Source organism: Candidatus Shapirobacteria bacterium (assembly GCA_041659325.1).
GTDB lineage: Bacteria > Patescibacteriota > Microgenomatia > UBA12405 > UBA12405 > JBAZYN01.
In genome coordinates, this window is the sequence record JBAZYN010000003.1 from 55,177 (window position 1) to 112,847 (window position 57,671).

Below are 57,671 nucleotides of genomic sequence, written 5' to 3' on the forward strand. Positions count from 1 at the left end.
CGGGCTCTTTACCGGATTATTTTTAATAATAATAGTTGGGAAAAAACTCAGCATTTAAATGACCACCGCCAACCGGCACCGGTTTTGGAAATGGCCTATGTTAAATAATCTCAAGACGAACTATTTTGGGGTGGTGGCGGTGGCGATCGTGATGGCTATTTCACTGGTATCTCATGGCTTTAATATGTTTCGTTTCCCATATTATGAGAACGATGAGGGAACGTATATGTCTCAGGCTTGGTCGGTGCTAGAACAGGGAAGCTTGGCCCCCTATACCTATTGGTATGATCATGCCCCGGCCGGCTGGCTGTTTCTGGCAACCTGGGTAAAACTAACCGGTGGTTTTTTTACTTTTGGAACTTCAGTTAATTCCGGTCGGGCATTTATGCTAGTACTGCACCTTTTTACCTCGGGGTTGTTAATCTATGTGGCGAAAAAACTAAGCGGTAGCATTATCCCCGGTTTGATGGCAGTTCTTATTTTCTCGCTCTCCCCCTTGGGGATATATTTTCAGCGACGGGTATTGCTTGACAACATAATGGTTTTTTGGATTTTTGTGTCTCTGGCAATTCTTTTGAAAGACAAACTTCGTCTGAGCCAGATAATTCTTTCCGGATTAGTTTTCGGGATTGCCGTTTTGACCAAAGAAAACGCCATCTTTTCTATCCCGGCTTTTGTATATGCAGTTTATATTAAATCTCATCCTGGACATCGGAGTTTTGCACTAATCAAGTGGTTGGCGGTGGCCGGGTTTGTGGTCTCCACATATTTTCTTTACGCTCTTTTGAAAAGCGAGTTTTTTCCGGTGGGGGTAATTAATAATTTACCCCATGTTAGCCTGATTAGTAGTTTGTTACAGCAAGCAGGCCGCGGTAGTAGCTCTTATTTTTGGGACAAAAATAGCGATTTTTATGTCAATTTAATGGAGTGGATGAACCGGGATAGACTAACCATAATTTTGGGGGTTTTTGCGACGATTGCCAGTCTAATACTAAGTATAAAAAACAGGGCGCTAAGGATTCCTGCATATTTGTCTATTTTGTTTTGGCTATTTTTGTTAAGAGGAAAACTGGTTATCGATTTTTATATAGTACCCCTAATCCCCTTTTTGGCGCTCAATATTGGGATGTTGAGCTATTTTATATTTAGATTTATTGCTTTTCGAAAAAAGTTTATCTATGTACCTTTAGTTTTTATTTTTGCCGTGGCGGTTTCGGCCTATTTACTGACACATCCCACCGGTCAATATACCCGGGACGAGACAATATCTCAGGTGCAAACTATTGATTGGATTAAAAAAAATGTTTCGGGTGACTCATTTATTGCTATCGATTGCGCTCTTTACGTTGATCTACATGCGCCTAGGTTTGAGGGTGATACCGTTTTCCCAAATGCCGATTGGGTGTGGAAAGTTGAATATGATCCGGAAATACTGACGGGTAAATTGGGTGAGGATTGGAAGAACATTCAATACATCACGTTGGGCCATGAAGTCCTGAAACAGATCAGAGATCATAAATTTTATTTTATAAAAAAGGCTTTTGACAACTCAGTTTTGGCTTATGATTCTGAACGTAACACGACTTCGCATATCAACATAGATCAATATCTGAGTACCAATGGTGATTGGATGCGGGTGTATCAGGTGAAAAACAAAGAAGCTTTGATTCTGGATAGTTCATGGAAATTTTACAAAAGCAATTTTGTCATATCCTACGGCCAAGTTATTGATCCACAAGGTAATAACCGGACTACCTCTGAGGGACAGTCTTTGGCAATGCTACGAGCGGTTTGGCTAAACGACAAATACACCTTTGACGGGGTGTGGCAGTGGACGGTTGACCACCTGCAAAAACGGACTCAGGATAAATTATTTTCCTGGCTATGGGAAAAGAAGGGTGAAGACTATGGGTTGGCCGACTCTAATACTGCCGCCGACGCTGATTCGGACATCGCACTGGCGCTGTTGTTTGCATATAGACGTTGGGGGGGTGGAGCATATTTAAGTTCTGCCCGGGCAATCCTAAATGACATGTGGAAAAAAGAAGTGGTTTTGGTTAATGGCCGTTATTACCTGACGGCCGGGACCGATGCCGCCCGAAACGGGGGTTATTTGATTAACCCGTCGTATTCGTCGCCGGCAAGTTTTCGGATTTTTGCCAAGGTAGATCCCAGGCACCCGTGGGACAAGTTGGCCGACGATAGTTATTACTTGTTTAACCAATACACCCTTGTCCCAAACTGGATTCTTTTGGATAGGAGAAGCGGGCAGCTATCTTCGGCTAGTGCCTATGTAAACGACAAGGATGTCGATAATTATGGCTATGATGCCTTTAGAACTATGTGGCACGTGGCCCTGGACTCGATCTGGTTTAAAAATAGTAAAGCCACCGATTTTTTGGCAAAAAATAAGCCCTTCTTTTCTCAACAATGGCAGGAAAATCAGAGATTTTTTTCGGTCTACGAGCTGGACGGGGCTCCGGTGACCGGCTACTCTTCGGTGAGTACCGAGGTGGGGGCGTTGTCTGTTTTTAGCCAAACTGATGCCAAAATGGCCGCTGACTTATTTCAGAAAAATTTTGAAAACAATTTTAATTATGATGAGGGTTATTGGGGGGACAAATCCAACTACTACGACCAAAATTGGGCTTGGTTTGGCAGTGCTTTGGCCACTAACCGGCTGATTAATCTGTGGAAATAGAGAAATTAAGATATTTTCTACTTACCCCAAACACATTTATTTTTGTGACTACATAATGTCGCAATACACGGCTGACTAACACAACGACAGCCTGTGCTTACCATCTCCAGTCTTCCACCGATAAATCGACAAAAGCGAAAATTTCTATTAGAAAAATATGAAACAGATAATACGGCAACTATTACAATAACAATACCTGGGAAGATAAATTTGTATTTCACCAAATTATTATCTCAAAAAGTATATTAAGTGTCAGCTAGCTCCGGAAGGACAATGCCTTTTTACCCAAAAAATATTTTTATATATTTCCCAGATCTACGACGACTCTTTGGTTGCTCCAAAAACTGGATTGGTATATCAATTTCGCGTTGTCGCCGACGGGAACTTCAAAGGGCATTGAGCCGGTGACCTTGCCGCCCGGGGCTAACGTTCCGGAATTTAGGCTATCGTCTAAAGAAGCATATGTTATCCCCTCCTGGGCACCATTGGCATCCTGAACTTTGAAATCATACGGATTGTAGGAGACTTCACCCGTACCTAAATTTCTGATAGAAACATTAACGATTACATACTCTTTACCCGATTTGGGAGTGTTATAACCAAAACCTCGGGACCTTCTGACTGAATTTACTATAAATTCCCTGTCACCTAATTCTGTGACATCCCCGACTTTGGGGGTTAGCTCTTCCGGCTGCTCAGGGAGCGGAGTATTTGTGTCGATTTTTGATACCACTTTTGAAACATCAGGTGGATTATATTTTTTATTACCAATGCTGCCGATAATCCCAAGAACAATAAACATGGTAATTAAACTGGTAATTATCGGGTGCCTCCCAAATAGACCGCGCTGGTCAGTTTGGCAATGAGGACACTTGGTGGCTTCTAAATCAATTTCCATCTGACAGCTTTTACATTTTTTCATTTTGTTGAGAATTTATATTTTAATAAGTTTTTCGAATCCTTAACCAAATTATAAGCCAGGGGAAATGATTGTCAAGGAACCTATCGTGGCAATATGCTTCTATTTATGGGAATATTTGGTATTAGCGCTTGTCTGCCTCTGGCGGAGGCGGGGTGAGGGGCACTGCCTTTTATGAGCATAAAACCACAACAAATTAGGATACCTTTTTTTCGGGTAAGTCATTTACCGCTTTGAAAATAGCTTCAAAGCGTTCTTCTAGGGAGATGTTGGGATCATAAGTTAAGCTCAGATCCCGGGCGATAGCGGTTAGCTTTCCATATAGGGCGGGGTCGCCTTCATCGTAAAGACAATGGAGGTAGTCGTAACTTGGATGTCCGTGATCGTTTAGCCAGCCCTGAAGTTTGTCAATGGTGTTTTGTTGTTGGTTTGTGTTGGTGACCATAGAGGTAATAACTAAGTGATTAATTTTTAACCGCTAGGAAGTGAAATTAAGGCCAGAGTGCGACTAAAGGCTTGAAATTTTTTGTTTGTCATTTGATCTGAGGGTAAAGTTAAAAATGTCGAAATTGGATTGAAGATGATCGCGGGAGCTGGCTTTGGGGATGACAATTAAACCCTTGTCTACAAGATACCGGAGGGCAATCTGAGCGGCAGTTTTATCGTATTGTCGGCCAATACCAGTTAGAACCGGGTCGTCGGCGACATCGCCCTGGTCGAGGGGTGAATAGGCAGTAATAGTGATGTTGTTTTTCTGGCAATAATTGATAACATCCTTTGGATAATGATGGGGGTTGATTTCGATTTGATTGTTGGTAATAGGCAAGTTTAGAGCCCGGGCGGCGGAGAGGGTGTTTTGTAGCTCGATGATGCCAAAATTACTGACCCCAATGGAATGTATTTTTTGGTCGGAGACGAGTTTTTCAAAGGCCTGAAGCGTTTCGTTGATGTCTACTTCGGGATTGGGTGCATGGATAAGGTAAAGATCAATATAGTCGGTGTTGAGATCAATTAAAGATTGGTCAGCATTTGAGAGAACATGATGATAATCAAGCTGATCCTCGGGGACTTTGGAGGTAATGAATATATCAGACCGGTGGAAGTCTCTGATAGCCTTTCCTACTTCGGCTTCGTTTTGGTATTTCCGGGCAGTGTCGAAATGCCGGTAGCCGATTTCCAGAGCGGTTTTGATGGTTTCAATACAGGAGGTCCCGGTTAGGCCATAGGTACCAAGACCCAGAACGGGTATGGAGTGACCGGAAGACAAATCTATGTCAGGGACGGGGTTGGTTAGTTGCATATGTTGAATCTATGCCGACAATGTGGAGAAGAGCCTAGGAAAGGGTAAGAAATGGGAAAGAAAATATATAATTCGGAGGTGACGAATCCTTAGATTATCTCAGGACAGGTCCTTCCCTTTGGTGAAACGATTTTAAACTTTATCTATGGGCTGAAGTTTTGTTTTTTCTTTTTTAAAATGAGGAAGCCAAAAAATCCAAGGAGAAGTATTGCGGCGACAACAACTGTCGGGGAGATTGACCGTGAGGTGTTATTTATACTTTTAACATCATCAATTTTTCCCCACCCTGCATTTTCGGCGGCGATATCAAATTTTTCTATGGCTGATAAACCATTGAAATCCGCAGAAATTTTTTCACCGGCATTTACATCAACAGTTTGATTAGTCTGCTTTGATTTGAAGGTAACGACACCTTCGATAACTTTTATCGAAGAAGCGCCTTTAACTTGCTCCAACACTAAAGTAGTACCCTTGATACCGGCGACTGCTTGACCCATTTCGACTTCCATGGTGCCATTGGTGAGCATCTTCTTAAAATTTATCCACAAGTGACCGGAAACCAAACCAAGCTTTGTTTCCTGCTCCGGAGGGGTTTTAACAATAACTTCGGTGCTGGACTTTATTCGAAAAGTGGTCATATCTTCGAATTGAAGGACTGCAAAACTGTCGGCTCCGGTAAGAATATGATCGTTAACCAATAATTTTGCTTTTGGAGTAGCTGGTGTCCAATCTTGAGATTTACCGTCTTTGTAGCAGTGGGCCAGACTTACTTCACCGGTAAGGGAGTTAAAACGGGCCCGGGAATCGACCGGATCGTCATATTCAAAGCAACCGCAAATCACTTCTTGACAGTTGCTAACAGCAGTCCAGGAATTACTGAAATTATCGGTTTGAGTAAATGCCACATGATCAACCATTTTTTTGTCTTTCCAATTGGTTTTGTTTAATGTAAGACTGCCTTCGATGATACCGGCGCCGGAGGATTCGGAAATCGGTTGGGTGGTATAAAAAGTACCGCTGCCTACATAGCTTTCCGGATATTTCCACCCCTCACGCGGAGGAATACTAAGCTCATATGACCATTGGCCACTGATATGGCCTTTTTTATAGGTTCCACTTAGGGTAAAGACTCCGTCTTCGGGGGTAACTCCACCGATGAATTTGTCGGCAGAATGACGTTTGTTGTCGACAGTAACGGTTTTGCTAAAGGTGCCGCTGTCGGAAATATTCAAGTCTAGTTTGTTGGAAATTGCGTCCCAAATACCACTGACAGAAACTACGTAATATTTGTCCAGATCAAGTCGACCAAATTGGACATTGACGGTGGTGGGGGGAGGTAAAAATTTTTCGGTGTCAAAAGGAAACGAGGCAAAAGATGAGGTGGTGGAGAATAAAAAACACAGAAGACAAATGAGAGATGACAGAAATATCGGTATCTTGACCATAAGAGATTTTACACCCCAATTCCCGAATATGTCAGAACTGCCCCGACAGTACCGAAAAATTCGGACACTCCTTCGTTAAAACTACGGACGGGCAAAGCGTATTTCAGGTCAGAATGATAGGCGCGGCGGCCCGCCTGCAAAAGCTGGTGCCTTAGCATCTGCGGGCAGGTGGGGGGGCACTTCGTTACCTCAGTGTAAACTCTGCGCCGAGCGTTTATTTCAAGATATGGATAACATGAACGAAGTGAATTCAGGGCGAAACAAGGAATTTATTTATGGAACGATTTTAAAACCATTAATATCTTTTGATAAATGCCATACAAAGACAATAACTTTGCTTGTTCAGCTTTAGCTTCATCCCCTCTTTTAGAACTATCCAGGATAATTAATACTTTACCCTTTGAGCCAAAGACAAAATTTGACCAAGGCCGTTTGTTAAAATACTATTAATTTCTTTGACGGTTTTAATACTATATGTTGGTTTGGTTCGGTAAGGGACGTCATTAACATCTTTATTAAGATTGATAATTTCCGTGAATAAATAAATTTTATGCTGATGATAGGGAAAGAGAAGATTAAGACTCTTCAACGTCCGGTTATCCATGGCAAGAATTAATGATGCTTTGGCGGTGGTAGGGTAATCGATTGGAGTGGATATATGCCCAGACAGATCAACATTTAGTTCTTCAAGCAAAGGCTTTACCCGATGATAAACCTCGCCATAGTAGGTTATATTAGGGAACCGGACGGGTTTGTGGTCGATTATTGTTCCCTGGATACTCCTGGAAATAACCCGGTAATCAGTGCGGATTCCCTGTTTGATTAATTGCTGTGAAATCAGTTTTTCGGCGACAGCCGATCGAAGGATATTTCCCCGACAGACGCAAACGATCAGCTTCTTGTGGGACATAAAGATATTTTAATACAAAGCATTAATTATTTCGAATATTTCGATATGATAGACTTTCTGAGTTTATGTATAGCCCATTTGAAGAACTCTGTGAAATCGCAGATACAAACTTGAACGACTTAATTGGAGTAAAAAAGAACGCTGTCCGTATGGAGAAAATGGTGTTGGCGCTTTCAAGCGAGGATGACTGTTTGATAGTTGAGCGTTTAAAAAAAATAGGCAAGCTAATTAAATTACAAATACTATATGAAACATATAAGACCGAATTGGAAACAGATTCGGCAATGGAGTTTCTTGAAGGCGAGAAGACACTGGAAGCATTGATGTCTAAACGCTCAAAAACACTTATTACCAACGAAATATCTATTGGAAAAATCAGGGCAAACGACAAGATATTGTTTATCGGCTCAGGGCCGCTACCGATGAGCGCCATTTTGTACAACAAATATGCTGCATGTCCGGTAGATTGCTATGAAAAAGATAAGAATAAGGCCAACCTTTCTAAAAAGGTTCTATCAAAACTTGGGCTATTGGGGAAAATTAATGTTTATTGCAAAAGTGGAGAAAAGTTAAAAACCGACAAATACAATGTAATCGTTGTTGCCTTGCTAGCAAAACCCAAGAATAAAATTTTCCGGGCGATATATGCGTCAATGAAACCCGGCACCAGAGTAATATGCAGGACTTCAGACGCAGCCAATAAAATTCTTTACGAGGAGACTGATGAGAAGTTGTTTAAGAAATATGGCTTTTCCAAAAAAAATAAAGCCGATAAAAACCAGACGGTTTCATCGGTATTTTATTTAGGAAACTAAAACGACGACCTATTGACAGAAGTTATCTCAACTGCTCGAGAAGTGGAATGATTTTTGAACTATTTTTGACTTTTAAAATATTCTTCGATCATGTGAAAAATTTGTTTTCTCATAATAATGGCATCCGTTTTGTACCCCGGTGTTAAATCAGGAATATTTAAAACCCGGGAAAATAATTTATTGGAAACGTCATCAATTGTATAAAATATATTGTAACCTTCGACAATATCAATGCCATTAAAAAATATATAGTCGAGTTTATTGTCGTTATAAAAACGAACTAAAGATTCTAATAAAACCTGTTTAAGATCTGTTGACATTCTATTAATATCAACCATCTCTATTTGGGCTATTCCAACCATTTTATCGGATATGGGTCTAATGGCAAAGTCTTGGCGAAGTACTTCATACAAATTGTCTGGAGATATGTTTGATTTTGCTATAAACATATCTTTTGTAAAATTATCATTTAAGCCAGCTACTGTTTTTAACCATTTTGCAACCTCGGTATCTCGGGGAGTGGTGACAGAATTCTTGAAATTAACCGTATTGGAAACTATGGCGGAGTAGAGATAAGTAGCAACGTTTATTGATGGAACTAAATTGCTTTTTAGATATTCTTCAGCGATTAAAGTAGAACAGGATCCAACAAGGTCAATGTGAACCTTGGCGTTTTTTAACTTTGAAACTTGTTCAGTAAGGCGATGATCAAATAATTCAACAATTTTTTCAACATTTATTCTTCGATCGATTCGGATTGGATCTGAACTATCAACTAAAATAAATTTATCATCTTCGATATAATTGCCCTCATGCTTATTGAGAGGAAAAAAGTTTGTATATTCCTTAACGAAATCTACTTCCAAATTTAATTCCCCACAGTAAACACCAGTGGAAATTCTTCCGATTTTGGATAAATACTCAGTATAACCTAAGATACAAGCAATACAGTCTAAGTCCGGGTCGCTGTAAGAGGTGACAAAAAGCATGACTTATTTTATCAAAGTTCGAGTCTATTCCCGAGTAATGAGTTATTCGGATAAATTTGGTGCCTAGAATACAGTGCTCCGGGAGTACCGAATCCTTCGACTTATTCTGCAAACTCATGATGAATTCGCTCAGGACAAGTCCTTCGACTGGGCTCAGGACAAGTCCTTCGGCCTAGCTCATGACAGGCAATTCGGATCTTTCGACTCCGATCAAGACAAGCCCGAGTAGCTATTTCAACACATTGATAACATGAACGAAGTGAATTCAGGGCGAAACAAGAAACTTATTTTTTGGGCGGGATTTTGAAAATTTTTTTGGCGTAAAGGGGAACGATTTTAGTATTTAAAATACCGCCGTGAATTAGTTTTGAATTTCATGGTTGTGCTCCAACCCCCGGGCATACAACCTTGTTGACCACGAACCTTGATGTAATAAGTTGTATTGGGTTTAAGATAATAAATAGTGTGAGATTGGACACCTTCGCGGTGTAAAGTGACTAGTTCTCCATGCTGTTCAGCAGTGGGTTTCGTTGAGAAACTAACATAAAATTGGCTGGTATTCGAAATTGGAGTAAAAAATAATTTGGCGGTTTTGGAAGTAGTGTTGATTTGAAATAAGTCCGGAGCAGAGGCAGGAACTTGATCACCACAAATGGGAGGGCCAGGAGGTGAACTAGTGGACGAAGAAGATGATGAGGTTGTTTCAACAGCTTTAAAGGTAGTGAAATGGGCGGCATTAAAAGTTAGTGTCTGAGCTGAACGGTCATAAGAGAGACCGGAAACGATACCGCTGTCTCCCGATGAACCATCCGTATTAGTAACCTGGATAGTCGGATTATTTAAATTTACGCCATACATCGTTAAAGTAGCGTTGGTATCAACTAATGCTTTAATGTCTTCAGCATCAAGACCGATTTGATTGGTGGTGTTCATGTCAAGTTTTTGGCTTAGAATTGGCAGCCAGCTTAAAGAATAGCGGTCGGTAAAGTTCATGGTCGAGAGAAAATCGATCCGGCCTTTACCGTTTATTTCCAAATATAAACCGGTAATTTTAGTCCAATCAGGCTTGTCGGCCAAATTAGTAGTAATGCCACCATTGGCAAGTAAGGTGGCAACCGCAGAACGAGCAGGACAGTCACCAAAGCCAACAGCTCCGCACCAACCTGTCGTTGTCGAAGCGATGCTCCACGCATCAGAATCATGACCATCAACCTGATAGGACTGGGTTGAAGCAGGTAATGTGGCACCGGCATCGTTGGCTTGGGTACCACTATAAGTGCCGTAAGAAACAGAATAAAGTACTGTGCCATCCCCTTCTTTCCAGACTAGTTTGCCACCAGCGGTATCATAGAGGGTACTGCCAATGTCGTTGGTTAAGAGAGCGGTTTGAGGAATAGTACCGGCTAGATCAAGAGTATCAAGGAGAGTGTCGGTAGAAGAATAAACTTCAAGAGTGCAACCGGCAAGGCTTAATGGATAATCGGAAGTATTGATTAATTCTACAAATTGACCAGAAGTAGCGGTGGGATTGAACTCGGTGACAAAAGCACGATGATCAAGAGTGGCATGATCGGTACCGTCGCATTTTAAAGTAGCCGCTTGAACTGCAAAAGGAGCCAAAAGAAAAAAAATAAGAAGAAGAAAAATAAAAAAAACCAGCGATTTTTGTGACATCCTAAATTAGACTAGATCTTAAAAGTGATGTTGTCAATATTACAAAATATTTTTCAGGTTAAATGTGAATTGGCTCCGGGAGTACCGAAAAATTCGGACCCTCCTTCGTTAAAACTACGGACGGGCAAAGCGTATTTCATCAACGCCCTACCGATTGGAGGACGGCGGAAGAATGATAGGCGGGGGGAAACATTCTATTTACTTCGGGTTTTGTTCGGCTTATTATTATTTTGTGATTCCTTATTTTAAAGAAAAAAACTTTTGTTTATATCAGGGAGATTGCTTGAGCGTTTTAAAAAAAATTAAAGATAATTCCGTGGATATGATATTTGCAGATCCCCCATATTTTTTATCCAGTGGTACTTTTACGTGCCAAAATGGAAAAATGGTGAGTGTTAAAAAAGGTGAATGGGATATGGGTAAAGGATTAGAAGAGAATTTGAAATTTCACATGGCATGGATTAAGGAATGTAAAAGAATATTAAAACCAAATGGAACAATTTGGATTAGTGGAACTTATCATTCAATTTATCAATGTGGTTATGCTTTGCAGTTAAATGATTATCGAATATTAAATGAAATTGTTTGGTACAAACCCAATGCTTCTCCAAATTTAAGTTGTAGATTTTTTACAGCTAGTCATGAAACTTTAATATGGGCGAGGAAAGAAAAAAAAGGTGTGCATATTTTTAATTATGAATTGATAAAAAATAATGACTGGCCTAATGATTTTTTAAAAAAGAAAGGTTTTCAGATGAGATCGGTTTGGGCAATTTATACCCCTAAAAAGGCGGAGAAAACTTTTGGGAAACATCCAACACAAAAATCTTTGGACCTGTTAAACAGGATTATTTTGTCGAGTACAAAAGAAAATGATATTGTTCTTGATCCGTTTACGGGCAGTTCCACCACAGGGTTGGCAGCAGTTGCACATGGCAGAGAATTTGTTGGAATAGATATTGAAAAAGAATATCTTGACCTATCAATAAAAAGATTTGAGAAATTATCGAAGGAAAAATCGGGATCAGGTATATAATTGGTTTTAAATGGCAAATAGTGTTTCATGGAAAAAAATTTTTGACGAATATAAAATTCTTGAACATAATTTTGATGATTCGCCATATCCAATATCTGCAACTCAAATAAAGAGGGCCTGTCAAAATTATAAGGAAACAGGAGAAAAGGAAGTGCGTATTTTATGTAAACAAGATTGCAGACACGACAGACCAACTATTTTCAAAGAAAATAATCTTTTTCTTCTACCAGTTAAAAATGGATTTTATAATATAATCAAGGGTGAGGGCTATACAGATATTCCCCAAATTACTGGAGAAGTAACCAATTATTCGTCAAAGCTCAATTTTTCTCTCGAAACAACATTAGTTGGTAATTCTGAAATGCAACATTTGGATTATGCGTATGCCGCCAGTTTAATTAGAACTTTCACAGATGATCCAACATTAGTATTAACTATTAGGGGAAGAAAATATACCCCTGAATTTGATTTCTTTGTGGGGAAACAAAAAATTACAGTTTCAAGTGTCCAAACTGAAGTAGATGCTGGCTATGAAGGAAAAGAGCAGATTGTATTAATCGAGGCAAAAAATTTTAGTGCTTCAGACGTAATTATTAGACAACTTTATTATCCGTTTAGACAATGGCAAAGTAAGACCAATAAAAAAGTGATTACCCTGTTTTTTGACAAGGAATTAAGTGAAAATATTTATTCAATTTGGCAATTTGAATTCGAAAATCCTGAAGATTACAACAGTATAAAATTAGTTAAATCTGGTAAATATCAGATTGTATAGCTAGTAATTACAACTTCTTTTATTTTGCCTCTTTTATTACCTTTACTGTTAATGGAACGTGCGGCATAAACTTCGTGAATATTTTTTTTGTATTTTTTATATAAATCCAAAACCAGTGGGGCGTTTGAATTACTAAGCATAATGAAACAGCCCCTATTTGCCAATTCAACATAAATATCTCTCAATTTTCTTTGTTCCTCGGGACCGAATGAACTTTTAGAATAACTGGTGAAGTTTGACGTAGCGTTTAGGGGGCAATAAGGTGGGTCGAAATAAATAAAATCCCCTTTTTTACATTTATTTACAGACTCCTCAAAAGCCAGATCGGTTATTTCCGTATTTTTTAGGGCGTTTGAAACGGCTAGAATGTTTTCTCTATCACAAATGGTGGGGTTTTTTTGATCACCAAATGGGATATTATATTGCCCCTTGGAATTCTCCCTGTACATGCCGTTAAAACAAGTTTTATTTAAAAATATGAGATAGGCAGTTGTATTTAATTTATTAAGTTTATCGTTATTGTATATTTCTCTTTTTTTATAATAATCTTTTTCCTGTTCTTTGAAGGAAAGTTTTTTGTAGTTCGATTCCATGATCCCTAGGAGAGAAATTAATTCTTTGGGGTTTTGTTGAATTTGTTTGTAGGCGGTAATTAACTTGCGGTTGATATCATTTATCGAAGCAAACGAGATGTCTCTTGATTGTTTTAGAGAAAAGAAAAGTGCTCCTCCTCCAACAAAAGGCTCGTAGTAGCGGGTAAATTTTTTCGGGAGATATTTTTCCAGTTCAGGTATTAATTTCCCCTTTCCACCTACCCATTTAATAAAAGGTTTTGCGTTCATGTTTTATCTTTATATTTTACTTCGCCGGGTTGCTTTTATTCTACGCAGATTTAACAAGCAAGCGTTTGCCGAAGGAGAGTTCAAATCAGAGAAGAAATGAAAAGTAAAATTAACCCCGGAACAAAGAGAACTTGCCAGTAATTTCTTTTAATTCAACTGTTGTACCAAACAAGCAAATCCCATAGTATTCTAAATCCTGTTCCGATGATAACTTGGTTGCCCGGACTTGTTCTTCTGATGTGCCAACTGTCATGGTACTGGTGAAGTCGGTAAAGGGAATGCCCCTTTTAATTGCTTCGTTTCGGATAGTTCGAATTTTGTTGGAGTTATCGGCTTGAAGAACAATAAAAGGAAAATGGGAGATATTGGGGTGCTTGCCACCATCCTTGTCTTCATATTGCAAAAAGCACATTTCGTCTTGTTTCCCATACCCACCTGCTAAACCCGCAGTCATATGGCCTAAGGCGTTCATAAGTTTGCCGGTTTCAATTTTTTTATTTAAAACAGCGACAAATCTTTTTGAATTTTCGTCGGGTAAATTGTTCATATTTTTTTATATATTATATCCCAATCCCGTTCGACGAGTGGAATGATTTTAGAACTGATAATTCATTTCGGGAAGACATAAATCAGTATCGTCTGTCTTTATGAATTGTGATTCGTACATAGGTGAATACCATACCCTCTCGTTTACAAGCATAATGGGCAGCGAAAATAATTCATTGCATAAAGGCGGGTAACCCATGCCTTCTAGTCTTATTTTCGATTGCCCTAGAAACCGCAGGCCATCTTGTGATATCAAATAATTCCAATATTCCAGCCGTCAAAACATAATCACTCCGATAAATATCACAGGCAACATGATCAAATACCTCCATTGCTCTTGTTAGATGGCTTCTTAACTCGTCGGTTGCTCTTTGAAAATGATTATGAGTTGGATTTATTCCTAGAAAATTATAGTTCTCCATTAAGCTTTGGGTCATTTTCTGAGGGTCAATTCTACCGCCCTCACCTCTTCTGGCCAAATAGTCAGCCAGCCCGGCCATATGTGCAAGTAACTCATCCTTAGCTGCCGCATAAGCCTGATTAGCCATCATTGTTAATTCCAGTGCGTGTTGATCATACGCCTCAACTCCTTCTGTTGTGTCAAATCTGAAACTATTATTTAGGATGTCTACATATCTTTTCTTTAGATTTTCAACCCCTTTCTCATCGGTGTAACCCTCTGTAAATTCTTCATCAAGAATGTGACGGATATCATGATCTACTTCATGAGCTAATTTTCCATCAGTATTAACATGTTTAATCATTTTCTCAAAGTCACTAGTCACCTCAGCGATTGGGAAAACTAAAACTCGGTATCGACTAACCCGCGATTCTTCCCACAGCGATGGAGATAACCGCCCCTTGAGTAAAGCACCACCGGTCTCAGTCTTTCCTTCGCGAAGATTTCCAAATTGTGGAAAATCCTCCCCATCGTCATAAATGAAACAGACTCCGACTCTTCCATGAAAAAATACACCCAGATTACCTTGTGGTTCCTTTTCAAATAAATCCCTATAAAGATATTTGGCCACAAATTTATTGTATTCAACACTATCCATTGATGTTTCTTTGTCTACATTGGGAAAAAGATTAAAATAAGCAGTTTCTGCTCGTCCCATCGCTTCTGATAAATTTTGATCATATTTGTCCCACCGATCAAATACTCGCTTCATCCCATCAATTTCCCAATCGGACAATTCCGCTTCTTGAGCATGAGCAATGGCAGAAACCCGAATATCCTCGATAGAATCCACCACATTCATCGCTTCAACACTCTCTCTTCTTATACGACTCACCTGTTCGAGTTGCGCTATACGAAAGTCTAAACTGTTTCGTGGAATCTCTTTTGGAATCGCATATGGAGCTTCTTTGGGCTCTGCCAGTACTATCTCCCCGCCAGTTTCTGCCATAAATAAGTATATCAGTACCTAAAATTATTCTGACTCCACCGCGTCCTTCGGATTTTCAGCTCGCATTGAGCTCGCCGGAATGCTCCCCCGCGTGGATTCGGACCACGAACCTACCGCTTAACAGGCGGGCGCTCTACCATTGAGCTACAGGGGAATGGTATATGTTGTTTTTAAATTCTAGTCTTGAGATATTTTCTGCCAAAACCAGTTTTTAAAGTTTTCTCCCTTTTGATAGCCAACTCTTTGTTGGTGCAACCTTCAAAATAGACTAATATGACCGGAAGTCTATCGCGAGTGGCAATTACTTTGCCGGAATTGTGAAGTTTTAGCCTATGTTTAAGATTATTAGTGTAACCAATATAGATTCCATCATCTTTTAAACTCCTTAATACATAGGTGAAATAAAACATAATTTAATGTTACTACCATTGACTCGCCCGCAGGAGCTTCGCTCCAGCTTTCGCGAGCGGGGCTACAGGGGAACGTAAAATTTTTCTTTGAAAAATTAACGTTCCTACAGCGTTTTCCGATTTACCGGAATTACGCTGGGAATAATTAATTCTTTGAGAAAAATTATATTAAAGAGCGAGAGGGTCGTATGGGATTATATCATCGAAACTACGCCGATAAAATACCCTTTATTCGACCTTTTATTAAACTGAGGCAAGAGGTTTTAAGATTGCCGCAGTCATTCCTTCCTTCGCAATGACGTGTTGACTTGGTCTAGAGGTTTTAAGATTGCCACTCCTTCCCTTCAACTACGTTCAGGGTAAACTGGCTCAGGGTCGCAATGACCCTCCTACGCTACCGACTTTGCCAAGGCTACGGAGGGCAAGGCGTAATGACGTTGGGGGGGGAAAAAAAGGTGGTAGGACGGGGTTATTTTAGTTCCTGATAGAGGGCGTCTAAAAAAGCAATTTTGGGGAGATCTTTTATCTGTTCGATTGTCACCCACTTGTAATCATCGTGTTCTTCGGGATTTAATTTGATTATCCCGCTTTTATACCGGCAAGAATAAACCAATTGGAACTGATGGCGTTCGGGGTTTGATAGGTGATCGAAGCAGAAAATTATTTTTTCGATATCTACCTCTAAATTAACTTCTTCCCTGATTTCCCTACTTAGGGCATTGACAGCCCTTTCATCAAAATCTATGGACCCGCCGGGAATATCCCAAACGTTTGACATATAGTCGTTTATAGGTGAGCGGTGGGTGATTAAAAATTTGCCGTCTTTTTTTATAAGACCATGGGCAGCGACTTTGAAATATGGCATGGGTAATTTTAACAGTTTTGTTATAATATCGGGTGTTATAAGGTTTAAAAAATATGAGTCCATTTAAAATAGAAATTGGGGGTGAACCCGGGGGTGAAGAGGTTGATTTACAGGTGGGTGAAGAGGAATCCACACAAAAAGTCCCGTGCGAATTTCAGGTTAGGGGAGGCCAGGGCTTTGTGGCGGCTGGAGCTGATTGGTTTGCGGGCGGCAATGGCAGAGAAGGAAAATATTCTGCCCTTTTAGTTGCTTGTCCCGTGGATTCCATGAAAAGGTTGGTGGTAGGAAAAAACGAGTCTGATACCGCAGAAATGGAGTGGCAGAGATCCACTGGTCCAGTTTTGATACGAGTGACTTTAAGCCGAATTTTACAAGTGGTCGAAAAAGGGCGGTAAAAATCTAGAAACGGCTAAATTTTATTGTGTTACACGAACGGTTTTGGAGGGAACCGGGAGTGAAGTCATCTCGGGCAAATTGGCTTTGATGATCTCTTTGATTTCGTCTTTGGTGACAAAACCATCGGCACAATAAGTTTGGTTTTCGATGACCTTTTGGAAAACTTCACAGTTTAGACCCATACCGTATTGGTTACCCCCGCCCTGAGCGAGACCGGTCTGAACTTTTGGAACTCCGGAGGGCATTTGGAAGCCGGTGGGCATCTGAAAGCCGGAAGGAAGAGGGATAGCTTTGTTGCCAAGCATCATGCCCATACCAAGAATTCCCTGGCCTAGTTCGTCATCTTCACAAATAAAACCATAGAACTTTTGGGCGGTTTCACAAGGGATGCCTTTGGCAAGATCCTGACCGGATTCGCCCATCATTTGTCTGGTGCCGCCGTCGGAGGTGTCGGTGGTACCCCAACCCCAGGCTTTGGTGCCACTTGGCATTGGCATAACTTTTGGAGTTTCAGAGTTTTGTCTTTTCACGGTGGTGACTGAAGAACTACCGACGGGTAATTGTTTTAGAATATTTTGCCAACTGATGCCTAACACCTGGGAATTTTGGGTGGTCAGCCAGAGCTGAGCTCCCTGAAATAAGGCGAGAGCAAATAAAGAAAATGCGCCGAGGGCGATATAAAGACGATTGCTGTTTGGGTTCATATTAATAATATAATGGGCCAAATTTTGAGGGTTGTCAAGAATGAGAGTGACCGAGAATGCCGGAGGAGCAGAAAAATTACTTGAATTCAAAGTCTTTTATCTCTGCAGCCAGATGGGGCATGGTTTCCGTGACAAGACCGCGAACAACGGCAGAATATCGGCCTGTTCTTTCGGGGCCATAGCTTGGGGCATATCCTAGAATTAAAGTTGATTCAATCCTTTGGGATCCGGCTTCCGGCTGTTCGGTGTATGACCACTGGTCGCCGTCTAACCGATTCCTGACTAGAAACTCGGAACTGAAAAAATCGTCGCTGATCATAACAGGATCGAGATGCGCCGCTTTGACCTCCCCTACAACAAGCGAAAGAACGAAAAGCCGAGAGGCCTCCAGATTTGGAAATGATAATCTTAGCCAGCCGGAATTTTGTTTCAAACGGGTACCGGCAAACCATGGAGTCAGGTCTATTTTGTCCATACTTTCTACAACTTCCGCAGGAGAAGACGGGTAATTGGTACCAAAAATTTCGTGTAAAAGCGGTTGATCGGCGGGGGCGGGGGCAGTATGGATTTTATCGACTTCAGATTGTGCGGACATTTTTAAAAAGGTGACTTGCTGATGTGATTATTCTAAATAATCCATGAGCTTTTTTCTACGGGAAGGGTGCCTTAATTTTCGCAGGGCTTTTGCCTCGATTTGACGAATACGCTCGCGGGTGACATTGAAAATCTTGCCGACTTCCTCGAGAGTTTTGGGGGTTTCCCCCATCAAACCAAAGCGGAGAGATAAAACTTTTGATTCCCGCTCGTCGAGGCTATCGAGAACTTCCTCGATGGATTCGCGCAATAATTCTTTTGAAGTTTCTTCGTAGGGAGAGGGCTGGGTGGTGTCTTCGATAAAGTCACCTAAAAATGAGTCTTCATCGTCGCCGACCGGAGTGGCCAGAGAAGTAGTGTCCTGAGAGATCCGATAAATTTCTTCTACTTTTTCGATAGTAACCCCAACCTCTTCGGCGATTTCGTCGATGGTCGGCTCGCGGCCTAGTTTTTGGGTAAGGGCGCGGGTGGCTTTGTAAACTTTGTTGATGGTTTCCACCATATGAACGGGAATACGGATGGTTTTGGCCTGGTCGGCGATAGCGCGGGTAATAGCCTGACGTATCCACCAGGTGGCATAGGTGGAAAACTTGAAACCCCGGTGCCAATCAAATTTTTCGACAGCGCGCATAAGGCCTTGATTGCCTTCCTGAACCAAATCAAGAAAAGTCAAACCGCGGCCGATATATTTTTTGGCAATGGAAACAACAAGCCTTAAATTGGCATTGATTAAGTCAGCCCGGGCGACCTGAGAACCTTTTTCGATTTCTTTGGCTAATCTGACCTCGTCTTCGAAAACCAAAAGATCGATTTTGCCAATCTCTTTGAGATACATGCGGACCGAGTCGATACTGCCTTTGGGAGACAGTAGGGCCAAAAGATCGGCGCTATTGAGTTTTTGTTTTTCGGCCTCGATGGCTTCTTTGGATTCGACTTTGTCGAAAACATCGACACCACGCTCGAAAAGATAATTAAAAACATCATCTACCTGCTCAATATATTTTTCCGGCTCGGGAATAAGAGCGATGATTTCTTCGTTGGTAAGATAGTGGAGCTTTTTGGCCTGGGCGACTAGGGTTTGTTTTATCTTGGAAAAATCTAGGGTAGCTGGCATCGGTGTATTGTATATGAAATTATTGAGTAAATCTACCTTTTTTGGGACTGAAAAGCAGCAAGTTTTGCAAGTAGCTGGTTGTACTCGGACTCGATGCTTTTTAAATCGACTTCATCGTCTGAGTTTTCACTATTGGCAATAACCGTACTGAGATTGTTTAGTTTATCCTTTAAATAGATAATATTCAACTGGCTGATGGTCTTTTTTATTTCCCGGGTTTTTTTGCCGGATTCGAAGTTTTGAGACTCGGCGGCAATGAAAAGACTTTGAAAAGTATCCCTAATTTCGGGCGGAAGAGTATCGCGGAAGGTTTTGGGGTCAAATTTTTTGGTTTTTTGCAGGGTATCGGCGATGGTTTTGAAGCGGGGGGTGTCAAAAAGGGAGAGATCGGCGGCGTGTTTTTTGGCGACTTTGGAGGGATCCCGGCAGGAAATAATGAGAATTAAAAGAATTTCTTCCAGTTTTTCTTTTTTGGGAGGACCGGAGGGAGTGGCTGATACGGGAGCGGAAACGGTGATATTGGACTTGGAGTATGAGCTATATTTGGCCGACTCGGCAACCACGGCCTCTTCTTTGGAGCCGACACGGTTTGCCAGTTTCCCCAAATAATCGGATTTGGTAACAGCGTCGGAAATTCGGGCTAAAAAGGGCAGGACGGCGGCCATAATTTGGCTCTTACCGCGGGAAGTGGCAATACCAAAATTTTTGATACTGGAGTCTATAATAAAATCCCAGATAGGCACGGCCTTGGAAAGCCTGGAACGGAAAAAATCGGGATCGGCCTTGACGGCCTCGTCGGGATCTTTGTATTTGCCTTCTAGATCAATTACCCGGATGTCAAAACCGAGATTATCGGCCAATTCAATGCTTTTTTTGGCGGCATTGTTGCCGGCGAAATCAGAATCAAGACCAAGAATAAGGGTGTCGGTATAACGTTTGAGAAGTTGGAGCTGATCCTGGGTAAAGGCAGTACCTTTGAGAGCGACAATGTTTTGGATACCTATCTGGTAGGGAGAGATCATATCAAACTCCCCTTCGACGATGACAACTGAGGATTTGGTTCTTATGGCTTCTTTGGCTAAATTAAGGCCAAAAAGCATTTGGCTTTTGTGATAAATTTCGGTTTCGGGAGAGTTTATATATTTGGCCATGTTTTGATTGGGGGCGAAAGGGAGAATCCGGCCGGAGAAGCCCAAAACCCGGTCGCGATAATCGGTGAGAGCAAAGGTGAGGCGGCCCTGAAAGCGGTCGTAGAAACCGCCTGATTTGTACTGACTTTGGCCGAAGGTACCGGTGGATAAAAGCTCCCGGATGGTATAACCCTTTTTTTGAAGAAAATTGGCTATGAGCCTGGAATCGGTGGGGGCAAAACCAATTTGAAATAGCTTGATTGATTCCCTTGTTACCCCTCTGTCTAAAACATAATCAAGGGCCTTTTGGCCCAGAGGATGGGATAAAAGAATATAGTTGTAGAATTTGGCAACGTGGCTGTTGATTTCGATGAGGATTTTTTTGGCGGCTTCTTCGCGACTGATATCCTCATTTTGTTGGAGTTTTACCCCAGCGATTTTGGCCAGCTGCTCGAGAGATTCGCGAAAAGATATGTGCTCGTATTCCTGCAAAAAAGTAAAGGCATCACCGGCTTTGCCGCAACCAAAACATTTGAAAATTTGTAGCTCGGGAGAAACTAAAAACGAAGGGGTTTTTTCACCATGAAATGGACAATTGGTGACATAGTGGCGGCCCCTTTTTTTTAGCGGTAAATATGCGGATATTACATTGACAATGTCTATTTTTTGCTTGATTTCGTCGACCTGATTTTCCACTGAGTAATTGTAGCATTCAAACCCTAACCCTACCCTTTCCCTTGACAGGGCAAGGGATAATTGAAATCAAAACATCCCCCTGCCTGCCGGCAGGCAGGGATTGCCACGTCGTTCCACTCCTTCCGCCAAAGGCGGAGAAGCGCAATGACGGGTAAGAAGCAATGACGGAAGGGGTTAACTGAATACGAGGAGGAGGTCATTTGGTTGAAACCCATCTATTATGCCTGAGTGACAATATCCGCTAGCGCCTGGCAACCATCTCTTTCTGGACTATTATAATTTGCTCTAAGAATAGGCTGTCCGTCTTTAGTGTGGGAAATAATGGTTACTTCGTTTCCGATCTGTTTACGAATTTCGCTTGCGACGGCTTGTCCATCTCGTCTACTAGTGCCCAAATTATCAGCCACAATTACAACTGCCCGTTCAGGAATACGAGGAATTAGCGCTAAAGCTTTTTCTAGGGAATCTGCAGTTTCACGAACACTGTGACCATTTCTTTCTAAAGTAGCTCTGGTTATTTCTATTTGATCGGGATTACGTTTGATAAGATAAGTTTCTGCGTGAGACGGTGACATGTATTGGTATGATACAAAAAGATGGTGGTAAAAGCAAGAAAGGGACCGAAGGTGGGGAGAGACAAATAATTTTGTAATCAGTAATCGGTAAGAAAGGTTTAGCCGAATTCGAGAATGAGTCCGTGCAATCCAAATCCCTCTTTAATTCTCCCTTTGACAAGGGAGAACATTGATTATTGCCAGGGGAGGGTTTAGCCGAATTCGAGTAATAAACCAAAAGTAAGAGATACAAAGATAAGAACTGCAAGAAGGAAGGTGACAGGTCGGGGATTGATTCTTAGGCGGATGGCGCAAATCATGAGAGCAGAAACATATATGGTGATGGCGCCGGTAAGAGAAATTACCTGGATGAAGGGGACGGAAAATAGAAAAAGGCTAAGAAATGGAATAGCCAGGGGAAGAATTTGCGAAACAGGTTTTGAGAGACGGAAGTCACGATAAAAGAGCTCACGGAAGACTAAGAGAAAATTGAGAGAAGCTTCGTAGGTAATTAGAAGTCCAAAAACCGCCAGGCATCTCCCCAACCAGGGAGAGACTTTGAAGATGCCTGTGATCGAATCTACGGACAGAGAAAAACCGCTAAGCCGAATAACGGAAAAACTGAAAATTAAATAAATTAGTGAAACTAAAAGCAAACCGATAAGGGAGGCCAGGACGGTGTGTTTGGATTTGTCGGGCTGACCGCGAAAAAGCTCCTCTATTTCGGGAATTATAGTAAAACCACTGAGGGCAAAAATAAGAGAACCGAAAAAAGAAAAATTGGGGACAACCGAGCTGAGAGCCGGAGGAAGAGCTTGCAGGGCGGCAGAGAGAATTAGAAGAGGAACAAGAAGGATGGCGATGGGGATAATGTTTTCCAGGCGGCGGATGAGATCGAAACGGTAGAGATGGCTAAAAGCCAGCAGAATTATGAAAATCACTGAGGCGGCAAAAAGCGGAATATAGGGGAAAAGAATGACTAAAAAATTTGAGAAAAGCTTGATATAAGCAATGGTGGCACCAAGACCGAGCAGAAGAATATTGAGGGAGGCAAGAGTTTTGAAATTTTTGCCAAGATAGATTTGGGCGTAACCGGAAAACTGATGATCCCCGGCCGTGTTTAAAACAACTTCGAGATAAAAGTAATTTATGAAACCGGAGACGATGGTGAGAATTCCCAAAAATATCAGAGAAAAATAAAAATCCGATTTGTAAAAAAGATAAGGCAGGGCGAAAATTCCGGCGCCGACAGTGCCGTAAAATTGGAGAAAGACGGCCTTTGAAAAGCGGGACATTGGTTAAGTATAGAGTCTAAAAGTCTTAAAGTCGAAAGTCTAAAGTTTAAAGCCAGCATAAACAAATTAATAATTAACAATTAACAGATTTGTATCTGTAATCGGTAATCAGTAATTGGTAATTAGTAATCTGTAAACTGTAATTAGCCTTAGCTGTAAGCGAGTGCACTAAATCCCTCTTAAAATTTCAATTTGTCCCGCCCGTCGGACAGGCAGGAGCAATCTTAAAACAACTCTACTATTTCAATCCTGTAAGGATTGCTTCGTCGCCTGAAAGGCTTCTCGCAATGACGGGGGCGGAAGATTGCCACTCCTTCCCTTCAACTATGTTCAGGGCAAGCCCTTCGACAAGCTCAGGATAAACTAGCTCAGGGTCGCAATGACGGGGAAAAGGGAAATTAAGAATTTAAAAAAACAAAAAACCAGGAAAGCTCTAATTTCCCTCGAAGCGGCGGTGGCGGCGGTTGAACTCGATGGCGGCGTCGACAATTTTTGAGGGATTAAAATCGGGGAAATGATCTTTTTCAAAATAGAATTCGGCATAGGCGTAATTTATAAAAATATCGATTAGTGGTGGAAAAACTGACGGACGGAAAGAAGTAGATAGTTAGTGGCAGCCGAAACGAATAGGATGCCCTGCAATGCCTTGTTTGTGAGGGACTTTTCGCCTTTTTCTGTCCCGGGGGTGTTTGGATCGATTAGCTTTATACCTTCTTGGGTTTTGAATAGATTATTGGAGTGGCGGAGAGAAAAAACAGCCCTGTCGACGATAAAAAGAAGTGACATCTTGTCGGGGACACTTTCGTCCCTTCCGATTAAATCGTAATTTACTCCATATCTTAAATAGCATTTCATTGAATCGAATAAAATACATCTAAGCTGTGTGATATCGGCAGGCGGTAAACTCAAAATCCCCTTTAGCCCGAGTTTATTAAGAGGAGTACCTTCGACAAACTGCTGTATTCGGGCAATCCGGCTTGTCCCGGGAGCAGTACCCCCAACAACCAGATAAGATTGAGCGACTATGGATTGTCTGGCTTGTTCCCCTGCGGTCCTTAACGTCAACTCTTCCAGAGTCCGTAATTTTTTTGCTTCGTTCCAAGCCTGATGCGGAGTATGGTCCCAAAAATTGTCCTTGGCGACCTTGACCACTACACCTTGGCCACTATCCGGAAGATAAACATTGGTTGATTTAGATTCGGTAGTGTTGTGATGATGATTCAAGTCAAACGGTAATCCCTGAGTATCAGACGAACGGTCGATCGACATATCTGATGATATCAAAATTTGTTAATTTCCCCCGAAGCGGCGGTGGCGGCGGTTGAACTCGATGACAGCGTCAATGATTTTTGACGGATTGAAATCGGGGAAATGATCTTTTTCAAAATAGAATTCGGCATAGGCGTTTTGCCAGGACATGAAGCCCGATAGGCGCTGTTCACCGGAGCTGCGGATAATAAGATCGGGATTGGGATAGGGCTGATTTTGCAGATTGAGATATTTGTCGATCAACTGTTGATCGACTTTGTCCGGACTGATTTTGTCGGCGACAATGGCAGAAACAACGCGGGTAATTTCGTCTTTGCCGCCGTAATCGAGGCATATATTGAAAACATGATCGGTAAAGTGAGCGGTGTCGGCTTCGGCTTTGGCGATAGCTGAGGCCAAACTTTTGGGAATACGGTCTTTACGGCCACGGTGGATAATTTTTACTTTTTCTTTTTTGGCGGAGTCAATTTGTTTTTTGAGAAAAAGCTCGTAGAGCTTCATGAGATAGGCAATTTCTTCTGCTGACCGGTTCCAGTTTTCGGTGGAAAAACACCAGACGGAGACGGTGTGAACGCCGATTTCCCAACAAGCTTCGGTAACTTCAACAGCGGCATCAAAACCCTTTTTGTGGCCTTCGAGGGTATACATGCCCCTGGCTTTGGCCCAACGACGGTTACCATCGGGAATTATGGCGATATGGTGGGGAATTTCTGAATTTTCAGGCAAGGAAAGATTCCATTTTGATTTCATTAAAGATTACGTCGGATAAAATTATAAAATCATTCCGAGGCTTTGCGGAGCTTGGTTATTTTGAATAGATATGGAGAGACAATATAGAGAACTTCGAAAGTGGCCACCGATAACTCGAAGGCACTGGGAATGTTGCTAGTAACGATATATGCGCCGATACCAAGAATGACGGCGTTTTTGAAGGTTTGATCCATCTTGATTTTGTAAACTTTGTTGATTGCCTCTTGAGCGATAGAGGCTTTTTGGGCGGTATCGGAAGCTTTGGCGGCGCCGGTATAACCAGCGTGGTAGGTTGTGAGAAATGTACCAATGGCGGTGATTAGATTCATGGTACTGTTTTGACGGGTCAAATCCGCCATAAGAGTAACCCCCTGAAAGGAGGTGGGGAGGTGACGAAGGATAATAGTGGAGAGGATAAAAAGAGTGCCGCTGAAACCACCAATTTTTAGTAACATCCGGTTGTAGTTGATGCGGGCGGAGAGAATTTTTTTATTGCGCGAAAAGATAAATTTGACAAGGCGCCAAAGAAACCGGCCGAGAACGAAAAACAAAGTCATACCAAGCCAAATTTTGGCGATGGTTAACCAATCAAGGGCATAACTTTCGGTGACTTTGAAAAAAGGGAGGCGGAAGTCGGTGCCGCGAAGAGGATAGTCGGGATATTTGACGAAATCATAGAGGAGTTTTGGATCAAGGGGGGTGTTGTAAAAATCGATAAGAAATATCCGGCCGGCGGAAAAGAAGGCAATAGCATTGACAATAAAATTGAAAACATAAAAGACGATAGTGGCATCTCCCTTTCTTATCTTTTCGGTAAAGACGAAGTACTGGTCATTTTCTTTGGTATTTTCCAGTAGTTCCTCGAAGACTTTGAGCCTGGTGTCGAAGAAGTCACCTAAAAGACGGAGAGGCATAAAAGCAAGATTTTGGATAACACCGATAAGGAGGACGGAAACCCAGATTTGGCCGGTAAAGTTGTAAAGGGTAAAAAAGATACTGGCGTACAAACGAAAGCTGCCGCCGCGGAAAAACCAGATAAAAATGGCAAAAAGAAAAATTATGAGGGCGGAAGTAAGGAGTGGCAGCCAGAGACGGCTGTTGTCGATATTCCTGATTTTGGAGATTGATTGGTCGCTACCGGTATCCACTATGTGATTATAACGAATTACGAATTAATAATTACGAATTACGAATTATCAGGTAATCTGTAATTGGTAACCGGTAATCGGTAACCAGCTCAATTAAATCCACCCCTATCCCCTCCTTTGAAGAAAGGAGGGGCACTACTCGTCATTGTGAATGAATAGAGGGAATGTGACGATCTCGTGTTTCTTGCCGTAAACCATGCCTGCCGGCAGGCAGGGATTGCCACTCCGCCAGTTGGCGGATCGCAATGACGGGGTATGGAAGAAGTACTGGCTGAAAGGGCGAGTTTGACTTATACTTTGTAAGTATGGCAGAAAATAAAGAAAGACTGGGGGTAGGTGAAATCGGCGGGAAGCAAGAGACGAGAATGGTGGACGTGGAGACAGCGGCCAGAGCACCATTGCCACGGGAAGTGGAATCGTGGATGGAAAAGGTGGAAAAAGACCAGACGGTGCAGAAAATTGTGAATGATGACAGGACAGGACAACCGGTGATGACACCGACAGCACCGACGGATCCGGTGATTCAACTACCGATAACGAGAGGTACTTTTGCGGCAGGCTTTGGCAAGGCAATAAGCGATGCCGGAAGGTGGCTATCGGTTTTTATTTTCAGAGTGATTAAAATTAAGAAAGGAAAAGTTAAATTTAAAGACGAATGAACCCGGAAACTATTATCAGCCTGGTGACATCAATAATTGTATTTGCATTTATCGGGACGTTGGTGATCCTGCTTTTGGGATTTTTGGGGTATTTGCTGGTTTTAAGGTATAGATGGAGAGACAGAGAAGCCAAATCACTTGGGATGGTGACGCTGATGGTAGCAGTACCACAGGATAATGAGATAAAAATTGATGCCATGGAGCAGATAATTAGCTCGTTTTCGACCATGTACAAAAGCGCCAAGTTTAAATTTTTGCAAACCTATGTAGCCCAACCCAATTTATCGCTAGAGATTGTGGGAACGGCGCAAGACATTAGGTTTTATATTTGCACACCGAAAAAACTTCAGGATTTGGTGGAAAAACAGGTTTATAGTGTTTATGCCGGGGCTGACGTAAGACAAGTGGATGAGCCAAATATATTTACTGAGGATGGGAAAGTGGAATATGTATGGTTGGCACTAAAAAAGCTGCCGCATTACCCTTTGAAAACATATAAGGAAATTCCGACTGACCCAATGGCGGCTGTAACTTCGGCTTTGTCAAAACTAAGTACCGGGGAAACGGTGGCGATACAATTGGTACTTTCGCCGACTGACGGCAGTTGGGCAAAGGCGGGGAGAAGCTTTATCAGCAGTACTAAAAAGTCGGAGGCAAACCCGGAGAAGGCCTCGTATAAAGTGGATGCAAGACAACTGGAGGCGGTGGAGAATAAGGCGGGAAGACAGGGCTTTGAAACGGTAATAAGGATAGTGTCGTGTGCCCCGAGCAGCGAGGTTGCGAAATTAAATATTTCGAATATTAAGGCATGCTTTGGCCAATTTGAATCACCGTGGAATAAACTGTCGTCTAAAAAAATGTATCTTAAGTCATTTTTTGTGGATGATTTTATCTATAAATATCCGGTGGTGTATTGGTTTAAAAACAAGACCATATTGTCGACAGATGAGATTGCATCGATTTTTCATTTTCCCAACAAATCTATTGAAACACCAAATATTTACTGGCTGAAAGCAAAAAAGGCACCGGCGCCGAATGAGGCTGTGCAGGAGGGGCTGTATATAGGCGACAACGTGTATCGAGGGATAACTAAAAAAGTGTGTATGACAGCATCGGACCGGCAAAGGCATTTTTATATCGTGGGACAAACAGGGGTGGGTAAATCGTGGCTTTTGGCAGACATGGCGCTACAAGATATTAAAGCCGGGAAGGGGGTGTGCTTTATTGATCCGCATGATACGTTTGAAAGCATATTGGAGAGGATTCCACCGGAGCGGGTGGAGGATGTGATTTATTTTGACCCGTCGATGGTGAACCGGCCGATGGGCTTTAATGTGATGGAATGTGAGAGAGAGGACCAGAAAGATTTTGTGACTAGCTCGATTATTAACCTAATGTATAAACTGTATGATCCTTATAAAACCGGAATTGTGGGACCTAGGTTTGAACATGCAATAAGAAACATTATGTTGACGGTGATGGCAGAGCCGGGGGCGACATTTATCGAGATTGTCCGGTGTCTGACCGATCCGACTTATGTGCAGGCAATGCTACCAAAGGTGAACGACCCGATGGTAAAAAGATATTGGACTGATCAAATCGCCCAAACTTCGGATTTTCATAAATCGGAGGTGTTGGACTATATCGTGTCAAAATTCGGCCGATTTATTACCAACACGATGATGAGAAATATTATCGGGCAGTCGACGTCGTCGTTTAACTTTAGAAAAGCCATGGATGAGGGGAAAATATTGATTATTAATTTGGCCAAAGGGACAATTGGCGAGGAAAATTCGGCCTTTTTGGGATTGGTTTTAATCCCCAAAATTTTGATTGCGGCCATGAGCCGGCAGGATACGCCAGAGGCGAACCGGAAGGATTTTTATTTGTATGTGGATGAGTTTCAAAATTTTGCCACCCAGGATTTTGCCGTAATTTTGTCAGAAGCCAGAAAATACCACCTTAACTTGATCGTGGCCAACCAATTTATTTCACAGATGGATGATGAGGTAAAAAATGCCGTTTTCGGAAACGTAGGTACAATTTCGACTTTTAGGGTGGGAGTGGCCGATGCAGGGTTCTTGGTGCGGCAGTTTCAGCCGGAATTTAACGAACATGACCTTTTGAACCTGGGAACGGGAGAAATTTATATGAAGACAATGCTTAACGGTGTCCCCCAGTCACCATTCTCGGTGCGGGTGGCGGCGGTGGAAAAGAAAAAACCGGGGAACCCGAAACTGGCGGAGATGATAAAGCAGCTGTCGTCGATGAAATACGGCAGACCGAGAGAGATTGTGGAAGCGGAAATTGCCAAGAGAGCGAGATTCTAGGAAAAAACCCTTCCGTCCCGACTAAAGTCGGGACACCTTCCCTTGACAGAGCAGGCTAATACAAATTTATAATTCCTTAAGGCGGATGCCTTGCAATTTTTCTTTGGCTTCGATAAGCGGAAAATTTTTTCCTGACAAGAGAGCGAGATTCTAAGGGGGAATTTAAGAATTTTATTCGCCTACCCTATTTACTAGGATTTTGGCCTTGAGTCGGAGAGACTTTGGGAATCAGGGTTTGTAATATCTCGTGAAAAGACCTTAACTCTTCCCGAAATTAAACGGGCAATGCACTTGGATGGTTGTCCTTTTGTGTTTAAAAGGTAGAGATCGACTCTTTCTGGAGCTAACCGTGTGGCAGCGAAAGTGCCCGGGTGGTTCACTGCATACTGCTCGGCCATATTTGTCAGACCACTATTTGCAACCGAGCAAATTGTGCCGGGATCGGCGCCCCGATTGGCGATACCGCACATACCAATGTTAAACCCGCCTGGAATCCGATAACATGGATTCCCCGGATAAAAACAATAGGTATACAGTAATTGCATTGGTGGAGTAACTTTTCTTTCTGGATCAGCCATATTTTTATTTTATTTTTAAATTTATTATTCTTTTAATTTAATGTGGATGGATTACCGGGTGATTTCTGGTATCGGAATCTGTTCTTTATTGTTGATGACTCTGCCTGAACGCAGTGTGGCTAACGTAGTAACTCGGTCATGACCAGCGACGGTACAAAGATCGACTTCTGTATCGTTTACGACAAATGCCGCTACGGGGAGAAGACCTAAATCTTGTCTGTGTGCGGCAAGGTAACTATTGGCCATTGTCGTTAGGCCATTTTCTGCACGGCCACAGAATGTCCTGCCCTTATCTTGGGGTGTGGAAACACCACATAGACCAATATCTTTATCTCTAAGACAGGCTGTCAATTTAAAACAAGCAGGAGTTGCTAAAATAACCGTTTTAGTTTGGTCGCCCGTTTTTGCTTCTGGTGAACCATTGGGCATATATTTTATTAATAAAATTTATAATTCTTTTAATTTGATGCCTTTGGATTCTTCTTTGGCTTCGATAAGCTCCATGTATTTTTCGGTGGTGGAAATGCGCTTGTGACCGACAATTTGGGAAACTACGTCGATGGGAACGCCGGATTTTAATTGAAAAGCAATAAAAGTGTTTCGCAAGTCATTGACTTTGATACCCTTGATGTCGGCCTTGTTGAAATAGCGATTTAATAAACTTCTGATGTTACGGGCTAGAAGGTGACGGCCGGTTTTGGTAACAAAAACGCTTTTGGATTTGCTGTTGTAACGACCTTCATCGAGATATCTTTTTAGAGCTGATTTGGCGGAATTGTTTAGAGGAACAGTGCGGACACTGTGACTTTCGTATGAGTCGATGATAATTTCATTGTCTTTGATGTTTTCCAACTTTAGATTTTCGATTTCTTTGATCCTTAGACCGGCTTGAAGCATCAGCTCGACAATGGCGGTGGACCGGGCATCATTTCGGCAGGCGTCGCGCAGAGACCGGTATTCAATTGGTTTTAAAATTTTGGGGACATCATTTTCGTACTTGGGATGTTTTATTTCGGTGGAAGGATCGACAGAGATGAGGCCTTCATTTTTTAAAAAGGAAAAGAAATTTTTGATGGAGTTTAGTTTTCGACTGACTGACTTGGCGGTATAGCCGTTTTTCATTAAATCTTTTTTGAAGTTGTCAATATCGGTGCCACGAACGGCATCAACTCCGGTGATTTTTGACTGGGCCTTTAAAAAGTGGATCAGCTGATTAATATCACCTTTGTAGGCTACAATGGTGTTTGTGGACTTACCTTTTGTTAAAAGAGATTTGGTAAAAAGATCCAAGGTGGATTCAAGGGATAGATCGGGCATGTTGTTTATAATAGTTTACAAATAATGACTTATAGTACCATTATTAGGGATAATATACAATATATGTAACCGATGAAATTAATAAGTAATATTTTATTTGGCCTGGGACTGGGGATAATGATAATCTTGAGTCTGGGCAACGTGTGGAGACAATATTCCCTTTTGAGGGAGGCAGGGAAAGAAAATAAGGCGCTGGAGGATAAGGTAAGTAGTTTGCAGGATGAAAATAGAAAACTTTTGAGAACTATTGATTATGCTACCAGTAGCGCTTTTATGGAGAGACAAGCAAGGATACTACTGGGAGTGGGAACCAGTAGGGATTTTTGGATAAAAGGCCTTAAGGAGAAGAAATACACTGATGAGTTTTTGACTAGATAATGCCGATTTTATGTGCTAGAATCCAACAGTCGAATCAGCAACATGCGGGGTAGTGTACGGCTGCACGTGAGGCTCATAATCTCACAGGCCGGGTTCAACTCCCGGCCCCGCAACATTTCACTTGGTAATCGGTAACCAGTAATTGGTAATTGGTAATAAGAAAATGTATCGGTTTTACTTGTTGACAGAAGCGAAAGGCGAAGTTAGAATGACTAGCGATCTTGGAAACGAGATTTTGCACCCAAATTTTGAAATAGAAAGGTCCTCATTAACCTGAGGACTTTTTTATTGGAAAATCAAAACCCACTTTTAAATAAAACCCTAACCCTACCCTTTCCCCCACCAAAGGCGGGCAGGCTTGACAGGGCAAGGGGGAATAAAAATCCAAATCCCTCTTTAATTCTCCCTTTGACCCACCTGCCGGACGAGCTGGTCTTCCTTTGGCCCTCCTACGCCACCGACTTCGCCAAAGCTACGGCGGGCAAGCAAGGGAGAATTATAAAAATAAAAGAAACTCGATATATTTGGTATAATCACCCTAGTTTTTGGCTCGCCTACGGTAAACCTACGGCGGGCGAGGCCCTCCCCGTAAGGCTACGGAAGGGCTGGAATATGGCAGGGTAGCTCAGCTGGTTAGAGCGTAGCATTCATAACGCTAAGGTCGCGGGTCCGAGCCCCGCCCCTGCTACAAACAAAACCCACCCGCCCTTCGACAAGCTCAGGGCACCCTCCCTTGAAAAAGGAGGGAAAAGAGGAAAGTTAAAAATTAATTAGGGCATGTAGCTCAGTTGGTTAGAGCATCGATCTTATAAGTCGAGGGTCCATGGTCCGAGTCCATGCATGCCCACAGTGGGTGGAAAACCTAAATTAATTTTTATTTATTTTTCCAAAATATGGGCGAAAGAGAGATTAAAAAAGAAGGGGTGTTGACAGTAAGTGACGTGATGGTGATTACGAAGACAATGCGAGATTTGTGCCCTTTAGCCGAAATGGTGTTCAGATCAGGATTGGACGGAGTTGTTTTAGGGAAAGCTCAATACAACACCACTTCACGGAGCGATTTCCAGGTAGTAGCCACGGCCGGGAACACTGGGGATATGTGGTATCCGGATCTGGCTGAAGTGAGCGAGAGAAGGCCCTTTGCAGTAGCAAACAGGGCCGACGGGAAGGTGGCGATTGGAATATTGACCAGATATACCGACCAATTTGGTCGAGTTGTACCATTACATGTGATTTTGAGAGAAATCGCAATTTCGGGTCCGAAAGAGGCCTATGGATTGATGACGAGATTATTTCCGAATTTAAGCTTTGAAGAAACAGGAGAAGAGTTAACCTATTCGGATATGCAAGGTTATGCGGAAAAAAATATTGTGCCGTGTTTTCCATTGCCATTTCCTAAAAGATAATTTGAGGATTGACCGTTAGTGAGGGGTTAAAAAGAAGTATACTGGTGTATGCAATATGACAAAAAAATAGGGTTGGTGATTTTGATATTGGTCTTGGTAGCGGCGGGCTTGATTATTACGAAAATTGATCCCAGAACGGGAGAGAAGACACAACCACCATTGACGGAAGTGACTCCCCTGCCGGAAGTACCGCCAAAAGGAGATAATTTGGTATTTGAAAACAGTGACTTGGGAATTAAACTTGGCTACCCCGAGAATTTCTCGCCGGTGGAATGCATACTTGAAGATGATGTGATATGTTTGGACGAAACGGCAAAAAGTAGCCGATTGTCAACTAAACCGGATATAAGGCTGTATAGAATTAGACTGGAGAATACGGGAGATTATAAACAAGTAATGATGGGTGATGTAATATTTGACGCAAGTGGGCTAAGCCCGGAAAGTTTTGAGGAATTTGTACCGATAGTGGCGGGGGGGAATTCGTTTTATAAGATTAAAACGGGGTTGTTTGAGGGGATTTTGACGTATAAGTATTTTCTAGTGAGAAACAGCGATATTTTGGTGTTTGAGGTGACTTCCAGCCCGGCGGGATGGACAGAGGAGGGATATGATCCGGAAAAAGATGAGCTGAATAGACAGTTTTTGGAAATGACGGGAAGTATGGAGCTCTAGAACCAGGCAGATTGGGAGTTAGAATGCTTTTTGTTTTCGTCCTGTGCTTTTTGGGCCTGGACTCATCAGATCCGGAGAAACCGGATAAACACACATCCGACCCACCTGGTGGCTATAAAAAACGCCACCAGGCAGGTCGGGGAACTCGATAGTGCTTGGCCCTCAGGGTCCGAAATTCACCCTAGAGGGCCTCGGACGCGTGGGCGTCGGTGCTACGGGGTGTAGCAGTGCGTCTGGGCCCAGAGGGTGTTCGACCTATCGACCAACTGGACATCCCAAGGGGGCTGTCGATTGTGACCGGGGGCGACGGTAAACTCGAACTCATTGTTCGACAACCATCGGTAGGAACACGGTTCCACACCCTCCCACAAAAGCAAGGCCCAATCCTCACCCGAGCTCCGCGGTAGCGGGGGCAAGTTGACCCGAATGCGGACGCTCCAGGGCACGTGGTGCCGGAAAGAGAAGACCACGCCGGGCCAACCCTCATGGTTGGGCCTGAATTCACGGGTCTCAACCTCCGTACCGCCGACGAACAAGGTCGCACTCGCGCTGCCCGGGCAGCCCTGGCATAGGACGCCAAGGAAGGAACGGCTGTTCCTTGGGGGCGGGGGGGGCGGTGGGGTGACCGGGGGGGTCAACGTGACCGGCGGGTTGGTCGGAGTGGCCGTGATCAGCGTCATCGGCGGGGTCGGGGTGGCCGAAGGGGTGGCCGAGGTCGTGGGCGTGTTGGTCGGGGTGGCCGAAGGGGTGGCCGTGGTCGTGGGGGTCGGCGACGGGGTGGCCGTGCGGGTCGGGGTACGGGTCGGCATGCAGTGGCGGATGTTCTCCTCCTGGATATTGATGGTGGAGGAATTCGCCACAATGCCATTCGGCCCTTCGAAGCGGATGCTGTAGACGCCCGGCTGCGCGATCCTCGTGAAGTGGGGGTCCTTCCCGGGTTTGGTGCAGCCTTCGCTGAGCGTGATCGACCGAGAGGAAACGACCTGGCCATCCCTAATGAGGGACAGAGTACCAGTGACCTTTTCGGTCGAGCATACACGGGCCCACATCGTCAGATCCTCGTAGCAGTCCCACCCTTCGGCGGGAATGGTGACGACCGGCGTCTCGGCGGACACGACCGAAGAGTCCCGGAGGGATACTCCCACCAGGACGGCGAGGGCGATGATGCCCAAGAGCAACGCGGCGGACACGATCTTTTTCCCGTTCATGAGATCTCCTTTTCGGATACTTTTGAAAAGAACGCACTATCGATATGTCAACGAACATGTCTTCCGACAACTTTTCAACCAAGCTAAATGGCTGATTTGTCGTCGAAAAACAGAAAACAGTAAGGACGGGGGTAATATATCAAAATATGATGGGTTTGTCAATAATATAGGATATGTTTTCTATCTTGAACCAGGGCCTATTTGACCGAGGCGAGGTTAAAAATTTTGTCATGACAGTTGGCGGATTTGACAAAAATGCTAAAATGGGTTTGGATTATCAATTAATAAAAAAATGGGTGAGCCATTGGCAGATCGTTTTGGAAGGTTATTTGGAAGAGGTGCAAAGCCACAAGGGACGGTGGCGGTTGGACTAAGTTCTGCTCGGGAGCCCTTGCTACAGACAGTTGCCGCCGAAGGGGCACCGCCGAAGAATGGAATAGAGGTGGCTCTGGCATCCGCAGCTTTTCAAAGATTGAGAGAGCGATTTGGAACAAGGCCAGAAGTGGCAGAGACGGGGTTTGGGAAAGACGATTTAACAGTGGGGGATTTGGTGGATATATTGGATTTATATTTGACGGCGAGAGATGATAAGGGTATGGGTTTTGCACCTGTGGCCGAGATGGTCGTCGATACAATTTCTGAAGCAACGTGGAAGGAAGAGTGGAATCAAGAACTTACTAAGCTGCATAAAGCGAGTAAAACAGGCGGGCTAGACAGGCAAAGCCCACTTTATGCGCTATCGGTTGGTTTGGATAGAATCACCAATCCTTCGAGGGTTAGTGGGGGTGAATTGAGCCACCACCCGGGAGGGATAACGATTGACGGAAAGTCTCCATTATCTACCAATAGATATCAAGTGATGTTGACAAACAGAGGTCAACAGGATAATGGTCTTCCAATAAAGGATGTTTTTGTGAAAGCCGGACTACCGGTGGACAGCAACATTAGAATGTAAAAGAAGAACTGGCGTTAAAAAAACCTGGATGGCAGGATAGATTTTAAAACTGGTCAAAAAGTTTTTCATGACAGTTGACGGATTTGGTAAAGCCGGCCTGGAGGGCTTCGGCTTCGGAGCAAAACCAACGGTCGCCTTCGTCCAGGGCGAGCTGAACATTGGAGTAATTGCCGCAGCCATCAAAAAAATATGTCTTTTTGCCGTCTTTGACATTGCCCTTAATAGAACACTTGGGATTGGCGGGATTAACAGATTGGAAACAGAGGGGGCCGAAAATACCGATTTTGGTGGCCTTGGCGGCGGCACCGGCTTTTTGGAGACGGGCAGATTCGATAGAAGCATTTGAGGTATAACGGGCCCAACCGGAGTTGAGCATTAATTCATTGACCAGAGTACCGTCGGGAAGGTAAACCAGGGCTAAAAAACGATTGTGAGAATCATTAATTGTGCCGACAATTTTGACCTGTTTGCCTTGTAAAAGTGAAGTTAGTTCCGCTTTGGCCTGGTGATAGCCGCATAAACCTTTTTCGGGAGCATTGATGTTCATGAGGCGGATGGACTGTTTATTTTCCTCAAGGACAATACTGTCGCCATCGATGATTTCGGAGACAGTATAGAGTTTTTGGGGCGGAATTTGGGAGCGGATAACGAAGAGACCTAAAAGCAGGTTTAAAATGACGGAAATTACAAGAAAGATCCGAGTCATCATCTAAGAATAGCATGTTATAATAACCGCTAGTTTATATAAGCCGAAGATAGGTAAGCGAAAGCTGAAGGGTCGGAGGCAAAAAGAAAAAATGGCGAAAACAAATCCAAAAATTGAAGCCCAGACAAGAACCGTTTTGGGGAAAAAGGTTAAAAACTTAAGAGCCCAAGGGATTACTCCGGCAACCGTATACGGAAAAGGAGTTGAGCCGGTGTCGGTTCAAATTAATACTAAGGAATTGGATAAACTGTTTGAAGACGTGGGTGAATCGGGATTAATTGATTTTGCAATTGACGGAAAGGTAGTCCCGGTATTGTTTAAAAACCCTCAATATCATCCGGTTTTGGGGAACTTAATTCATATCGACTGCCACCAGGTAAATTTGAAAGAGAAAATTACGGCAACAGTACCAATTGAGTTTGTGGGTGAAAGTACGGCGGTGAAACTGGGAAATGTGTTGGTGGAAGTTTTGATGGAAATCGAGGTGGAAGCATTACCGACTGATTTGCCGGAAAAGATTGAAGTCGATTTGACGGTTTTGGAAACAGTGGAATCGGTGGTAACAGTGGCCGATTTGAAAGTTGACAGGACCTTAGTCGAGGTTAAAAATGACCCGGAACAGGTAATTGTGAAGGTGGAACTACCGAGAGAAGAAGAAGTGGAGCCGGTAGCAGCCGCTGAAGAGGCAACCGAACCGGTAGTGGCACCGGCAATGGCCCAGAAAACTGAGGAAGAAAAAGAGGCGGATGCCAAGACCAAAGCAGCTGAAAAAGCGGCCTACAAGAAAGACGAAAAATAAAAACTATCTGGGTTGGGAGTCGAAAAAGAGATTGATGAGGTCGTCTCTAACCGGGTCAGCGTTCTTGGCCAGGAGAAGCGAGTTTTGGGCATCTGAGATTTTGTTCAGGCAGTGTTGGAGTTTGGCCATTTCCATATAGTCTTCGACGGTTTTGTCGGGTTTGACGACGAGACTGTTGAGCTGTTTTTTGAATTCTTCGGGATCGTTTTTAGCTTTGTAATCGGCTAAATCGGACTGATCAAGATAAAATTCCTGTGATTGGGCCAAATCCCAGCGACGATTGTCGATATAGAGGCGCCAGAGATTGAGATGGGCAGCATAGCGGTCCCCTTTTGACAGGGAAAACAAGGCCAGTCTATTTCTGGTGTATGGATCACGGCAAAAATAAACAGTAAGATTGGTAAAAATGAGGATAAAAAGAATAATAATCAGAGACAGTTGGGATCTTTTCATTTTGGCCAGGCGGCGGTGATGAGCATGGCCTCTTTCAGATTATATTTTTTGGCGAGAGTTTGGTAGATATTTTCGGTGATAAAAGGGATGAAGGGATGAAGAAGCTTGAGAGAAGTAATCATAACGTGGAGAAGGACGGGCAGGGCGTCCGGTCCCCTATTTTTGGTGGATTCGAGATAAATATCGCAAAAATCATGCCAGAAAAAGTGGTAGAGGTCTTCTGAGGCCTGGCCGAAACGAAAATTATTTAGATTTTTGGTAGTGGATTTGATGATTTGGTCGAGTTTGGTGAGGATGGCTTGGTCGGATAAATCCCTCTCGGCTTCGCCGCTTCTCCCTTTGACAAGGGAGATATTTACCGGAGCATCGCCGAATTTGAATTCGATGAAACGGGCGGCGTTCCAGATTTTGTTGATAAAGTTACGCTGGGCGCGGATTTTGTCTTCGGAGACGACGAAATCAGAGGCGGGGGCGATGCCGATGACCAGGGACATTCTGAGGGCATCGGTGCCGTATTTTTCGGTCATGGTGAGGGGATCAACCCCATTTCCCTTGGACTTGCTCATTTTTTGACCTTTGGAATCGACGACCCGAGAATGAAGATGGACCATTTTGAAGGGAACATCTTTGGCTAAATATAGGCCAAACATGATCATTCTGGCGACCCAGAAGAAAAGAATATCCCAAAGAGTGTCGAGAACTGAAGTGGGGTAAAAATAGAAAAAATCCGGGGATGATTTTTGCGGATCATCGGGATTGAAACCGAGAGTGTTTAGAGGCCACTGGCCGCTTAAAAACCAGGTGTCAAAAGTATCGGTTTCCTGCAATAAATGGGTGGACTTGCATTTTGAACAATGCGAAACTTGGTCGACGACAAAATCGGTGTCAACCGGGGCGATTAGTGATTGTAGCCCGTTTTTGATTTCTTCATAGGAATATTTGTCTTTTAGATCGGCGTAAAACCCGGAAACTATTTCTTGGTCCCGATTTAGGAAGTTAATTTTTATTTGAGGACTGCAGTCCAAACAATACCAGGCGGGAATTTGGGGACCCCAAACAATTTGGCGGCTGATATTCCAATCGCGGATATTTTCCATCCAGGTAATAAAAGCTTTTTTGAATCTGGTGGGGAAAAACTTGACCTGTCCCTCTTTGGCGGCGGCAATGGCGGCCTTGGCTAAAGGATCTATTTTTAGGTACCACTGGGGAGTAACCATGGGCTCGATGGGGCGGTTGCAGCGGTAACAACGGCCGATACGGTGCTGATATTTGTCGTCTATTTTGACTAACATACCGCGGGATTTCATATCCGCCACCACTTTTTCCCGGGCGGAAGCGACAGTCAGCCCGGCATATGGTCCGGTGAGCTCATTTAGACGACCATCAAGACCGATAACCTTTTTGAGAGGTAAATTGTGCCTTTTGGCGGCTTCAAAATCGTTTGGATCGTGAGCGGGGGTGATTTTGACAACACCGGTGCCAAATTCCATATCGACCATATCATCAGCAATTACTTTGACAGTAAAAGGGCCGTTTAGCCCGTCGACGGTGATTTCCTGACCGATGTATTGGGTATACCGCGTGTCTTTGGGATGGACGGCGACGGCAGTGTCGCCAAACTTTGTTTCGGGGCGGGTGGTGGCCAGAGTGAACGGCCCATACTTCATATAATATAGGCTGGTTGTTTCGTCGACGTAATTGACTTCGAGATTGCTAAAGGCGGTGCCACAGTGAGGACAATAATTGACAATTTTTTCATCACGATAGATAAGGCCGTCGCGATAGAGCTTTTTGAAGACAGACAGGACATTGTTTACAATCGAGGGCTCCATACTGTAGTGATATCGGGTCCAATCCATGGAGAAACCCAGTTTTTTCATCTGGAAGACGTTTTGTTGCCGATTTTTTTCGACGAAATCCCAAATCAGCTGATATAGGGTCTGTCTGTCAAAATCAAAACGACTTTTGCCTTCCTTGGATAATTTTTTTTCGAAAACAAATTGGGTTTCGATGCCGGCATGATCGCCGCCGGGCAGCCATAAGGTGGGATCGCCCAACATGCGGTGATAGCGGACTAAAATATCTTCGATGGTAAATACGGCATGCCCCATGTGCATGGGATCGTTGGCGTTTGGGAGGGGCAAAATGATGGTGTAGGGTGGGTGGGATTTGCGAGCCTTTTGAGGATTTTTGGGGACAATCGGGGTGAAGGCGCCTGATTTTTCCCACAGGGAATAGATGTCCTGCTCGTTACTTGGGTCATATGCCTTGTCCATGGGATGATTTTAACATCTAAATCCCTCTAAATCTCCCCCTGCCTGCCGGCAGGCAGGCCTGCCCCCTCTTTGAAGAAAGAGGGGGAAATCAAACCCACCCATTATCTCCATCCCTTGACTCTCCGAAAGCTTCGCATTCTGGCGGGTGAACAAGGGGGGGATTTATATAAGTTATAATTGACCATGAAACAAGGTGATATTTATAAACTTCATAAAAAATATTCCCACGGAAAATATAAAAAGGAGATATTGGAAATTGTTTGGACACATAGCCTAATCGTTAAAGATATTTCATTGCAAATTGTTAACCATCTTGAAGAAAAATACGGAATTAAGACAGACAAGAAAATTGTTGAATTCGGAGCATTAATTCACGATATCGGTTTTTATGACTGCTTTGATGATAATTACAAAAAGACATGCAAATATCTGCTTCATGGGAAGATGGGCTACGATATTTTGACTAAAGAAGGGGTGTCGCAAAAAAAAGCGAGATTTGCCTTGACACATACCGGAGTGGGGATAAGCAATGAACAAATAGAAAAGGAAAATCTTGATTTACCAAAAAATAATTATGTGCCAATCAGTTTAGAAGAAGAGATTGTCTGTTATGCCGATAATTTTCATTCAAAAGGTCATCCAAGATTTAATGATTTTGAAGGAACGTTGGAAGAATTAAATAAAATTAACCCGAATTACGGGGTAATTTTGAAAAGATATAGAGAAAAATTTGGAATCCCTGACCTAAAACAACTTAAAGAAAAATACAGAGAATGGCACCGTGATATCAATGAATGGGTCGAAGGCCTAAAATGATAAAATAGCGAGAATGGAAATAATCAAAATTAACGACAGTTACGAAGAAATTATTAAAAGGACGGCTGAAACGATAAGGGGCGGCGGACTGGTGATATTCCCATCGGATACGGTATATATTTTGGCGATGGATCCGACAAATGTTGATGCGACAAAGAAACTTTTGGCGTTTAAAAACCGCTGGGTGGGAAAGGCAATTTCGGTGGCAGTGGCGGATACTAAAATGGCCAAAGATTATGTAGAACTATCGGAAAACGCTGAAAATATATATGCTAACTTGCTACCCGGACCATTTACGGTAGTAAGCAAGGGAAAACATAAAATGGCGAGCGGGATTGAGGCGGAAAACGGGACTTTGGGGATAAGAATCCCCGATAACAAATATATTCACGATTTGGTGACAGCCATTGGGAAACCGGTAACGGCGACATCGGCTAATCTGTCGGGGCGGACACCGCATTATTCTATCGAGAGCTTTTTGAAAACATTGTCGCAGAAAAAGAGGGACATGATTGATTTGATCGTTGATGCGGGGAAACTGCGGTTTAATAAGCCGTCGACAGTTATTGATGCCACTGAGCCGGAAATCAAAATTTTGAGGCGAGGCGACCTGATTACTGCTAATTCTAAAACTTTGATATCCAAATCGGAAAAGGAAACGGGGAAGATTGCGGAGTTTATATTGAATAAATCCCTAAATCAAAATCTACCCCTATCCCCTCCTTTGACGAAAGGAGGGGCACTGCCATTAGTATTTGGACTGAGTGGAGATTTGGGATGCGGAAAGACAGTGTTTTCGAGGAGTGTGGGGAAAATATTGGGGGTTAAAGAAAAAATCACTAGCCCGACATTTGTGATTATGAATGAGTATGATATCAGTCTGAAAGTCCAAAAGTCTGAAAGTCTGAAAGTTGGACAGCCGGTTAGTCTGAAAGTCCAAAAGTCTGAAAGTCTGAAAGCCGGGAAGTTTTTACATTTTGATTTGTATAGAATCGGAGGCCAGTTTGAATTGGAAGAAATAAAATTTTGGGAACAGTTCAAACCGGGAACCGTGGCTTGTATTGAGTGGCCGGAAAATATGGGAAAGGAAAATTTTGAGAAATTGAAAAAGATGACGAATTATAAGGCAATAAACTTTGAATATGTGAACGAGAGAACAAGAAAGATAAGTTATGAGATGTAAACCAAATCCCTCTTTAATTCTCCCTTTGACAAGGGAGAACACTACTCTTGTGCGTAAGAACGACTGAATGTAAGAGACGAATTTTCCGCTTGGGCAATCCAAATTGATAAGGGAGATATAAAGTTTTTTGCGAATAGCAGGTTTACCAACCGCGGGAGGAGCCGCCGCCGCCGGAACGACCACCGCCAAAGCCGCCAAAACCACCTCCCCCGCCGGAACGGAAACCACCGCCTTTGAACCCCCCCATAGTCGTCCAGAAATTGGTGGGTTTACCGGATGATTTGAGATTTTTAAAGTTTTTGGAGAGAAGATAATCAAGAAGTAATCCCAACAAACCGAAGCCGACACCGGCCAAAAGACCGGCGACTAGAAAGCCAATAACAGCTCCGGCGATACCGCCGGTAAAAATCTCTTTGGAGCGGCCAAGATAGGCAATAAAATAAATAGGAAGCCCGGTAAAAATGAGAAAAAGGATAATGCCCAGAATGTTGCCGGAGGAGGGTTTCTCGGGTGAATCGGGGGGAATTTGAGTGGGATCTGATAGATAGGCTTCGAGACGATTTACTGTGTTTTGAACACCTAGTTCGTAATTTCCTTTTTTAAACTCGGGGATAAACTCGGTGTCGAGAATATTGCCGGCCCGACCATCGGTGATTATCGGCTCCAGACCATAACCGACTTCGATTCTGACTTGGCGCTGCCCGGGAGCGATTAAAAGAAGAAGGCCGTTATCCTGGCCTTTTTTGCCAATCCCCCATTTTTGAAAAAGATCCAGGGCGTATTCTTCGACGGACAAATCATCCATGGAAACAACGGTGGCAACGGCAATTTCGTTTTTGGTTTTGGACTCGAAATCGGCCAGGTTTTGATTTAGGATGGCTTCAAATTCGGGGCTTAAAATTTCGGCATAGTCGTTTACATACCCCCGATATTCGGGGAGGACGACTTTGGCGAAAACCGAATGAACTCCTAGAAAAAGGAAAACAAAAACTAACGTCAGCAAAACCTTTGGCTTCATTTATTAGTTGGTGATGTCCAATTTGACCGAAGGGGCAGTATCGGCACCATCCTGGGCTTGGAAAAATTGTCGTTGTTTGAAACCAAAAAGATTGGCAAGGAGGCTACCGGGGAAACGAATCACCTTGAGATTGTACTCGGAGACGGTTTCGTTGAACCTTTTTCGTTCGACGGCTATCCGGTTTTCGGTACCGGCAAGCTCATCCATGAGCCTGACTACCGTAGTGTCGGATTTTAACTCCGGGTAGTTTTCCATAATTACCAAAAGACGACCAAGAGAGCTTTCGACACCGGTGGCGGCGGCAGATTTTTCATCCACTGTTGTGGCGCCGGCATAGCGGGAACGGGCATCGGCAATATCTTTGAAGATGGTTTGTTCCTGCTTGAGAACACCTTTGACGGATTCTACTAAATTGGGGATAAGATCGAAGCGGCGCTGATACTGGGTTTCGACCTGGGCCCACTGGACGTCGACACTTTGATTGCCGGTGACGAGACCATTGTAGGCGGAAATTGCCCATAAAAATAAAAACACGGCGATGACACCGAGGACTAATAGACCTTTTTTCATATGTTTATAAAAATTTGAAACTTGTAATTAGTTTTTCGCATTCTGATTTGAGGGCGGCATCCGAGTTGTGAATACACTGGATGGTGTAGAACTTATCTTTGTATTTTACATCAACTAGAGTTTGGGCGGAAATGTCGTAGCGGAAAGCAGGTTGGCCAGAGAGAAGGTAACTTCGGGTGTTGTCCAAAACCGGCCGGCCGGGATTTTCCCAGGACCAATCACTACCGACATGGACGGCGATATTGCCACCAATACGATAGAAAGCAATTCTGTGGCCGGTAGGTTCGGCAATTTTGTATACTTTTCTATCTGACATATAGGAAAGGGTGAACCCATCTTCGGTGCCATCATAGGTCTGAAAAGCGGGGGTGGGCCCGGGGGTTAGGGTGGGAGCCGGGGAATCTTCCGGCGAAGGAAGTGGCGAAGAGGTGGCGGGGAATTCGGAGGGAGTTTCTGAGACAGAGGGAACAAATTCGGGAGACGGGGTGGCGGATTGCGGGTTTTCCTCGAAAACGAGGGGAGGTTCGGGCGGAGTAACAATATTATCCTGCGTTGATTTTATTTTGAAAAACAAAAAAATACCGATGAGGGAGAGGATGACAAAAACAGCAGAAAGGGAGAGATATCTTTTGTTGGATTGAAGCTGATCAAGATTAGCACGACTGGTATCCATCAGTTAATGATACAGAGTCAGGGAAACATTGGCAAGAGAAACTAGCCTAACGGTATCTTTATTTTCTACCCTTTTACCGGCCATACCCCTGGCCCCTTTGGCTGACTATTTTGTGCCTCAGCCTGATTAGCTACCGGAAGACCGAGTGGTAACAAGCCGGCCCTTGTATCTTCTAGATTAACCGAGTCTGCCCCTTTGACTACCGGTTGCCCGAAAATACTTATAAATACTGTTCCGTCCGGAGAATTATCAAATTCATCGCGGGTAATTAGTAAAATATCAGCTTGGTTTTGTGGATCCCCTTCTTTCAATGTCATAGATAATAATAAAAATAATTATTGTTCTGATTATAATGTATGTTATAGGTCTTTGTCAAGAGTATTACCGGCAATGGACGTTTACTACCTTGTGTGTTTTTCGATTGGATTTCGCGGGAAGAGACAAGGCCAGGGCGGTATAATAGGCGGATGATTGTACTGGCAATAGAAACAAGTTGTGACGATACGTGTGCGGCGGTGCTAGAAAATGACCGGATATTGTCGAACGTGGTTTCGTCACAAATTAACCTACATGCCCAGTGGGGCGGAGTGGTGCCAGATATTGCCAAAAGGGCGCATATGGAAAGAATTATGCCGGTGGTGATGACAGCTTTAAAAAGGGCAAAATCCCTCTCGGCTTCGCCGCTTCTCCCTTTGACAAGGGAGATGGAAAAATTGATGAATGAAATTGATGTGATTGCGGTGACGGTGGGACCCGGGCTAGCGCCCGCTTTGGGAGTGGGAGTGAATACTGCCAAAGAACTGGCAATAAAATACAAAAAAAAACTGGTGGCGGTAAACCATGTGGAGGGGCATATTTTGTCCAACCTGGCAAAAAACAGGAAGGGAAAACCGGAGAGAGAGATCGAGTACCCTGCCCTAGTACTGACGGTTTCGGGAGGACATACCAAGATCATTTTGATGAATCAAAATGATCAATTTTCAATTTCTAATTCTCAATTTTTAAAAAATAAAAAAGTACCAAATAAAATAGGTGGTTTTCAATATCAGGTTGTTGGAGAAACGCTGGATGATGCGGCGGGAGAGGCACTGGATAAGGCAGCAAAATTGATGGGGCTGGGGTATCCCGGAGGGCCGATAATTGAGAGGTTGGCGGAGGGCGGAGACCAGAATTTTCTTGAATTACCCAGACCAATGGCAGACAAAAAGATTCTTGACTACAGTTTTTCGGGGCTGAAAACTAGCTTTTATTACAAGATTAAGGACTGGCCCAAGGATAAGGTGGCCCAAAATTTGCATGACTTGGCGGCAAGCTATCAGGCGGCAGTGTTTGAGATGCTTCTCAGAAAATTTAAACTGGCAATTGAAAAATGTGAGCCAAAAAGTCTGATGGCCTGCGGCGGAGTGATGGCAAATGTGACATTAAGAAAACAATTGCGGATGTTGGCGAGAAAATTTAAGTTGCCGATTTTTATGCCATATACTAAGATTTTGAATACGGATAATGCCGGGATGATTGGGGTGGCGGGATATTTTAAGGCAATGAGGGGTGAGTTTGTAAAAGATATTGAAGGTTTGGACAGAAACCCGAGAGCACAATTAACAATTAAATTTTTGTAATCAGTAATCTGTAATTGGTAATTAAGTCAAAACCCACCCTTTAATTCCCTCCCTTGACCCTCCTACACCATGGCTACGGAGGGGCGAGAGGGAGGGCGGAACATTGCAATCCAAATCCCTCTAAATCTCCCTTTGACAAGGGAGACTTCAAAAACCCCTCACCCATTCGGGAGCTCCCCTTGACCCGCCTGAGGCGGGTAAACCGGCAGGCAGGCCTATCCCCTCCTTTAACCCTCCTACGCCATGGCTACGGAAGGGCGATGGAAAGGGAGAGCACTGCTGATTATCGCGAATGAATAGGGTGTGAGGTGGTTTTGTATTTATTACCGTAATGATTGCCACGCTACGCTCGCAATGACGCGTGGATCCCAATGACAGTTTGTTGAGAAAAAATTTAGCATAGATTTCGGTAAATATGCGGTTTATAGGACAATGGTATAATCGGGATAATCGATAATATGGTGGCAATAATAATTACTTTACTTTATTGGTTTTGGGTGAAGGGCGGGGGCGGATTTAATTTGGGATTTAGTGCCCTTGGTACGATATTTTTTATATGGCTCTTGGTTAAAAAGGGAGAAATAAGAAAGGATAAATATTTGATAGCTTTGTGGCTGATGGGAGTGGCAATAGCCTGGTTTCAGACGTGGAGAAATTTTGAGGGGATAAAAGCTATCAGCGTGGTGACTTTGGTGACGTTGGGCGGGTATTTGTCGGCTTTAGGGAAACAGCCAAAGGCGATAATTGATCTTCAGAGAATAGTGGGCAGTGCCCTCAAAACTATTCCGGATTTTTTTCGGGAACTTTTTGGGTTGGGGACGAAATTTTTGACAATTAAAGTATTTTCCAAAACCAAGGGAGAGAGATGGAATAAAATACTGGCGGGGGCAATCTTGGCGGTACCGATGGTGCTAGTGTTTGGAGGATTGTTTTATAGCGCTGATCCGATTTTTGCCAAACTGATAAACAGTATTAGACTGCCGCAGATAAATATTTCGGAAAAATTAATTGGCGATGTAGTGTCGACAGTAATGGTTTTGGGGATGAGCTTGACGCTGGCTAATTTTCGACTAGCCAAAAGGAGTGAAAACGGCAAAAGGATTAAGGGCGCGGAAGAGATAACAATTGCCGCCGGGGTAGTGGCGGGATTGTTTTTGGTGTTTTCAGCGATACAAATAAGATACTTTGGAATAAGTAGCGATGAACTAAGGGAAATGGGGATAATGTATTCGGAATATACCAGAAAGGGCTATGCAGAAATGCTTTTGGCGGCGGGACTGGCGATAGGATTGGTGTTGTGGCTAGATAAGATGAAAAAGGGAGCGGCAAAAAAAATTGGGCTTGCACTGGTGGCAGAAACGCTTTTGATAGTGATAGCAGCTACAAACAGAAACTATCTTTATCAGGCAGTACACGGGTTTACCAGAGTTAGGCTGATGGGATTTTTGATGTCGGGATGGATGGGAGCAGCGTTACTTTTGGTGGGGTGGAAAATGGTGAAAAGAAAATCGGATAATAGATTTTTTAGGGCGATAATTGGGGTAACGGTGGCGACAGTGCTTCTGGCCAATATAGCCAACATTGACCGAATGGTGGTGAAAAACAGACTGCCGAATTTGGGATATGGGATTGACTATATATATGTTTCGGAATTGTCGTATGACGCACATGAGATTTGGCCGTGGCTACTGGACGAAACAGATGAAAAATTGAGAGGCGCGCCGGAGAGACGGTGGGTTTACTATGGCCTGAGAGCAAAGGCTGATAGACTAAAGGGCGAGAGGGAGCGTAATTTCGCAAACTGGGCGGGGTGGAACGGGACGGCAGTAGAGGCGGAAAAAACAATGGAAAAATTAAGAGAGAGGTTGGACGAAGAGGCAAAAGAAATTGTAATTTCGAAAGAAAGTGAAACATAAATTGATATTTTGGATAATTCCCCCACTTGCGGCTTGGATGGCGATTTACGGAATGGTGGCGATCAGATCGCCTTGGAACAGTGATTTTATGTCGATGATACTGGTAGTGAAAGAACTGTTTAGGAGCAAGGTTTATTTGTCGCCGGATACATTTTTGATTAAATACCCTATCGTGTGGCTGGTGTCTGCCTTTGTGGAATACGGGAGAAAATATATGTGGCTTTTACAAATGGCAAACGGGGCGGTGATGATTGCCGGGTTTGGGTGGTATTTTGCGGATTATGCAGGCCGATTTGTAAGTAAAAAAATGACCGGGGCGGCAGTGGCGGCGGGACTGTTTTATATGGCGACAATGTCGGCAGCGTTTTTCGGGTTTACGGTTCACCCGTTTTTGAGAAATGCCGAAATTGCTCTAATGCTTTTGTTTTTGATGGTTTTCAGAAAATCTAAATTGTGGAGCCTGCCGATTTTGATAATAATGCTTTTAAATGATGCCTATTTTACCTTTGTATTTGTAATACCTTTGGCGGTATGTGAAATAATTGGGGCATCTATTAAGAAAAAGGATTTGAGCGTTAGTAGAGGGTTTGGGCTTCTGGCGGCGGGGACAGTTTTGACCTACTTTTTGAGAGATCGGATAATTAACCGAACGCCGTATTTTTTGATATATGAGGAGATAGCGGCATTTCGGGATTGGAACTCGGTGGGGACGACAATTTCTTTGATGCTTCAGGGCTTGATTGATCTGACGGGGGCAAACTTTTTTGAACAAAAGTTTTATACCAGTATGGCATTGACGGCGGTGATGGGCGGAGGACTGGCAATATTAGCGGTGGTTGGGTTAGTAAAATTGTTTGTTGACGGAACAAAAAAGAGCCAAGTGGAGATGATGCTACCATTGACATCTTCGCTAATAACTATAGCGGTGTCACTGCTATCGACCAGATATGGGAGTCGGGAAGCGGGACGATATTTGGTAATTATTTGTTTTTGGTTGCCCTTTGGGCTTTTGTATTGGCTCCAGTCAATCAGAAACTTTAAAAGGCTGTTTTGGGTATTGGTGCTGGGAATTTTTTTAATATGCGCTTTTAAAGCCAGAACAATTTTGATTGAAAACCGAAGAAATGATTTTTGGAGGGACAATTTTTATAATCTGGAACTGGTAAGTTTTTTGAAGAAAAATGATTTGAAATACGGGTACGCCGGATTTTGGAGCTCGGGAATTTCAACATTTTTGGCCAAAGAAGAGGTAAGGGTTAGGCAGGTGGGATGCGAAGCTAGTAGAATCGGCGCACAAACATGGGTGGTTTCGGACAGTTGGTATAAGACTGATTATTATTTTGGACCCTCATTTATACTCATAGGTTCGTATGGAAACGATAGAGATACTTTTATCGAATGTGATGAAAAGGCGGTTTTGAAACAGTTCGGGGAGCCACAAAAAGTGCTGGAATACGAGAAAGATAAGATATATGTGTATGACTATAATGTAGCGGAGAGGTTTTGAAGAGACAGTAGGGACGGGATTGTGATAGACTGGGATTAATTATTAATTAATTTTAATTATAATATGCGTATTTTGGACAGATTTAAGTCACAACCAGCGCCAGGGAAATCGGCAGAACCGACAACTCCAGTTACAGCAGCGCCAGAAGTTGAGACGGCATTATCAGCGGCGGCACCGGGACCAGTAATGGTGGAAAAAGTGGCTCCTGTAGAGGTAACACCTGATTTTGGTATACCCGTTCCGGGGACACCTTTTGGACCACCTATGGAGTTTGCAGAAAGATACTATAGAGCGGCTGTTGAGGCGGGCAAGATGCCTCCCGAGATTGGAAATAGGTTAGCTATTTTTGCGGATATGTCTCGTGATCTATCCCGCGTTTGGAAGGAAGAACAGGATGCGGCAGAAGCCGAGAGATCGGCACGCCACCCGTTTAAGGTACTGGAGGACGCCCTGGTTGAAGGAACCAGAAGGCAGTATGGGGCACTTAATCAAGAACCATACCGAAGAAGTATTGCCAGAGAATTACCCCAAATATTCGCACAGTTAAAAAGACAGTATGATCAAGAAAGATTGGTAGGAGGGAACGCTTCGGATGCGGAAATATTGGACCGGGCAATGGCCTCCGAGGGGGTTCATACCACCCTAGACGTGGCCATGTTGGTGGAAGGTTACCCGCAAGGTTCTTTGGGGAATGCTAGGTTTCCAATTTCTGAATTACCGGCAATGCTTAAGGCATTAGGAGCTATTCCGGTTGAGGCTCCGGACGCAGAACAGTTCCCGGTTAAGCACGAGAACCGATATCTTAAAGAACTTTTGGAGGCCAGAGGCGCAACATCAACCAAGGTTGAAATCCCCTATGGAGGCCAACACGCAGCGGCAACAGAATACACTTGTCCTACTAGGATTCCGGGTGTTGATGTCGTTGTAGGTATTTTGGATCGATATGCTGATGGTCATGAAGAAGTAGGCGCAAGAGGTTTCCCCATCCATGAAGGTTTCAAGTTGCAGTTGACGAAACCATTTTTGGCAGAAGCTTTGGGGCTTCAACTTTCAGAAGATACCGGCGCAGAACCGGTACCTGCCAAAGGAAATGATATAACGCACGGACGCTAAGGTGAAGGTTTCTGGGTGAAAGAGTAAAGAGAGAATTGAGGGAAAAAAAGTAAGATTGCCGCGTCGTACCGATAATTCGGAACTCCTTCCGCCACTGGCCCGCCTCGGCGGGTAAACGGGCAGGCAGGGGAGCAAAATCTACCCCTATCCCCTCCTTTGATGAAAGGAGGGGCACTACTCATCATCGTGAATGGATAGAGTGAATGTGAAGATCTCGTATTTCTTGCCCCAAAGATTGCCACTCCGCCAGTTGGCGGATCGCAATGACGGGGAAAAAAGATTGCCACGTCGTTCCACTCCTTCCGCCAAAGACGGACAAGTGCAATGACAGGATTTTAAATCTCCCCCTGCCCCTTCTTTGACCCTCCTACGCTAGGGCAACGGCGGGCCGCGGCGGAAGACGGCGGCCCAGGGAACAAAATTGCTGGTAAAGGTTTTTTCGTGGATGATCTGGTCATTTCGGGTGACTTTCCAATCGAAGGCGGTTTTTAGACCGGCAATACGATGCTCGTCCTGGATAACTTTGCCGGCCGGTAGGGTGGGATCGTCGATATAGATATCGGGAGGCGGGGGTTGGCTGCCCCACTTGCGGTAGTTGGTGATTTCGGTCTTTCTACCATCAGAGGTACCGTAAATTTCGTAGGTTAACGTTTTGTTTTTGCCGTCGTATATATTTTGAATGAGGACATAATGGCCAGTATCGTTGACAAATTTGAGGTCGGGACTAGGGATGAAAACGGTAGCATCGTAGCCCGGGGGCATGTCTTCTTCGTAGTAGCCAACCCGATAGGCGTGATTGCGGCGCTCGGTAATGTCGACACCGGCATTTAACATAGCCCGGAAAAAAGTGGTGGAAACCTGGCAGATACCGCCGCCGACATCGAGCTCGGTCTTGCCGGCCCGGATGATATAGGCTTTTTTGTAACCAGCTTCAAGAGTAACTTCACCCAAAGCTTTGATAAAGGAAAAAGTATCACCGGGAGCAACCAGAACGCGATTGACAATTGAAGCCCCTTTTTCAATATTGAAATTACGGATAGTGCTTGAACTTTTGAAGGTGGAGGTACCCCGGCCGAGTAGCTCTTTGATACCCAAATTGTTGACAGATTCAGTTTTGATATTGGGGGCGGAGGCAATAACGGGGATGGATTTGGTAATTACTTTTTCGGCTGAGTCTGTTAACTCCGATAATGAGGCTAAAATAGTGGCGGCCAGGGCGGGCTGATCGAGAGTCAAGCCATTTAGGGCCGGGCGGAATTCGGTAACGGTATTGTTTTCAAACTTAAAGATGGCATCGACTGGGTCTCGCTTGATACTGGCAGAAAGACTACCGACATAATCGGAGATTTTGTAACGGTTGAACTGGTGGTCGAAATCAAGCCAGGGGATTAAAACAGAATCGGCCAAAGCTATATTGGAGACTTCACTTGTCAAAAGAAGACTTTTTCCAATTAACTTTTTGGCGAAATCGAGAGTGGCGGTGATTTGGTCTGCGGCCGGAAGTTCCCCGACGGTAGAAACCGGAATATTCAGGCCGGAAAATTGATAGACAGCGAGGGAGCTACTAATTAACTGTTTAAGAACCGGCTGATCAACTCTTTGACCGATTTGGCCTTCTTTTACCGTAATTTTTCCCTGGTCATACTGCAACTCGCTGGGAACGAAAGGCTTGTCAATTTGACTTGAAAGGTCGGCAAGATATTTGTCCAGACCGTCCTGGTCGTAGCTAATTTCTAAAGTAAAATGCTTGGGGGCAAAAAAATACCGGATATATTGGGGAATGCCTTCGTTGAGACGGCGGTATAACATGGTGCTGATAAGCTTGTCTTTGTTGAGAGAAGCGGAGATAGAGGCGGGATTGAGGGTAAATTTTTTGTCGGCGGCCAAAAGAGTCAGCGGCCGGCCGAATTCAAAATCGGTATCGAGCCGGGTGGTGATTTCTTCACGGCTGAGGCCGGAATAATCTTTGTCTAAAAGAAAGGTATTTTCCGCAGTTTTACCGTAATTGATGATAATCGGGGAAAGCAGGAGGGTACAAAAAACAAGGATGAGACCAAGGATGGATAATATCTGATAATTTATTTTAATTTTTAGCATTGGCGGTCCATGGCCTGATTGGCCAATTCGTCGGCTTTTTGATTAAGCTCGCGGCGAATGTCCTGAAATGAATAAGGCAGAGCAATATCCTGAAGCAGATTGATGACGGTACGATAGAAGTCTTTGAGATTTTGGGCTTTTACCTTGTACTGCCCCTGAACCTGGCGGACTAAAAGCTGAGAATCGGAGCAAAAAGAAATTTTTTGGATATTGTAGGCATCGCGATTGGCCTTGATCCAGGAGAGGGCACCGATAAGGGCGGAATATTCGGCCTCATTGTTGGTTTTGATACCCAAAAATTTTGAGTCCTGGAAAATGAGATTATTATTTTCATCTAAAATCACCAGGCCGTAGCCGGAGGGACCGGGATTGCCCCTGGCGCCACCATCGGTATAGACGGAAATATGCATGTTGGTAATTGGTAACCTGTAATTGGTAACTGGTAATTAAGACAGTTAATTTTAACAGGCAGAATGGGGTTATTCTATGAGAAGATGGAGGACACTTGTAATCAGTAATCGGCAATCAGTAACCTGTAATTGGGAACTGGGAATTACTCTACAAAAAGAAGGAGAAACATGAGGCCGACACCGACGATGATGGAAAAAAGTTGGATGAGGGAGGCGGAAATTTTGGGACTATGGCGATGAAGCTCGGGGATGAGATCGGAGGCGGCCAGATAGATAAAAGCACCGGCAGTGACGGGCAAAAGATAAGCGGCAAAATTGTCGATATTGGTGCCAAGAAAGAAGGTTAGAAAAACTCCTAAAAAACTTATAAGGGCGGATAAAAAATTTAGAAGAAGGGCTTTGGCGACCGGTACACGGCTATGGACCAAAATAGCATAATCCCCTATTTCCTGGGGTATTTCGTGAATCAAGACGGCCAGGGTGGTGGCTAGGCCCAACTCACGGCTGACCATAAAAGCGGCGGCGATGAGCATGCCGTCGATGAAGTTGTGAACGGCGTCGCCGACAGTATTTAGGGCAACAATGTGGCTATGGCTGTCTTCACCCTCCGGACAATCAAGGTTGTGGCAGTGACGCCAACGAAGAAACTTTTCCAGGGTGAAATTTAAAAGTAGGCCGGCGATGACGAGAAGGGAAATGGTGGCGGAGGGAATGGGGCCGGAAAAAGATTCGGGAAGGATATGGATGAAGGCATCGCCCAAAAGACTACCGACAGCGAAACTGACTAGGTATGGGGATAGACGGCTGACAAGAGACGGGCTGAAAAATAAAAAAACAAGGCCGGAGAGAGAGACCAGACTGATAAAAAAGACAGCGATGAGTGAACTAAAAAGCGGAGACATAGGGGGATTTTAACATGTTTTGGCCCCGGGTGATAGCTTGGCGGTTTTGAAATCCGGGCAACAAATTCGTGAACGGAAAGCGGATTTTGGCGGTGAATACCGGTGGCAGTGAGATAGGAGGTATTTTAAATCTCCCCCTGCCTGCCGGCAGGTAGGGATTGCCACGTCGCTTCGCTCCTTCCGCCAAAGGCGGATAGGCGCAATGACGTGAGATGAAAGATTGCCACGTAATTTTACTCCTACCGCCAAAGGCGGATCAGCCCAGGGTGGAGACAAGAGAGACTAGAATGTCTTTGTTTTTGGTATTATGTAAATAGTGAATCCAGACGAGATAAAATCACCGCTGCCCCCAAGAAAAGTTTTGATCGGAGACGAAGGTGAAGTAACACCAATCCCGGAGGCAGCAGTACCGCCGACTGAACCAACCGGTGGCGAATCTGTCTTGTTCCCCCCACAGGGGCCAACAGTGACCGGCGAGGGAAATAGCTCCCGGGTATCCAGTAAAATTATTCAAAAAAAACCGTTTAACAAGAAAATTATATTTATTGCAATCGGGGTGGCAGTGTTAGGACTGGTGATAATGATGCTGCCCAAAATTTTTTCCGGCAAAACCGACGGAAATAAAGAAGTAACGCTGAATTACTGGGGAATATGGGAAGAAAGCAGTGTAATAGACGCGGTAATTGCCGATTTTGAGGCACAAAATCCGGGGATAAAAATTAAATATACCCGCAAGGATAAGGAAAACTACCGGTCGATTTTGATGAGCCGGCTACAAAAAGGCCAAGAAGATACGCCGGATATTTTTAGAATCCATAGCACCTGGGTACCGACATTTCAAAACTTATTGGAGCCGGTACCGCAAACGACAGCAACAAATTTGCAATTGGAGAGCGATTTTTTTGATGTTTATAAGACAGAGTTGAAAAAAAAGGGCGCCTATTTGGCCATTCCCCTGATGTATGACGGACTGGCGCTGTTTTATAACAAAACAATGCTGGATGCGGCGGCGGTATCGGTGCCGAAGGGATGGTGGGAGCTGCAATCGGCGGCTGAAAAAATGACCGTAAGAGACAGCAATGGGAAGCTGCAGGTGGCCGGAGCGGCGATCGGACTGACAGATAATATCGACCATTGGAGCGATGTGGTGGGGCTTTTGATGAAACAAAACGGGGTGAATCCCCTGGTGGATGATGAGGAAAATAACCAAAAAATTCAGAGTGTGTTGGAATATTACACCCTGTTTGCCACCAAAAATGGCGGAGTGTGGGACCAGTCTATGCCCAATTCAACCGATGCTTTTACGGCCGGAAAAGTGGCCTTTTATTTTGGGCCGTTGTGGAGGGTTTATAATTTTGCCGAACCGATGTATAAGGATTTTAAGTATGAAGTAACGACAGTGCCGCAATTGCCGACAATTGCTGATATCCCCCTTGATCAGCCCCTTTCTGATGCTGATTTGACCAATATTCACTGGGCGAGCTATTGGGTGGAGGGAGTGGCGGCGGGCAGTAAACACCAAAAAGAGGCCTGGAAATTTATGGAATTTTTGGCATCAAAAGAATCACTGGAAAAGATGTATACGGCGGCTTCGCAAATAAGGGTGTTTGGGGAGCTGTACCCGCGGAAGAGCATGGCAGAAATGATCAGCAGCAACGAGAAAATCAGACCATTTATATCGGTGGCGGATAATGCTTCGGGCTGGTATTTGGCCAGTAGAACATTTGACGCCGGTTTAAACGAGGAAATGATTAAGTATTTTGGCGACGCGGTAAATCAAATAATAACAACCAAAGATATAAAGAACGCTATGATAACTCTTCGAAGCGGGATTAATCAGTTGAAATCGCGGTACAAATTGACGGAATAAAAAATGATTTTGGTAAATTTTAAAATTTATCGGGAGACATTTGGCGAAGGGGCAACTCGGTTGGCAGCGGCCTGTAAGATAGTGGCGGAGAAAACAGGTGTGCAAATTATCCCGGTAGTATCGGCTATTGACGCCTACCGGATTATTAAAGAAGTGGGAATGGAGGTAATGGTTCAGCACACTGACGGGATGGTTGAAGGGACCAAAAGCGGCTTTGTGTCAACCGAGCAGGCGGTATTGGCCGGTATCAGCGGATCTCTTGTGAACCACTCGGAACATAAGGTGAAGCCGGGGACAATAAAAAAGATGTTGGCAGTTTGGCCGGAGAAGTTTAAATCGGTGGTATGTATCCAAACACAAGGACAGACGGAAAGATGGGCTAAAAACATAAAGCCGGATTTTATTGCCTATGAACCCTCTTATCTTATCGCTTGCCAGGAGCGATCGGTGGCCACAGAAAAACCTGAAGTAATTGAAAAAATAGTTGATAGATACAGGGGGATTCCGGTGTTGGTGGGGGCCGGAATTCATAGTGTTGAGGATGTAAGAATATCCTTATCATTGGGAGCAAAGGGAATTTTAATCTCGTCTTTTATTGTAAAATCTGCCAATCCAGAGGCAGACCTGTTAAAACTGGCTGAAGTTTTTAGTGTATAATCGGCTATGGCATCTATTGATAATTTACTGGTATCGCTTTTTGTTGACGAAGTAGTCGGCGGGTTTTTGGTAACTGTCCCACCGGGACACGTAGGATGTATCTACAGTATTTTTACCGGAGTAATGAAAAACGTGTGGCACCCGGGGATGCATTTTAAGATCCCGATAATTCACCGGGTGAAGCTGTTTAATGCACAGCTAATTGAATATACAATTTCGAAGGATGTGGTTTTGATTGATAATAAGGAAATAATGGGCGATGAAATAATTAATGCGGTGACGACGGACAACAAATTTGTGGCGGTAGAAGCCACGGTTTTGATAAAACTTGATACCAGCAGAATGCCCGAAATTTGGCAAAATATTGGAGAAAATTTTGTTTCTAAGGTGGTAAGGCCGGTGACCCGAAGCCGGATTCGAAAGGTACTGACTAGCCATACCCTAGCAAACGCCCTGTCGGTGGACCGGAGCTTAATCGAAGAAGAAGTAAGGCAGGAGCTAAAAAACTCGCTTGAACCACACGGTCTGAATGTAGATAACTTTTATTTGAGCTCTTTGACCCCAATCGACAATGTGTCGCCAATTGAGGAGAAGGGAATAATTATGCCGGCACTGGAAGATGACGGCGGACTGAAAAGCCAGGAAGAGATAAAAAACCAAAGATTTATATCAGGAAATATTCAGAGACAAAGTTCTAACCGGCAATAGTTAGGGTCCAAAACTTTTTGACTAAGTGACAAGAATTTATTTGACAAGTAAAGGCGTGGCGGGCTGACCTGAGGGTGGAAAACGTGGTGGCAACATCGTCGACGAGAATGAAGTTTTCACCTGGGTTAGTATTTGTTTCATTTATATTAAATACATTGGATAGATTGGCCTGTCGATCTGATGGTTTTTCGTTTTTTACCTGAGGGGAGGTATTTACGGAACGAGAAAGCAAATTGTTTGAATAATTGAGCTTAATTTGACGGGAGAGGTGCTGACAAATTAAGTCTGATTGGTTGTATCCGCGCCATTTTTGGCGGAACGGATGGAGAGGGATAGGGATTAGAGTAAATAAGTTGTTCTGCCAGTATTTTAGAAGATTTGGGTAAGAAGATTTTAGGGTGGAACTGATCAGGCCGGACAACTGCCCCGCCAGGTCGGAGACGAAATTATATTTATAATCATGAATGAGATTTGTAATGAGACCATTGTATTTGAAGAGGGATAGGTTTCCCTCGAAAAGAGAGGTGTCGATTAAATTTATGGGCTGGGGGAATAGTTGGGATTGACAGGCGGAGCAAAGGTATTGGCC

Annotated in this window: 58 protein-coding genes and 4 tRNA genes (2 of these 62 only partly in view); 26 read left to right on the top strand and 36 right to left on the bottom strand. The window is 43.7% G+C overall.

Features of this window, described 5'->3' with window-relative positions:
* On the top strand, positions 1-108 hold the 3' portion of the coding sequence (locus WC841_05135; GenBank protein MFA5828711.1) for a glycosyltransferase. It extends 1,281 nt beyond the left edge of the window; only the last 108 of its 1,389 coding nucleotides appear in the window; its start codon lies off the left edge, out of view; the stop codon is at positions 106-108.
* Positions 98-2,701, top strand: a complete 2,604-nt coding sequence (locus tag WC841_05140) for a glycosyl hydrolase family 8 (protein MFA5828712.1) — start codon at positions 98-100, stop codon at positions 2,699-2,701. The genes WC841_05135 and WC841_05140 overlap by 11 nt, the downstream gene beginning before the upstream one ends.
* A 298-nt stretch (positions 2,702-2,999) precedes the next feature.
* Here WC841_05140 and WC841_05145 read toward each other — a convergent pair whose 3' ends face one another.
* The 5 genes from WC841_05145 to WC841_05165 form a co-directional block, all read right to left on the bottom strand.
* On the bottom strand, positions 3,000-3,623 hold the full coding sequence (locus WC841_05145) for a DUF4352 domain-containing protein (protein MFA5828713.1): 624 nt from the start codon (positions 3,621-3,623) through the stop codon (positions 3,000-3,002).
* Positions 3,624-3,816: 193 nt separating this feature from the next.
* Positions 3,817-4,065 carry a hypothetical protein gene (locus WC841_05150; GenBank protein ID MFA5828714.1) on the bottom strand — a complete coding sequence of 83 codons (249 nt, stop codon included), beginning with the start codon at positions 4,063-4,065 and terminating at the stop codon, positions 3,817-3,819.
* 63 nt (positions 4,066-4,128) lie between these two features.
* On the bottom strand, positions 4,129-4,920 hold the full coding sequence (locus tag WC841_05155; GenBank protein MFA5828715.1) for an aldo/keto reductase: 792 nt from the start codon (positions 4,918-4,920) through the stop codon (positions 4,129-4,131).
* Positions 4,921-5,063: 143 nt separating this feature from the next.
* Positions 5,064-6,365: a FecR family protein gene (locus WC841_05160; GenBank protein ID MFA5828716.1), complete on the bottom strand. Its 1,302-nt coding sequence runs from the start codon at positions 6,363-6,365 to the stop codon at positions 5,064-5,066.
* A 385-nt stretch (positions 6,366-6,750) separates the two neighbouring features.
* Complete coding sequence (locus WC841_05165) at positions 6,751-7,275, bottom strand: hypothetical protein (protein ID MFA5828717.1); 525 nt, start codon at positions 7,273-7,275, stop codon at positions 6,751-6,753.
* A gap of 65 nt (positions 7,276-7,340) precedes the next feature.
* Here WC841_05165 and WC841_05170 point away from each other — a divergent pair, with 65 nt between their 5' ends.
* Positions 7,341-8,090, top strand: coding sequence for a nicotianamine synthase family protein (locus WC841_05170; GenBank protein MFA5828718.1), 750 nt, complete (start codon positions 7,341-7,343; stop codon positions 8,088-8,090).
* Between the two features lie 59 nt (positions 8,091-8,149).
* On the opposite strand, the gene WC841_05175 is transcribed toward WC841_05170, so the two are convergent.
* On the bottom strand, positions 8,150-9,079 hold the full coding sequence (locus WC841_05175) for a DHHA2 domain-containing protein (protein MFA5828719.1): 930 nt from the start codon (positions 9,077-9,079) through the stop codon (positions 8,150-8,152).
* Between the two features lie 336 nt (positions 9,080-9,415).
* Positions 9,416-10,753, bottom strand: a complete 1,338-nt coding sequence (locus WC841_05180) for a hypothetical protein (protein MFA5828720.1) — start codon at positions 10,751-10,753, stop codon at positions 9,416-9,418.
* Between the two features lie 232 nt (positions 10,754-10,985).
* Here WC841_05180 and WC841_05185 point away from each other — a divergent pair, with 232 nt between their 5' ends.
* Together WC841_05185 and WC841_05190 are read left to right on the top strand one after the other, a co-directional pair.
* The gene (locus tag WC841_05185; GenBank protein MFA5828721.1) at positions 10,986-11,789 is read left to right on the top strand and encodes a site-specific DNA-methyltransferase; all 804 of its coding nucleotides are present in this window, start codon (positions 10,986-10,988) and stop codon (positions 11,787-11,789) included.
* A gap of 10 nt (positions 11,790-11,799) precedes the next feature.
* Positions 11,800-12,564 (top strand): hypothetical protein, encoded by a 765-nt coding sequence (locus tag WC841_05190; GenBank protein MFA5828722.1) that lies wholly within the window; start codon positions 11,800-11,802, stop codon positions 12,562-12,564.
* Here the strand turns inward: WC841_05190 and WC841_05195 are convergent.
* The 6 genes from WC841_05195 to WC841_05220 form a co-directional block, all read right to left on the bottom strand.
* Positions 12,552-13,406 (bottom strand): Dam family site-specific DNA-(adenine-N6)-methyltransferase, encoded by an 855-nt coding sequence (locus tag WC841_05195; GenBank protein MFA5828723.1) that lies wholly within the window; start codon positions 13,404-13,406, stop codon positions 12,552-12,554. The genes WC841_05190 and WC841_05195 overlap by 13 nt on opposite strands.
* Positions 13,407-13,515: 109 nt before the next feature.
* Positions 13,516-13,953 (bottom strand): DUF2000 domain-containing protein, encoded by a 438-nt coding sequence (locus WC841_05200; GenBank protein MFA5828724.1) that lies wholly within the window; start codon positions 13,951-13,953, stop codon positions 13,516-13,518.
* Between the two features lie 172 nt (positions 13,954-14,125).
* Positions 14,126-15,361: a hypothetical protein gene (locus tag WC841_05205; GenBank protein ID MFA5828725.1), complete on the bottom strand. Its 1,236-nt coding sequence runs from the start codon at positions 15,359-15,361 to the stop codon at positions 14,126-14,128.
* An 82-nt stretch (positions 15,362-15,443) separates the two neighbouring features.
* Positions 15,444-15,515 (bottom strand) — tRNA-Asn (locus tag WC841_05210).
* A 16-nt stretch (positions 15,516-15,531) separates the two neighbouring features.
* Positions 15,532-15,771 (bottom strand): GIY-YIG nuclease family protein, encoded by a 240-nt coding sequence (locus WC841_05215; GenBank protein ID MFA5828726.1) that lies wholly within the window; start codon positions 15,769-15,771, stop codon positions 15,532-15,534.
* A 469-nt stretch (positions 15,772-16,240) separates the two neighbouring features.
* Positions 16,241-16,636 carry an NUDIX hydrolase gene (locus WC841_05220; protein ID MFA5828727.1) on the bottom strand — a complete coding sequence of 132 codons (396 nt, stop codon included), beginning with the start codon at positions 16,634-16,636 and terminating at the stop codon, positions 16,241-16,243.
* A 53-nt stretch (positions 16,637-16,689) separates the two neighbouring features.
* On the opposite strand from WC841_05220, the gene WC841_05225 reads away from it, so the two are divergent.
* On the top strand, positions 16,690-17,031 hold the full coding sequence (locus WC841_05225) for a hypothetical protein (protein MFA5828728.1): 342 nt from the start codon (positions 16,690-16,692) through the stop codon (positions 17,029-17,031).
* A gap of 21 nt (positions 17,032-17,052) precedes the next feature.
* Here WC841_05225 and WC841_05230 read toward each other — a convergent pair whose 3' ends face one another.
* From WC841_05230 to WC841_05270, 9 genes are all read right to left on the bottom strand, one after another.
* Positions 17,053-17,736, bottom strand: a complete 684-nt coding sequence (locus WC841_05230; protein MFA5828729.1) for a hypothetical protein — start codon at positions 17,734-17,736, stop codon at positions 17,053-17,055.
* 76 nt (positions 17,737-17,812) lie between these two features.
* A complete protein-coding gene (locus WC841_05235; protein ID MFA5828730.1) occupies positions 17,813-18,331 on the bottom strand; it encodes a hypothetical protein in 519 nt (172 codons plus the stop codon).
* A gap of 27 nt (positions 18,332-18,358) precedes the next feature.
* Entirely contained in the window at positions 18,359-19,444 is a 1,086-nt protein-coding gene (gene rpoD / locus WC841_05240) for an RNA polymerase sigma factor RpoD (protein ID MFA5828731.1), read from the bottom strand.
* 32 nt (positions 19,445-19,476) lie between these two features.
* The gene (gene dnaG, locus WC841_05245; GenBank protein ID MFA5828732.1) at positions 19,477-21,270 is read right to left on the bottom strand and encodes a DNA primase; all 1,794 of its coding nucleotides are present in this window, start codon (positions 21,268-21,270) and stop codon (positions 19,477-19,479) included.
* Positions 21,271-21,488: 218 nt separating this feature from the next.
* Positions 21,489-21,845, bottom strand: a complete 357-nt coding sequence (locus WC841_05250; protein ID MFA5828733.1) for a hypothetical protein — start codon at positions 21,843-21,845, stop codon at positions 21,489-21,491.
* Between the two features lie 191 nt (positions 21,846-22,036).
* Positions 22,037-23,119, bottom strand: coding sequence for an aromatic amino acid transport family protein (locus WC841_05255; GenBank protein MFA5828734.1), 1,083 nt, complete (start codon positions 23,117-23,119; stop codon positions 22,037-22,039).
* Between the two features lie 567 nt (positions 23,120-23,686).
* Complete coding sequence (locus tag WC841_05260) at positions 23,687-24,388, bottom strand: hypothetical protein (GenBank protein MFA5828735.1); 702 nt, start codon at positions 24,386-24,388, stop codon at positions 23,687-23,689.
* A gap of 21 nt (positions 24,389-24,409) precedes the next feature.
* Positions 24,410-25,138 carry a polyprenyl diphosphate synthase gene (uppS, locus tag WC841_05265; protein ID MFA5828736.1) on the bottom strand — a complete coding sequence of 243 codons (729 nt, stop codon included), beginning with the start codon at positions 25,136-25,138 and terminating at the stop codon, positions 24,410-24,412.
* Positions 25,139-25,167: 29 nt separating this feature from the next.
* Positions 25,168-26,286, bottom strand: a complete 1,119-nt coding sequence (locus tag WC841_05270) for a hypothetical protein (GenBank protein MFA5828737.1) — start codon at positions 26,284-26,286, stop codon at positions 25,168-25,170.
* A 305-nt stretch (positions 26,287-26,591) separates the two neighbouring features.
* Here WC841_05270 and WC841_05275 point away from each other — a divergent pair, with 305 nt between their 5' ends.
* Both WC841_05275 and WC841_05280 read left to right on the top strand, forming a co-directional pair.
* Complete coding sequence (locus tag WC841_05275) at positions 26,592-26,945, top strand: hypothetical protein (protein MFA5828738.1); 354 nt, start codon at positions 26,592-26,594, stop codon at positions 26,943-26,945.
* Positions 26,942-29,275: a DUF87 domain-containing protein gene (locus WC841_05280; GenBank protein ID MFA5828739.1), complete on the top strand. Its 2,334-nt coding sequence runs from the start codon at positions 26,942-26,944 to the stop codon at positions 29,273-29,275. The genes WC841_05275 and WC841_05280 overlap by 4 nt, the downstream gene beginning before the upstream one ends.
* 191 nt (positions 29,276-29,466) lie before the next feature.
* On the opposite strand, the gene WC841_05285 is transcribed toward WC841_05280, so the two are convergent.
* Genes WC841_05285 through WC841_05295 form a run of 3 tightly spaced genes read right to left on the bottom strand, consistent with a single transcriptional unit; the run spans position 29,467 to position 31,170 of the window.
* A complete protein-coding gene (locus WC841_05285; protein MFA5828740.1) occupies positions 29,467-29,853 on the bottom strand; it encodes a hypothetical protein in 387 nt (128 codons plus the stop codon).
* 51 nt (positions 29,854-29,904) lie between these two features.
* Entirely contained in the window at positions 29,905-30,282 is a 378-nt protein-coding gene (locus tag WC841_05290) for a hypothetical protein (protein ID MFA5828741.1), read from the bottom strand.
* Positions 30,283-30,300: 18 nt separating this feature from the next.
* A complete protein-coding gene (locus WC841_05295; protein ID MFA5828742.1) occupies positions 30,301-31,170 on the bottom strand; it encodes a tyrosine-type recombinase/integrase in 870 nt (289 codons plus the stop codon).
* 72 nt (positions 31,171-31,242) lie between these two features.
* Between WC841_05295 and WC841_05300 the strand changes: the two genes are divergently transcribed.
* The 8 genes from WC841_05300 (at position 31,243) to WC841_05335 (ending at position 35,789) form a co-directional block, all read left to right on the top strand.
* Positions 31,243-31,548, top strand: a complete 306-nt coding sequence (locus WC841_05300; GenBank protein MFA5828743.1) for a hypothetical protein — start codon at positions 31,243-31,245, stop codon at positions 31,546-31,548.
* Between the two features lie 43 nt (positions 31,549-31,591).
* Positions 31,592-31,661, top strand: a tRNA-Met gene (locus tag WC841_05305).
* 501 nt (positions 31,662-32,162) lie between these two features.
* A tRNA-Met gene (locus tag WC841_05310) sits at positions 32,163-32,236 on the top strand.
* Between the two features lie 85 nt (positions 32,237-32,321).
* Positions 32,322-32,395, top strand: a tRNA-Ile gene (locus WC841_05315).
* Between the two features lie 46 nt (positions 32,396-32,441).
* Positions 32,442-32,954 carry a hypothetical protein gene (locus WC841_05320; protein ID MFA5828744.1) on the top strand — a complete coding sequence of 171 codons (513 nt, stop codon included), beginning with the start codon at positions 32,442-32,444 and terminating at the stop codon, positions 32,952-32,954.
* A gap of 48 nt (positions 32,955-33,002) precedes the next feature.
* On the top strand, positions 33,003-33,626 hold the full coding sequence (locus WC841_05325; GenBank protein MFA5828745.1) for a hypothetical protein: 624 nt from the start codon (positions 33,003-33,005) through the stop codon (positions 33,624-33,626).
* A 666-nt stretch (positions 33,627-34,292) separates the two neighbouring features.
* Positions 34,293-34,520, top strand: a complete 228-nt coding sequence (locus WC841_05330; protein ID MFA5828746.1) for a hypothetical protein — start codon at positions 34,293-34,295, stop codon at positions 34,518-34,520.
* A 606-nt stretch (positions 34,521-35,126) separates the two neighbouring features.
* Positions 35,127-35,789, top strand: coding sequence for a hypothetical protein (locus tag WC841_05335; GenBank protein MFA5828747.1), 663 nt, complete (start codon positions 35,127-35,129; stop codon positions 35,787-35,789).
* Positions 35,790-35,832: 43 nt separating this feature from the next.
* Here the strand turns inward: WC841_05335 and WC841_05340 are convergent, their stop codons facing one another.
* Positions 35,833-36,498 (bottom strand): thermonuclease family protein, encoded by a 666-nt coding sequence (locus WC841_05340; protein MFA5828748.1) that lies wholly within the window; start codon positions 36,496-36,498, stop codon positions 35,833-35,835.
* An 88-nt stretch (positions 36,499-36,586) separates the two neighbouring features.
* Here WC841_05340 and WC841_05345 point away from each other — a divergent pair, with 88 nt between their 5' ends.
* Positions 36,587-37,294 (top strand): 50S ribosomal protein L25, encoded by a 708-nt coding sequence (locus tag WC841_05345; GenBank protein ID MFA5828749.1) that lies wholly within the window; start codon positions 36,587-36,589, stop codon positions 37,292-37,294.
* Positions 37,295-37,297: 3 nt separating this feature from the next.
* Here WC841_05345 and WC841_05350 read toward each other — a convergent pair whose 3' ends face one another.
* Together WC841_05350 and WC841_05355 are read right to left on the bottom strand one after the other, a co-directional pair.
* Positions 37,298-37,747, bottom strand: a complete 450-nt coding sequence (locus WC841_05350) for a hypothetical protein (protein MFA5828750.1) — start codon at positions 37,745-37,747, stop codon at positions 37,298-37,300.
* Positions 37,744-40,023, bottom strand: coding sequence for a valine--tRNA ligase (locus WC841_05355; protein ID MFA5828751.1), 2,280 nt, complete (start codon positions 40,021-40,023; stop codon positions 37,744-37,746). The genes WC841_05350 and WC841_05355 overlap by 4 nt, the downstream gene beginning before the upstream one ends.
* A 183-nt stretch (positions 40,024-40,206) precedes the next feature.
* Between WC841_05355 and WC841_05360 the strand changes: the two genes are divergently transcribed.
* Both WC841_05360 and WC841_05365 read left to right on the top strand, forming a co-directional pair.
* The gene (locus WC841_05360) at positions 40,207-40,839 is read left to right on the top strand and encodes an HD domain-containing protein (GenBank protein ID MFA5828752.1); all 633 of its coding nucleotides are present in this window, start codon (positions 40,207-40,209) and stop codon (positions 40,837-40,839) included.
* A gap of 13 nt (positions 40,840-40,852) precedes the next feature.
* Entirely contained in the window at positions 40,853-42,022 is a 1,170-nt protein-coding gene (locus WC841_05365; GenBank protein ID MFA5828753.1) for an L-threonylcarbamoyladenylate synthase, read from the top strand.
* A 142-nt stretch (positions 42,023-42,164) separates the two neighbouring features.
* Here the strand turns inward: WC841_05365 and WC841_05370 are convergent, their stop codons facing one another.
* The 4 genes from WC841_05370 to WC841_05385 all read right to left on the bottom strand — a co-directional run bounded on the left by WC841_05370 (position 42,165) and on the right by WC841_05385 (position 44,600).
* Positions 42,165-43,040 (bottom strand): TPM domain-containing protein, encoded by an 876-nt coding sequence (locus WC841_05370; GenBank protein MFA5828754.1) that lies wholly within the window; start codon positions 43,038-43,040, stop codon positions 42,165-42,167.
* A gap of 3 nt (positions 43,041-43,043) precedes the next feature.
* Entirely contained in the window at positions 43,044-43,610 is a 567-nt protein-coding gene (locus WC841_05375; protein MFA5828755.1) for a LemA family protein, read from the bottom strand.
* A 4-nt stretch (positions 43,611-43,614) separates the two neighbouring features.
* The gene (locus WC841_05380; GenBank protein ID MFA5828756.1) at positions 43,615-44,283 is read right to left on the bottom strand and encodes a hypothetical protein; all 669 of its coding nucleotides are present in this window, start codon (positions 44,281-44,283) and stop codon (positions 43,615-43,617) included.
* A gap of 65 nt (positions 44,284-44,348) precedes the next feature.
* A complete protein-coding gene (locus WC841_05385; GenBank protein MFA5828757.1) occupies positions 44,349-44,600 on the bottom strand; it encodes a hypothetical protein in 252 nt (83 codons plus the stop codon).
* Between the two features lie 150 nt (positions 44,601-44,750).
* On the opposite strand from WC841_05385, the gene tsaD reads away from it, so the two are divergent.
* From tsaD to WC841_05405, 4 genes are all read left to right on the top strand, one after another.
* Positions 44,751-45,902 carry a tRNA (adenosine(37)-N6)-threonylcarbamoyltransferase complex transferase subunit TsaD gene (tsaD, locus tag WC841_05390; GenBank protein ID MFA5828758.1) on the top strand — a complete coding sequence of 384 codons (1,152 nt, stop codon included), beginning with the start codon at positions 44,751-44,753 and terminating at the stop codon, positions 45,900-45,902.
* A 458-nt stretch (positions 45,903-46,360) separates the two neighbouring features.
* Positions 46,361-47,818 (top strand): DUF4173 domain-containing protein, encoded by a 1,458-nt coding sequence (locus tag WC841_05395; protein MFA5828759.1) that lies wholly within the window; start codon positions 46,361-46,363, stop codon positions 47,816-47,818.
* Positions 47,808-49,325 (top strand): hypothetical protein, encoded by a 1,518-nt coding sequence (locus tag WC841_05400; GenBank protein ID MFA5828760.1) that lies wholly within the window; start codon positions 47,808-47,810, stop codon positions 49,323-49,325. Before WC841_05395 ends, WC841_05400 begins: the two co-directional genes overlap by 11 nt.
* Before the next feature lie 63 nt (positions 49,326-49,388).
* Positions 49,389-50,438, top strand: a complete 1,050-nt coding sequence (locus WC841_05405) for a hypothetical protein (protein ID MFA5828761.1) — start codon at positions 49,389-49,391, stop codon at positions 50,436-50,438.
* A 372-nt stretch (positions 50,439-50,810) separates the two neighbouring features.
* Here WC841_05405 and WC841_05410 read toward each other — a convergent pair whose 3' ends face one another.
* From WC841_05410 to WC841_05420, 3 genes are all read right to left on the bottom strand, one after another.
* Complete coding sequence (locus WC841_05410) at positions 50,811-52,535, bottom strand: VanW family protein (GenBank protein ID MFA5828762.1); 1,725 nt, start codon at positions 52,533-52,535, stop codon at positions 50,811-50,813.
* Positions 52,529-52,945, bottom strand: a complete 417-nt coding sequence (locus WC841_05415; protein MFA5828763.1) for a ribonuclease HI family protein — start codon at positions 52,943-52,945, stop codon at positions 52,529-52,531. Before WC841_05415 ends, WC841_05410 begins: the two co-directional genes overlap by 7 nt.
* 143 nt (positions 52,946-53,088) lie before the next feature.
* Positions 53,089-53,847 carry a ZIP family metal transporter gene (locus WC841_05420; protein MFA5828764.1) on the bottom strand — a complete coding sequence of 253 codons (759 nt, stop codon included), beginning with the start codon at positions 53,845-53,847 and terminating at the stop codon, positions 53,089-53,091.
* A gap of 316 nt (positions 53,848-54,163) precedes the next feature.
* On the opposite strand from WC841_05420, the gene WC841_05425 reads away from it, so the two are divergent.
* From WC841_05425 to WC841_05435, 3 genes are read left to right on the top strand one after another with little or no spacing between them, the layout of a single operon-like run.
* Positions 54,164-55,717 (top strand): extracellular solute-binding protein, encoded by a 1,554-nt coding sequence (locus tag WC841_05425; protein ID MFA5828765.1) that lies wholly within the window; start codon positions 54,164-54,166, stop codon positions 55,715-55,717.
* A gap of 3 nt (positions 55,718-55,720) precedes the next feature.
* On the top strand, positions 55,721-56,374 hold the full coding sequence (locus WC841_05430; GenBank protein ID MFA5828766.1) for a triose-phosphate isomerase: 654 nt from the start codon (positions 55,721-55,723) through the stop codon (positions 56,372-56,374).
* A gap of 6 nt (positions 56,375-56,380) precedes the next feature.
* Positions 56,381-57,082 (top strand): SPFH domain-containing protein, encoded by a 702-nt coding sequence (locus tag WC841_05435; GenBank protein MFA5828767.1) that lies wholly within the window; start codon positions 56,381-56,383, stop codon positions 57,080-57,082.
* Here WC841_05435 and WC841_05440 read toward each other — a convergent pair.
* Positions 57,069-57,671, bottom strand: the 3' portion of a protein-coding gene (locus WC841_05440) for a double zinc ribbon domain-containing protein (protein MFA5828768.1). The gene runs 57 nt beyond the window's last position; only the last 603 of its 660 coding nucleotides appear in the window; its start codon lies beyond the right edge, outside the window; it ends in the stop codon at positions 57,069-57,071. The two genes, WC841_05435 and WC841_05440, sit on opposite strands and share 14 nt — an antisense overlap.

Bases quoted from the DNA above. Each gene is read 5' to 3' on its own strand.
- WC841_05140 (MFA5828712.1), top strand. From the start codon at position 98: ATGTTAAATAATCTCAAGACGAACTATTTTGGGGTGGTGGCGGTGGCG.
- WC841_05145 (MFA5828713.1), bottom strand. From the start codon at position 3,623: ATGAAAAAATGTAAAAGCTGTCAGATGGAAATTGATTTAGAAGCCACC.
- WC841_05150 (MFA5828714.1), bottom strand. From the start codon at position 4,065: ATGGTCACCAACACAAACCAACAACAAAACACCATTGACAAACTTCAG.
- WC841_05155 (MFA5828715.1), bottom strand. From the start codon at position 4,920: ATGCAACTAACCAACCCCGTCCCTGACATAGATTTGTCTTCCGGTCAC.
- WC841_05160 (MFA5828716.1), bottom strand. From the start codon at position 6,365: ATGGTCAAGATACCGATATTTCTGTCATCTCTCATTTGTCTTCTGTGT.
- WC841_05165 (MFA5828717.1), bottom strand. From the start codon at position 7,275: ATGTCCCACAAGAAGCTGATCGTTTGCGTCTGTCGGGGAAATATCCTT.
- WC841_05170 (MFA5828718.1), top strand. From the start codon at position 7,341: ATGTATAGCCCATTTGAAGAACTCTGTGAAATCGCAGATACAAACTTG.
- WC841_05175 (MFA5828719.1), bottom strand. From the start codon at position 9,079: ATGCTTTTTGTCACCTCTTACAGCGACCCGGACTTAGACTGTATTGCT.
- WC841_05180 (MFA5828720.1), bottom strand. From the start codon at position 10,753: ATGTCACAAAAATCGCTGGTTTTTTTTATTTTTCTTCTTCTTATTTTT.
- WC841_05190 (MFA5828722.1), top strand. From the start codon at position 11,800: ATGGCAAATAGTGTTTCATGGAAAAAAATTTTTGACGAATATAAAATT.
- WC841_05195 (MFA5828723.1), bottom strand. From the start codon at position 13,406: ATGAACGCAAAACCTTTTATTAAATGGGTAGGTGGAAAGGGGAAATTA.
- WC841_05200 (MFA5828724.1), bottom strand. From the start codon at position 13,953: ATGAACAATTTACCCGACGAAAATTCAAAAAGATTTGTCGCTGTTTTA.
- WC841_05205 (MFA5828725.1), bottom strand. From the start codon at position 15,361: ATGGCAGAAACTGGCGGGGAGATAGTACTGGCAGAGCCCAAAGAAGCT.
- WC841_05215 (MFA5828726.1), bottom strand. From the start codon at position 15,771: ATGTTTTATTTCACCTATGTATTAAGGAGTTTAAAAGATGATGGAATC.
- WC841_05220 (MFA5828727.1), bottom strand. From the start codon at position 16,636: ATGCCATATTTCAAAGTCGCTGCCCATGGTCTTATAAAAAAAGACGGC.
- WC841_05225 (MFA5828728.1), top strand. From the start codon at position 16,690: ATGAGTCCATTTAAAATAGAAATTGGGGGTGAACCCGGGGGTGAAGAG.
- WC841_05230 (MFA5828729.1), bottom strand. From the start codon at position 17,736: ATGAACCCAAACAGCAATCGTCTTTATATCGCCCTCGGCGCATTTTCT.
- WC841_05235 (MFA5828730.1), bottom strand. From the start codon at position 18,331: ATGTCCGCACAATCTGAAGTCGATAAAATCCATACTGCCCCCGCCCCC.
- rpoD (MFA5828731.1), bottom strand. From the start codon at position 19,444: ATGCCAGCTACCCTAGATTTTTCCAAGATAAAACAAACCCTAGTCGCC.
- WC841_05250 (MFA5828733.1), bottom strand. From the start codon at position 21,845: ATGTCACCGTCTCACGCAGAAACTTATCTTATCAAACGTAATCCCGAT.
- WC841_05255 (MFA5828734.1), bottom strand. From the start codon at position 23,119: ATGTCCCGCTTTTCAAAGGCCGTCTTTCTCCAATTTTACGGCACTGTC.
- WC841_05260 (MFA5828735.1), bottom strand. From the start codon at position 24,388: ATGTCGATCGACCGTTCGTCTGATACTCAGGGATTACCGTTTGACTTG.
- uppS (MFA5828736.1), bottom strand. From the start codon at position 25,138: ATGAAATCAAAATGGAATCTTTCCTTGCCTGAAAATTCAGAAATTCCC.
- WC841_05275 (MFA5828738.1), top strand. From the start codon at position 26,592: ATGGCAGAAAATAAAGAAAGACTGGGGGTAGGTGAAATCGGCGGGAAG.
- WC841_05280 (MFA5828739.1), top strand. From the start codon at position 26,942: ATGAACCCGGAAACTATTATCAGCCTGGTGACATCAATAATTGTATTT.
- WC841_05285 (MFA5828740.1), bottom strand. From the start codon at position 29,853: ATGGCTGATCCAGAAAGAAAAGTTACTCCACCAATGCAATTACTGTAT.
- WC841_05290 (MFA5828741.1), bottom strand. From the start codon at position 30,282: ATGCCCAATGGTTCACCAGAAGCAAAAACGGGCGACCAAACTAAAACG.
- WC841_05295 (MFA5828742.1), bottom strand. From the start codon at position 31,170: ATGCCCGATCTATCCCTTGAATCCACCTTGGATCTTTTTACCAAATCT.
- WC841_05300 (MFA5828743.1), top strand. From the start codon at position 31,243: ATGAAATTAATAAGTAATATTTTATTTGGCCTGGGACTGGGGATAATG.
- WC841_05320 (MFA5828744.1), top strand. From the start codon at position 32,442: ATGGGCGAAAGAGAGATTAAAAAAGAAGGGGTGTTGACAGTAAGTGAC.
- WC841_05325 (MFA5828745.1), top strand. From the start codon at position 33,003: ATGCAATATGACAAAAAAATAGGGTTGGTGATTTTGATATTGGTCTTG.
- WC841_05335 (MFA5828747.1), top strand. From the start codon at position 35,127: ATGGGTGAGCCATTGGCAGATCGTTTTGGAAGGTTATTTGGAAGAGGT.
- WC841_05340 (MFA5828748.1), bottom strand. From the start codon at position 36,498: ATGATGACTCGGATCTTTCTTGTAATTTCCGTCATTTTAAACCTGCTT.
- WC841_05345 (MFA5828749.1), top strand. From the start codon at position 36,587: ATGGCGAAAACAAATCCAAAAATTGAAGCCCAGACAAGAACCGTTTTG.
- WC841_05350 (MFA5828750.1), bottom strand. From the start codon at position 37,747: ATGAAAAGATCCCAACTGTCTCTGATTATTATTCTTTTTATCCTCATT.
- WC841_05355 (MFA5828751.1), bottom strand. From the start codon at position 40,023: ATGGACAAGGCATATGACCCAAGTAACGAGCAGGACATCTATTCCCTG.
- WC841_05360 (MFA5828752.1), top strand. From the start codon at position 40,207: ATGAAACAAGGTGATATTTATAAACTTCATAAAAAATATTCCCACGGA.
- WC841_05365 (MFA5828753.1), top strand. From the start codon at position 40,853: ATGGAAATAATCAAAATTAACGACAGTTACGAAGAAATTATTAAAAGG.
- WC841_05370 (MFA5828754.1), bottom strand. From the start codon at position 43,040: ATGAAGCCAAAGGTTTTGCTGACGTTAGTTTTTGTTTTCCTTTTTCTA.
- WC841_05375 (MFA5828755.1), bottom strand. From the start codon at position 43,610: ATGAAAAAAGGTCTATTAGTCCTCGGTGTCATCGCCGTGTTTTTATTT.
- WC841_05380 (MFA5828756.1), bottom strand. From the start codon at position 44,283: ATGGATACCAGTCGTGCTAATCTTGATCAGCTTCAATCCAACAAAAGA.
- WC841_05385 (MFA5828757.1), bottom strand. From the start codon at position 44,600: ATGACATTGAAAGAAGGGGATCCACAAAACCAAGCTGATATTTTACTA.
- tsaD (MFA5828758.1), top strand. From the start codon at position 44,751: ATGATTGTACTGGCAATAGAAACAAGTTGTGACGATACGTGTGCGGCG.
- WC841_05395 (MFA5828759.1), top strand. From the start codon at position 46,361: ATGGTGGCAATAATAATTACTTTACTTTATTGGTTTTGGGTGAAGGGC.
- WC841_05405 (MFA5828761.1), top strand. From the start codon at position 49,389: ATGCGTATTTTGGACAGATTTAAGTCACAACCAGCGCCAGGGAAATCG.
- WC841_05410 (MFA5828762.1), bottom strand. From the start codon at position 52,535: ATGCTAAAAATTAAAATAAATTATCAGATATTATCCATCCTTGGTCTC.
- WC841_05415 (MFA5828763.1), bottom strand. From the start codon at position 52,945: ATGCATATTTCCGTCTATACCGATGGTGGCGCCAGGGGCAATCCCGGT.
- WC841_05420 (MFA5828764.1), bottom strand. From the start codon at position 53,847: ATGTCTCCGCTTTTTAGTTCACTCATCGCTGTCTTTTTTATCAGTCTG.
- WC841_05430 (MFA5828766.1), top strand. From the start codon at position 55,721: ATGATTTTGGTAAATTTTAAAATTTATCGGGAGACATTTGGCGAAGGG.
- WC841_05435 (MFA5828767.1), top strand. From the start codon at position 56,381: ATGGCATCTATTGATAATTTACTGGTATCGCTTTTTGTTGACGAAGTA.